General features: G+C 33.7%; 45 protein-coding genes, 1 pseudogene and 2 other annotated features. Of the genes and pseudogenes, 37 read left to right on the top strand and 9 right to left on the bottom strand.

Annotation, left to right across the window (positions count from 1 at the left end; genetic code table 11):
• Both CN514_RS08455 and CN514_RS08450 read right to left on the bottom strand, forming a co-directional pair.
• On the bottom strand, positions 1-949 hold a 949-nt coding region (locus CN514_RS08455; protein ID WP_176525834.1), incomplete at its 3' end, for a hypothetical protein.
• A 33-nt stretch (positions 950-982) separates the two neighbouring features.
• On the bottom strand, positions 983-1273 hold the full coding sequence (locus CN514_RS08450) for a YtpI family protein (RefSeq protein WP_088013444.1): 291 nt from the start codon (positions 1271-1273) through the stop codon (positions 983-985).
• Between the two features lie 93 nt (positions 1274-1366).
• Here CN514_RS08450 and CN514_RS08445 point away from each other — a divergent pair, with 93 nt between their 5' ends.
• Positions 1367-2305, top strand: a complete 939-nt coding sequence (locus CN514_RS08445; RefSeq protein ID WP_098232219.1) for a DHH family phosphoesterase — start codon at positions 1367-1369, stop codon at positions 2303-2305.
• A 47-nt stretch (positions 2306-2352) separates the two neighbouring features.
• Here CN514_RS08445 and ytrI read toward each other — a convergent pair whose 3' ends face one another.
• Both ytrI and ytrH read right to left on the bottom strand, forming a co-directional pair.
• Positions 2353-2856 carry a sporulation membrane protein YtrI gene (ytrI, locus tag CN514_RS08440; RefSeq protein WP_097979097.1) on the bottom strand — a complete coding sequence of 168 codons (504 nt, stop codon included), beginning with the start codon at positions 2854-2856 and terminating at the stop codon, positions 2353-2355.
• Positions 2856-3191: a sporulation membrane protein YtrH gene (gene ytrH / locus CN514_RS08435; RefSeq protein ID WP_286141603.1), complete on the bottom strand. Its 336-nt coding sequence runs from the start codon at positions 3189-3191 to the stop codon at positions 2856-2858. Before ytrH ends, ytrI begins: the two co-directional genes overlap by 1 nt.
• A 174-nt stretch (positions 3192-3365) precedes the next feature.
• Here ytrH and dnaE point away from each other — a divergent pair, with 174 nt between their 5' ends.
• From dnaE to CN514_RS26800, 8 genes and pseudogenes are all read left to right on the top strand, one after another.
• The gene (dnaE, locus tag CN514_RS08430; RefSeq protein WP_098232216.1) at positions 3366-6707 is read left to right on the top strand and encodes a DNA polymerase III subunit alpha; all 3342 of its coding nucleotides are present in this window, start codon (positions 3366-3368) and stop codon (positions 6705-6707) included.
• A gap of 167 nt (positions 6708-6874) precedes the next feature.
• The gene (ystJ, locus tag CN514_RS08425) at positions 6875-8077 is read left to right on the top strand and encodes an NADP-dependent malic enzyme (RefSeq protein WP_176525837.1); all 1203 of its coding nucleotides are present in this window, start codon (positions 6875-6877) and stop codon (positions 8075-8077) included.
• Between the two features lie 370 nt (positions 8078-8447).
• On the top strand, positions 8448-9248 hold the full coding sequence (gene accD, locus CN514_RS08420; RefSeq protein WP_098232217.1) for an acetyl-CoA carboxylase, carboxyltransferase subunit beta: 801 nt from the start codon (positions 8448-8450) through the stop codon (positions 9246-9248).
• A 5-nt stretch (positions 9249-9253) separates the two neighbouring features.
• The gene (gene accA / locus CN514_RS08415; protein WP_483295005.1) at positions 9254-10204 is read left to right on the top strand and encodes an acetyl-CoA carboxylase carboxyl transferase subunit alpha; all 951 of its coding nucleotides are present in this window, start codon (positions 9254-9256) and stop codon (positions 10202-10204) included.
• A gap of 244 nt (positions 10205-10448) precedes the next feature.
• Positions 10449-11408, top strand: coding sequence for a 6-phosphofructokinase (pfkA, locus tag CN514_RS08410; protein WP_098232213.1), 960 nt, complete (start codon positions 10449-10451; stop codon positions 11406-11408).
• A gap of 79 nt (positions 11409-11487) precedes the next feature.
• Positions 11488-13242, top strand: a complete 1755-nt coding sequence (gene pyk, locus CN514_RS08405) for a pyruvate kinase (protein WP_098232212.1) — start codon at positions 11488-11490, stop codon at positions 13240-13242.
• Positions 13243-13343: 101 nt separating this feature from the next.
• Positions 13344-13739 carry an FxsA family protein gene (locus CN514_RS08400; RefSeq protein ID WP_098232211.1) on the top strand — a complete coding sequence of 132 codons (396 nt, stop codon included), beginning with the start codon at positions 13344-13346 and terminating at the stop codon, positions 13737-13739.
• Between the two features lie 85 nt (positions 13740-13824).
• Positions 13825-13944 (top strand): annotated as a pseudogene (locus CN514_RS26800) (Ig-like domain-containing protein); the annotation flags it as partial.
• A gap of 88 nt (positions 13945-14032) precedes the next feature.
• Here the strand turns inward: CN514_RS26800 and ytvI are convergent.
• Entirely contained in the window at positions 14033-15145 is a 1113-nt protein-coding gene (gene ytvI, locus CN514_RS08395) for a sporulation integral membrane protein YtvI (RefSeq protein WP_098232210.1), read from the bottom strand.
• Between the two features lie 123 nt (positions 15146-15268).
• On the opposite strand from ytvI, the gene CN514_RS08390 reads away from it, so the two are divergent.
• From CN514_RS08390 to mdh, 4 genes are all read left to right on the top strand, one after another.
• Complete coding sequence (locus tag CN514_RS08390; RefSeq protein ID WP_098232209.1) at positions 15269-15727, top strand: DUF441 domain-containing protein; 459 nt, start codon at positions 15269-15271, stop codon at positions 15725-15727.
• Positions 15728-15901: 174 nt separating this feature from the next.
• Complete coding sequence (gene citZ, locus CN514_RS08385) at positions 15902-17020, top strand: citrate synthase (protein WP_098232208.1); 1119 nt, start codon at positions 15902-15904, stop codon at positions 17018-17020.
• A gap of 134 nt (positions 17021-17154) precedes the next feature.
• Positions 17155-18435, top strand: a complete 1281-nt coding sequence (icd, locus tag CN514_RS08380; RefSeq protein WP_097979088.1) for an NADP-dependent isocitrate dehydrogenase — start codon at positions 17155-17157, stop codon at positions 18433-18435.
• Positions 18436-18471: 36 nt separating this feature from the next.
• Positions 18472-19410, top strand: a complete 939-nt coding sequence (gene mdh, locus CN514_RS08375) for a malate dehydrogenase (protein WP_098232207.1) — start codon at positions 18472-18474, stop codon at positions 19408-19410.
• A 58-nt stretch (positions 19411-19468) separates the two neighbouring features.
• On the opposite strand, the gene CN514_RS08370 is transcribed toward mdh, so the two are convergent.
• A complete protein-coding gene (locus tag CN514_RS08370) occupies positions 19469-19933 on the bottom strand; it encodes a phage tail protein (RefSeq protein ID WP_098232206.1) in 465 nt (154 codons plus the stop codon).
• 350 nt (positions 19934-20283) lie between these two features.
• Between CN514_RS08370 and CN514_RS08365 the strand changes: the two genes are divergently transcribed.
• The 17 genes from CN514_RS08365 to rplT all read left to right on the top strand — a co-directional run bounded on the left by CN514_RS08365 (position 20284) and on the right by rplT (position 36586).
• Complete coding sequence (locus tag CN514_RS08365; RefSeq protein WP_098232205.1) at positions 20284-20754, top strand: MaoC/PaaZ C-terminal domain-containing protein; 471 nt, start codon at positions 20284-20286, stop codon at positions 20752-20754.
• Positions 20755-20932: 178 nt separating this feature from the next.
• Positions 20933-21649, top strand: a complete 717-nt coding sequence (locus CN514_RS08360) for a response regulator transcription factor (RefSeq protein WP_098232204.1) — start codon at positions 20933-20935, stop codon at positions 21647-21649.
• On the top strand, positions 21642-23408 hold the full coding sequence (gene pnpS, locus CN514_RS08355) for a two-component system histidine kinase PnpS (protein WP_098232203.1): 1767 nt from the start codon (positions 21642-21644) through the stop codon (positions 23406-23408). Before CN514_RS08360 ends, pnpS begins: the two co-directional genes overlap by 8 nt.
• A gap of 367 nt (positions 23409-23775) precedes the next feature.
• Positions 23776-23952, top strand: coding sequence for a DUF4177 domain-containing protein (locus CN514_RS08350; RefSeq protein ID WP_167555369.1), 177 nt, complete (start codon positions 23776-23778; stop codon positions 23950-23952).
• Between the two features lie 239 nt (positions 23953-24191).
• Positions 24192-26819: a DNA polymerase I gene (gene polA, locus CN514_RS08345; protein WP_141529333.1), complete on the top strand. Its 2628-nt coding sequence runs from the start codon at positions 24192-24194 to the stop codon at positions 26817-26819.
• A 19-nt stretch (positions 26820-26838) separates the two neighbouring features.
• The gene (gene mutM / locus CN514_RS08340) at positions 26839-27672 is read left to right on the top strand and encodes a DNA-formamidopyrimidine glycosylase (RefSeq protein ID WP_098232200.1); all 834 of its coding nucleotides are present in this window, start codon (positions 26839-26841) and stop codon (positions 27670-27672) included.
• A gap of 19 nt (positions 27673-27691) precedes the next feature.
• Positions 27692-28375 (top strand): sporulation membrane protein YtaF, encoded by a 684-nt coding sequence (gene ytaF, locus CN514_RS08335; protein WP_286141604.1) that lies wholly within the window; start codon positions 27692-27694, stop codon positions 28373-28375.
• Positions 28376-28451: 76 nt separating this feature from the next.
• On the top strand, positions 28452-29048 hold the full coding sequence (coaE, locus tag CN514_RS08330; RefSeq protein ID WP_098232198.1) for a dephospho-CoA kinase: 597 nt from the start codon (positions 28452-28454) through the stop codon (positions 29046-29048).
• A gap of 92 nt (positions 29049-29140) precedes the next feature.
• The gene (locus CN514_RS08325; protein WP_098232197.1) at positions 29141-30160 is read left to right on the top strand and encodes a glyceraldehyde-3-phosphate dehydrogenase; all 1020 of its coding nucleotides are present in this window, start codon (positions 29141-29143) and stop codon (positions 30158-30160) included.
• A gap of 486 nt (positions 30161-30646) precedes the next feature.
• The gene (gene speD / locus CN514_RS08320) at positions 30647-31033 is read left to right on the top strand and encodes an adenosylmethionine decarboxylase (RefSeq protein ID WP_088013420.1); all 387 of its coding nucleotides are present in this window, start codon (positions 30647-30649) and stop codon (positions 31031-31033) included.
• A gap of 261 nt (positions 31034-31294) precedes the next feature.
• Positions 31295-31765: a transcriptional regulator NrdR gene (gene nrdR, locus CN514_RS08315; protein WP_025568424.1), complete on the top strand. Its 471-nt coding sequence runs from the start codon at positions 31295-31297 to the stop codon at positions 31763-31765.
• A 36-nt stretch (positions 31766-31801) separates the two neighbouring features.
• Complete coding sequence (locus tag CN514_RS08310) at positions 31802-33232, top strand: replication initiation and membrane attachment family protein (RefSeq protein WP_098232196.1); 1431 nt, start codon at positions 31802-31804, stop codon at positions 33230-33232.
• A gap of 14 nt (positions 33233-33246) precedes the next feature.
• Positions 33247-34182 carry a primosomal protein DnaI gene (dnaI, locus tag CN514_RS08305; protein ID WP_098232195.1) on the top strand — a complete coding sequence of 312 codons (936 nt, stop codon included), beginning with the start codon at positions 33247-33249 and terminating at the stop codon, positions 34180-34182.
• 111 nt (positions 34183-34293) lie between these two features.
• Positions 34294-35127, top strand: coding sequence for a sporulation protein YtxC (ytxC, locus tag CN514_RS08300; RefSeq protein WP_098232194.1), 834 nt, complete (start codon positions 34294-34296; stop codon positions 35125-35127).
• Positions 35128-35259: 132 nt separating this feature from the next.
• Positions 35260-35386 (top strand) — a sequence feature (ribosomal protein L20 leader region).
• A 73-nt stretch (positions 35387-35459) separates the two neighbouring features.
• Entirely contained in the window at positions 35460-35963 is a 504-nt protein-coding gene (gene infC / locus CN514_RS08295) for a translation initiation factor IF-3 (RefSeq protein WP_069034593.1), read from the top strand.
• Positions 35964-35986: 23 nt separating this feature from the next.
• The gene (gene rpmI / locus CN514_RS08290) at positions 35987-36187 is read left to right on the top strand and encodes a 50S ribosomal protein L35 (protein ID WP_025568429.1); all 201 of its coding nucleotides are present in this window, start codon (positions 35987-35989) and stop codon (positions 36185-36187) included.
• A gap of 42 nt (positions 36188-36229) precedes the next feature.
• Entirely contained in the window at positions 36230-36586 is a 357-nt protein-coding gene (gene rplT / locus CN514_RS08285; protein ID WP_025568430.1) for a 50S ribosomal protein L20, read from the top strand.
• Between the two features lie 55 nt (positions 36587-36641).
• Here rplT and CN514_RS08280 read toward each other — a convergent pair whose 3' ends face one another.
• Both CN514_RS08280 and CN514_RS08275 read right to left on the bottom strand, forming a co-directional pair.
• Positions 36642-37463, bottom strand: a complete 822-nt coding sequence (locus CN514_RS08280) for an MBL fold metallo-hydrolase (RefSeq protein ID WP_098232193.1) — start codon at positions 37461-37463, stop codon at positions 36642-36644.
• A 128-nt stretch (positions 37464-37591) separates the two neighbouring features.
• Entirely contained in the window at positions 37592-38662 is a 1071-nt protein-coding gene (locus tag CN514_RS08275; RefSeq protein ID WP_098232192.1) for a nitric oxide synthase oxygenase, read from the bottom strand.
• A 202-nt stretch (positions 38663-38864) separates the two neighbouring features.
• Between CN514_RS08275 and CN514_RS08270 the strand changes: the two genes are divergently transcribed.
• The 3 genes from CN514_RS08270 (at position 38865) to CN514_RS08260 (ending at position 43739) form a co-directional block, all read left to right on the top strand.
• Positions 38865-39956 carry a M42 family metallopeptidase gene (locus tag CN514_RS08270; protein WP_483295004.1) on the top strand — a complete coding sequence of 364 codons (1092 nt, stop codon included), beginning with the start codon at positions 38865-38867 and terminating at the stop codon, positions 39954-39956.
• 836 nt (positions 39957-40792) lie between these two features.
• Positions 40793-41995, top strand: coding sequence for a quaternary amine ABC transporter ATP-binding protein (locus CN514_RS08265; RefSeq protein ID WP_098232190.1), 1203 nt, complete (start codon positions 40793-40795; stop codon positions 41993-41995).
• A 4-nt stretch (positions 41996-41999) separates the two neighbouring features.
• Entirely contained in the window at positions 42000-43739 is a 1740-nt protein-coding gene (locus tag CN514_RS08260) for a glycine betaine ABC transporter substrate-binding protein (RefSeq protein WP_098232189.1), read from the top strand.
• 56 nt (positions 43740-43795) lie between these two features.
• Here the strand turns inward: CN514_RS08260 and sspI are convergent, their stop codons facing one another.
• Complete coding sequence (gene sspI / locus CN514_RS08255) at positions 43796-44005, bottom strand: small acid-soluble spore protein SspI (protein ID WP_097979070.1); 210 nt, start codon at positions 44003-44005, stop codon at positions 43796-43798.
• 102 nt (positions 44006-44107) lie between these two features.
• On the opposite strand from sspI, the gene CN514_RS08250 reads away from it, so the two are divergent.
• The 4 genes from CN514_RS08250 to CN514_RS08235 all read left to right on the top strand — a co-directional run bounded on the left by CN514_RS08250 (position 44108) and on the right by CN514_RS08235 (position 50351).
• The gene (locus CN514_RS08250) at positions 44108-44857 is read left to right on the top strand and encodes a TrmH family RNA methyltransferase (protein WP_098232188.1); all 750 of its coding nucleotides are present in this window, start codon (positions 44108-44110) and stop codon (positions 44855-44857) included.
• Positions 44858-44987: 130 nt separating this feature from the next.
• Positions 44988-45234, top strand: a binding site (T-box leader).
• Positions 45235-45290: 56 nt separating this feature from the next.
• Positions 45291-46325, top strand: a complete 1035-nt coding sequence (gene pheS / locus CN514_RS08245; RefSeq protein WP_098232187.1) for a phenylalanine--tRNA ligase subunit alpha — start codon at positions 45291-45293, stop codon at positions 46323-46325.
• A gap of 19 nt (positions 46326-46344) precedes the next feature.
• Positions 46345-48759 carry a phenylalanine--tRNA ligase subunit beta gene (pheT, locus tag CN514_RS08240; protein WP_098232186.1) on the top strand — a complete coding sequence of 805 codons (2415 nt, stop codon included), beginning with the start codon at positions 46345-46347 and terminating at the stop codon, positions 48757-48759.
• Between the two features lie 290 nt (positions 48760-49049).
• Positions 49050-50351, top strand: a complete 1302-nt coding sequence (locus CN514_RS08235) for an exosporium glycoprotein BclB-related protein (protein WP_098232185.1) — start codon at positions 49050-49052, stop codon at positions 50349-50351.
• Positions 50352-50693 lie beyond the last annotated feature (342 nt).

The following is a 50693-nucleotide window of genomic DNA, read 5'->3' as shown; positions in this document are numbered from 1 at the left end:
CTTTTGCTAAGTCATATACAATTTTCTCTAATTTCTCTAAGTCATAAATAAATTCATCTTCATTTATTTTCAATTTTTTCGCCATAAATAATGCTGCTAGCCAAAACTCAAATTTATATGATAGATTCGAAAGATTATCACATAGATCAACATGTTTATAAAACAATTCAATTGCTCTGTCAGAATCACAAAAAGTTAAAAAAATCATTTGTTCACTTAGTTCAGGAATGTATTTTGTGCGATTGTATGTTACAAAATAAGCTTTTTGTTGAATAATTAATGCTTCATCTATTTTGCTTTGTTCCAATAAAGGAAGCAGTAATTTTGAGTATGATTTGTGAACCGCTTCGTCACAATCAACTGAGCTATTCATTATTTTATTTTGTAAATTTAACGCTTCTTGAAGATGATCAGTTTTTAGTAAATAAATCATTTCACCATACATTTCACACTTTTCACAATTACTTAAATGATCCCTTGGAGATTTTTTATATAGTTGATAGTTTTGTTTTGCGTAATCAATTTGATTTAAATATAAGTTCATTATAAATAGAGCTTGAAAATAAGGTCTTAAAGAATAGTTAGCAATTACTAAACGATTCTTAAAATCCTCGAAATAATGGTGAATTTCTTCTAACGAGAATCTGAGGGACTGAGGTATTATTTCTAACAACCACTTGTACAGCCATAGGATCTGCTCTTGCTCGATACGTTCTTCGTTTTGATCATATAAATCTACACACCACAAAAAGGTATCAATAAATAAGTCTATTTCACCAATAGAAAAAGCAGTTTCTGCTAATTCCATATTAACGTAATATAGATATCCCCATTCCTCTTGATTCTCTAATTCTTCTGCAAAAGTAAGTAGTTTTTGAAGTTTAATACTAGAATGTGATAATTCTACTAGTTCATCAAATTTTGATGAAAATAGTTCTTCAGTCATCATGTAAGTTTTCTCACTTTCTAGATTACTATAAGATTAAACAGTTTGTTTATTTTCAATTGCTTTATAATGCTTATTTTGTAAGTATCCACGATATAGATTTGCTGCACCAAATAGAATGAAAAGAATACCGACACAAATTGTTATTAATTCAAGCTTTGCTACCATTTGATTTATACCGTAAAGCAATAAGAATAATCCAAAAGTTAATCTTGCACGTGATCCTGCAATTTTTTTTGTTAATAGTTCGCTTGTAAAGAAAAATTTGGTAACGTAAAATAAGAAGAATAGAAAAGATATAATTACGATTGTTGCAATGCTATTCACTTAGCTTCCACCTTTCAATGACTAATACATAATTCTATTTTACAGTCATAGAAACTATATTTCAAAAGTTTTCATATAAAGGAGAGTTTAATGTTGAAAGAACAAATTTTAAAAGATATACATATGTTTGATACGATAATAATTCATCGACATGTTCGCCCAGATCCAGATGCAATTGGTTCACAGTGCGGTTTAGCAGAGATGATTAAAGCAAGTTATCCTGCAAAAAAAGTATATGTAGTAGGACATTTGCCACAATCTCTAGAGTATTTATATAAAATGGATCAAATTGAAGATGAAGAATATAAGGAAGCACTTGTCATTGTTTGTGACACTGCAAATACTGAACGAGTAGATGATGCTAGATATTCAACTGGAAAGAAACTGATTAAAATTGACCATCATCCGAATGTAGATCCATACGGTGACATTATGCATGTAGATACTACTGCAAGTTCAACAAGTGAGTTAATGTTTGAACTGGCAGAGAGTAGTAACGAACAATTAGTGGTAACTGACAAAGCTGCGAGACTAATTTATGCGGGGATTATTGGAGATACAGGAAGATTCTTATTTCCAAGTACAACAGAAAGAACTTTTCATGCAGCTAGTAATTTGATAAAAAAGGATTTTTCTATTAATGAAATATATGACAATATGTATGAAACATCAATTGAGATGGCTCATTTAAATGGATATGTTCTTCAAAATTTTAAACTTACAGAGGAAGGAGTCGGTCATATAAACATGACAAAGGCTCTAATGGATGAATACAATGTAAACTCTGAACAAGCTTCATTGGCTGTAAGTTCACTTGGACATATAAAAGGGGTAAAAGCTTGGGTTATCTTTTTAGAAGAAGATGATTTAATTCGAGTACGTCTACGTTCAAAAGGACCAGTTATAAATGGAGTAGCTGCTATGTTTAACGGAGGTGGACATCCGCTTGCATCTGGAGCGAAAGTCTTCTCATGGGAAGAAGCAGAAAAAGTAGTGGAAGAATTAAAAAAGGTTTGTAGGGAAGAAAAATAAAGCTTAAAAAATAAATTTGAGAGGCTATTCAAATACTAGCCTCTCATTTATTTTGTGCTTTTTATTTTTAATGTGATTTCTAATACGGTATCAAAGTAGATTGTATCTATTTCAAGTTTAAATCGTCGATCATCTTTAATATAAACTTTGTTTTCGATTGCACGTCTTAATAATTCCCGATTTTGAGAAACGCTTTTTATATCTTGAGTCAGTAAATTACTTAGGTCATCCTTTACATCAGTAATTAGTTGATTATTAGTAAAGGCATTTAAATTGTATTGTTTATAATTTAAAATTGTCACTTTGATATCTTGAACTGTTAAATTTCGTTTCTTTTCCTTGTTCATACGCTCCATATTTTCAATAAATATATTTTTATCTCTTAAATATTGTTTATTGAGCATTTTCAATTCAGATATTTGTTTTACTTGTTCTTCTTCAGTCACACCATAAAAATAAATAAAGACAAGCCAACTAATGATAAACCCGAAAAATATGCCTACAAAAAATTTTGCCCAAGCGTGGGAGAGTTGTTCTGGAGGAGCTTTCATTAAACATGTTCTCCTGTAAACCATTGGATAATGATTGTACCGGTATGAGTTCCTCCCATGGCGGCTATAATCATGAAAATTTGCTTAATAAATTCGATAGTTTCTCCTTCAAATAATCCTTTTTCAAAACTATAGAATGTATCAAATGTTCCGCCAATCGCCCCAACAATTGCCCAAATTCGTAACTTCATTGATAAATCATACATGCTGCTAAGTGGTGGCTGTCCAATGATGTAGTAACCGATTGAACCAATGATCGATCCACCTATTATGATTCCTAATGAAATAAAATACATTGAAATTAATGCTGGTATAAATGGCAACTTAAGCTCCAATTGTCCTCACTCCCTCAATTAATATATATGGACAAAGTGTTATGTGTATGATGAGTATTAAAAGTAAGTTTAAAATAAAAGATTTGTTTTATTTTCCACGAACAAAAATAGAATGTAAGTTCGTATTTTGTGATAGAATAGATTATATTGAAATGATGGTAAGGAGGAATGTAGATGAGTTTTGTTCATTTGCAAGTTCAAAGTTCTTATAGTTTATTGCAAAGCGCATGTAAAATAGATGAATTAATTAATGCTGCTGTTAGAGAAGGACATCCTGCGCTTGCTATTGCAGATGAAAATGTCATGTACGGGGTAATTCCTTTTTATCATGCGTGTAAAAAAGCAGGGATTAAGCCAATTATTGGGGTGAAAATCTCAATTTTAATGGATGAACATCAGTCTTTTCCGATGATTTTACTAGCGAAAGATTTGAATGGTTATCAAAACCTTTTAAAACTTACAAGTATAATAGGGACAAAATCACCAGAAGGAATTCCTAAAAAGTGGTTATCGGCATATAGTAACGGCGTGATTGCTATTACACCAGGAATTGAGGGAGAAATTGAAAACTTACTATTGAATGGAGAAATCGAAAGAGCTATTGTTCATGTAAAAGAGTATCAATCAATTTTCGATCACTTTTTTGTCAGTATTCAAGATCACGGTTTACCTGAAAATCGTTCGCTATATCCATTAATTAAACAAGTACAAAAAGAAACAAACATCAGTTTAGTTGTTACAAATGATGTTCGATATATTGAAAAAGAGGATGCACTTATTCAAGATGCTTTATTTTCAGTTAAAAATGGTACTAAGTTATCGGACGAATCAAGACCAAGATTACATTCGAACGAATATTATTATAAATCAAAAGCCGAATTATTGAAGTTGTTTTCTGATGAAGAAGAAGCATTTCAAAACACTATACATATTTCAGATATATGTAATGTAACGATTCCGTTTCATCAGCCGTTATTGCCTAAGTATCCAGTACCTGATGAATATTCAACAGTGGAATACTTAAAAATGGTTTGTGAAAATGGCATGATTGAGCGGTACGGGGAAATAAATGATGAACTTAAACAAAGATTAGAATTTGAGTTAAATACAATCAATAAGATGGGGTTTAATGATTATTTCCTCATTGTTTGGGACTTTATTAAATATGCACTTGAACAAGGGATATTTGTTGGACCAGGACGTGGTTCCGCCGCGGGATCTTTAGTGGCTTATGTATTAAAAATTACGAATGTAGACCCAATACATTATAATTTACTATTTGAACGATTTTTAAATGAAGAAAGAATTACAATGCCAGATATTGATATTGACTTTCCAGATCATCGACGAGATGAAATGATTGATTATGTAGCTTCAAAATATGGTGATGTGCATGTTGCACAAATTATTACATTTGGAACATTAGGAGCAAAAGCGGCCATTCGAGATATTGCCAGGGTAATGGGGCTTACGCCAACTGAAATAGATCGGTTTTCGAAGCTAATTCCATCATCATCGCTAGGATTAAAAGATGTCTATGAGCAATCAAAGGCATTTAAAAGTCATGTTGAACATTCTGGTATTCATAAAAGGATATTTGAGGTAGCTTGCCAAGTTGAAGGATTACCTCGTCATACAAGCATCCATGCAGCAGGTGTTATTATTTCTGAACTTCCTTTAACAAATGTTGTCCCATTACAAGCGGGGAATCATGGAGTTTTTTTAACACAATATCCTGCAGAAATCCTTGAAGAACTTGGATTAGTAAAGATGGACTTCCTTGGCCTACGTAACTTAAGTTTATTGGAAGAGGTCTGTCGATTAATTTATGAAGCAAAAGGTGAAGTAATTAATTTGGAAGAAATTCCGTTACAAGATTTAAAAACATTTGAAATTCTTAGTAAAGGAGATACCTCAGGCGTATTTCAGCTAGAATCATCAGGGATGAGAAGAGTACTACAGCAATTACAGCCTAATCAGTTTGAAGATATAGTGGCTGTAAACGCGTTATATCGTCCAGGTCCAATGGAGCAAATCCCTAGATTTATTCAATATAAACATGGATTAGAGAAGGTTACGTATCCTCATCCAGTTTTAGAAAAAATATTAAAACCAACATATGGCGTAATCATATATCAAGAGCAAATCATGCAAATTGCTTCAACTCTTTCAGGGTTTACTTTAAGTGAAGCAGACTTACTTCGAAGAGCTGTAAGTAAAAAGAAGAAGGAAGTTTTAGATGAAGAAAGAATTCATTTTGTAGAAGGTGCAATAGCTAAAGGTTATGATGAACAAGTTGCAAATGAAGTATACGATTTAATTGTCCAATTTGCTAACTATGGATTTAATCGGAGTCATGCTGTAGCGTATAGTATGATTGCATATCAACTTGCATATTTAAAGGCGAATTTTCCTCTAGAATTTTATGCAGCACTTTTATCGAGTTTTATAGGAAGTGAAGAGAAAGTATCGAATTATATTGGTGAAGCAAAATTGAAAGGGATCCCAATCTATCCACCTTCAATCAATAAAAGTCAATATGCATTTGTAGTTGAAGGAAATGGAATTCGATATAGTTTATTAGCTATAAAAAATATAGGAATGGCAACTGTAAGAGAAATTCTACAAAAGCGACCATATAAAGATTTTTTTGAAGTGTGCATTAAAATTTCACCAAAAGCATTAAACCGAAAAAGTATAGAAAATTTAATTTTTTCGGGATGCTTTGATGAGTTTGAGCTCGACCGTGCAACACTGTTAGCAAATATAGATATGATTTTTGATTACGTGGATATAGTAAGACCTGAAAATGAAGATCAATTTGATTTATTTCTTGATGAAGATTTTGTGCCTAAACCGGAGATTATTAAAGTGGAGCCAATGAAAGTTTCAATTAAGCTTGAACTTGAAAAACAGGCTTTAGGTACTTATTTATCAGGTCATCCGATTAGTCAATACGAGAAGTTGCTTAATGATAGTGATGCCGGGACTATTTCATCAATTATGATGAAGAAAGATACAGAGCATCTGCTGTTCGTCTATATTAAGGATTTAAGGATTACAAAAACAAAAAAACAACAGCATATGGCTTTTTTACAAGTTGAAGATTTAAGTTCATCAATTGATGCTGTTGTATTTCCAACTACTTTTGAAAAATACCGTCATAAATTAAAAGAAAAAGAAGTAGTTGTAGTTAAAGCAAAAGTTGATGAACGGGATGAAAGAAAACAATTAATAATAAATGAAGTCCATACAATCGAAGAAATGGAAGAAATAAACGACCAAAAGAAGTATACTTTATTTATTAAAATAACGGGACATACTAATAAAAATATTTCCTACACAATACAGCAAACAATCTCTAAGTTTAAAGGGCATGCGAAAGTTGTGCTTTACTATGAAGAAGATAAAAAAGCTGTTCAATTATCTGAACACTATTATGTGAATCCTTCTGTGAATTGTCTTTCGATGTTAAGAAATATTGTCGGGGATGCAAATGTTGTATTAAAGAAATAGACATTCTTCTCTAAACTATTTATTATTAACATACATGTGATATCATACAAAAAGAAAATTTTACCTTTTAAAGAGAAAATCACTAAGAAATATACAGTTGAAAAGTCAACTCGTCAACATTAGGGAGAGTGAATAGTTTGTCATTATTAAGTGAAGAAGCATTACATATGCATAGAGTACATCAAGGTAAATTAGAAACAGTTTCTAAGGTGCCAGTTACAAATGCTAAAGAACTAAGTTTAGCGTACTCACCAGGTGTTGCCGAGCCGTGTAAAGAAATTTACGAAGAAAAAAGCAGAGTGTATGAATACACAATGAAAGGTAATATGGTTGGTGTAGTTTCGGATGGATCTGCCGTTCTTGGACTAGGTAATATTGGACCAGAAGCTGCATTACCTGTAATGGAAGGTAAAGCTGCGTTATTTAAAAGCTTTGCTGGTGTTGATGCATTTCCAATCTGCTTAAATACGCAAGATGTAGAGCAAATCATTCAAACAGTAAAATTATTAGAACCTACATTTGGTGGAATAAATTTAGAGGATATTGCAGCTCCAAACTGCTTTATTATTGAAGAACGCTTAAAGCGTGAAACAAATATTCCAATATTCCATGATGATCAACATGGAACGGCTATCGTTACGCTTGCAGGTTTAGTAAATGCTTTAAAAATAGTGAATAAAAATATGGCTGATATTAAAGTGGTCCTTAATGGTGCAGGAGCTGCAGGTATTGCTATATTAAAATTATTGTATCGTTTTGGTGTTCGCCAAATTATTATGTGTGATACAAAAGGTGCGATTTACGAAGGTCGTCCAAATGGTATGAATAGCGTAAAAAATGAAGTTGCAAAATATACAAATAAAGATAAAATTCAAGGTAGTCTTAAAGAAGCTCTTGAAGGGGCGGACGTATTTATTGGGGTTTCTGTAAAAGGAGCAGTAACTCAAGAAATGGTTCGTTCAATGAATGAAAATCCTATTATTTTTGCAATGGCTAATCCTGATCCAGAAATTATGCCTGAAGATGCGAAAGAAGCAGGGGCTTTAGTAATCGGTACTGGTCGAAGTGATTATCCTAACCAAGTAAATAACGTTCTTGCATTCCCAGGAATTTTCCGTGGAGCATTAGATGTACGTGCTACACATATTAATGAAGAGATGAAAATTGCTGCAGTAAATGCAATTGCAAGCTTAGTAAGTGAATCTGATCTATCTCCAGATTTTATTATTCCAGCACCATTTGATCCTCGAGTGGCTCCAAAAGTAGCTGCTAGTGTAGCAAAAGCTGCAATGGAAACAGGGGTTGCGAGACTGAATGTTGACCCGAAAGAAATCGAAGAAAAAACAAAAAAACTAGCTTTAATTAAATAGTTTTATTACCAGATATCAATATTAATGGGGATAGTATTACAATACTAAAATTAAGTAATGTAGTACTATCCTTTTTTATCTGATATAATAATTAGATGTGGTAAAAAAGCGCAGAGATTGTTGGAAATTAAAGGAATTTCATAAAAATTGTATAAATTAATTTTTAAGGATTTTCTACAAAGTTCAAGTTTGTTAAATGGTTGAAATGACGAAATTTAGCTGAATTTTATCGACAAATGTTAACAAAAAGTGTATAACATTTATAGTATCCTATTAGTATTTAGTACTAAAAAAGTTAGGAGGAATTAGGTTGCAAATAAAAGACTTATTTTCCAAAAAGAAAAAATATGCATCTATACCTTCAGAAGTAATGAGACAAGATTTACCTGACGGTGTTATGACAAAATGTCCTAAATGTAAAAAAATTAGTATTACAAAAGAATTAATAAAAAACCTAAAAGTTTGTAATAGTTGTGGATATCATCATCAAATGACAGCATTCGAAAGAATTGAAAGCTTAATTGATGAAGATACTTTTGAAGAGTTTGATCAAAATATGGTTTCTGCAAATCCTTTACACTTCCCTGATTACATAGAGAAGCTTGAAGGGGATCGTAAAAAAACAGAGCTTAACGAGGCGATTGTTACAGGAAAAGGAAAAATCGACGGAATTCCTGTTGTAATTGCAGTTATGGATGCACGATTCCGAATGGGAAGTATGGGATCTGTTGTCGGAGAGAAAATAACTCGTGCAGTTGAGCGAGCTTCATCTGACGGTTCACCATTTATTATTTTTACTGCATCTGGCGGAGCTCGTATGCAGGAAGGTATTTTAAGTTTAATGCAAATGGCAAAAACTAGTGCTGCGCTTAAAAAACATAGCGAGCTAGGTTATTTAGCAATTTCAATTATGACAAATCCAACTACAGGTGGAGTTTCTGCTAGTTTTGCATCTTTAGGCGATTTTAACTTTGCTGAGCCTGGTGCTTTAATTGGTTTTGCTGGTAGACGTATTATTGAGCAAACAATCCGTGAAGAACTACCTGAAGACTTCCAAACTGCAGAATTTCTTTTAAATCATGGTCAGCTTGATGCAGTTATTTCACGATTAGAATTACGTTCAAAATTATTTACAATCCTTAACTTACATCAAGGGGGTGTCTTGCAATAGTGGTTATGTTAGAATTCGAAAAACCGATTCATGAACTAAAGACGAAAATAGACGAACTTAAGGTTTATACGAGTCAACATGATGTTGATTTTTCTGAAGAAATCAGACGTTTAGAAGAACGTTTAAAAACCTTAGAAAATGAAATATACGGTAACATGGGAGTTTGGGATCGTGTACAAGTTGCTAGACATCCAGAACGACCAACTACTTTAGATTATGTTAATAGATTATTTACAGATTTCTTTGAGTGCCATGGTGATCGATTATTTGGAGACGATGCTGCAATTGTTTCAGGTATCGCATCTTACCGTGGATTACCAGTTACTGTCGTTGGACATCAACGTGGTAAAGATACAAAAGAAAATATTAGACGTAATTTCGGTATGCCACATCCAGAAGGGTACCGAAAAGCACTTCGTTTAATGAAACAAGCAGAGAAATTTAACAGACCAATTATCGCGTTTATCGATACAAAAGGTGCATATCCTGGTAAGGCAGCTGAAGAGCGTGGACAAAGTGAAGCAATTGCCCGAAATATTTTTGAAATGGCAGGCTTAAAAGTACCTACTATTTGTATCGTAATTGGCGAAGGTGGTAGTGGTGGAGCGTTAGCATTAGGAATTGGTAATAAGTTACTGATGCTAGAAAACTCAACTTACTCTGTTATTTCACCAGAAGGTGCAGCAGCATTATTATGGAAAGATTCTTCACAAGCACGTAGAGCAGCTGAAACAATGAAAATTACAGCTCCAGACTTATTAGAACTAGGTGTAGTTGACCAAATTATTCCTGAAGTAAAAGGTGGAGCACAAAATGATGTTGAACAACAGGCTAAATATATCGACAAGTACTTATACGAAACATTAAAGTCACTGTTAATTATGGATAAAGAAGAGCTAGTTCAACAACGATATGAAAAACACGCAAAGTTAGGGAAAATTTCTTTTAACCAATAATATTTAGTTTAACTTCTAGAGTGTGTGAAACAATATGTTAGCATGCTCTTTTTGTATTTTTTTTATAAAATTAGTAAAAAATAGCAATATGCATAAAGATATCGTCATACTTTTTAAAAGTGTTTCATTCATTAAAAAAGTTTATGAAAAAGTTCACATTATTTCTATTGTTTAAATAGGCATTACATGGTACTTTATTAAAATGAATAAAGACATAAGGTAAAATCATTGAGGTGAATACATAATGAAAAGAATTGGCGTATTAACTAGTGGGGGAGACTCTCCAGGAATGAACGCTGCTGTACGTGCAGTTGTAAGGAAAGCGATTTTTCATGGTCTAGAAGTTTATGGTGTATACCAAGGATATTCTGGTCTTATTAATGGAAATATTGAGAAGCTAGAGTTAGGTTCTGTTGGTGATATTATTCATCGTGGTGGGACAAAACTACTTAGTGCACGTTGTCCTGAATTTAAAACATTAGAAGGGCAAATGAAAGGGATCGAGCAGCTTAAAAAGTTTGGAATTGAAGGATTAGTTGTTATTGGTGGAGATGGATCATATCAAGGTGCAAAGAAGCTGACTGAACATGGTTATCCTTGCGTTGGTGTTCCAGGTACAATTGATAATGATATTCCAGGTACAGACTTTACAATTGGATTCGATACAGCATTAAACACTGTTATCGATGCGATTGATAAAATTCGTGATACTGCCACATCACATGAGCGTACATATGTAATTGAAGTTATGGGTCGTAATGCAGGTGACATTGCATTATGGGCAGGTTTAGCTGATGGAGCAGAAACGATTTTAATACCTGAATGTGATTATGATATGGATGATATTATTAGTAAATTAAACCGCGGTAGTGAGCGTGGAAAAAAACATAGTATCATTGTAGTTGCAGAAGGCGTCGGTAGTGCAATTGAAATTGGTAAAGTAATACAAGAACGAACTCACTTTGACACACGTGTAACAGTTTTAGGACATGTTCAACGTGGTGGTTCACCAAGTGCTGCTGATCGAGTTTTAGCAAGTCGTCTAGGGGCAAGAGCGGTTGAACTACTTATGGAGGGCAAAGGTGGACGGTGTGTTGGAATCCAAAATAATAAGTTAGTTGATCATGACATTATCGAAGCACTATCTAAAAAGCATGAACTTGATCAAGATATGTATCAATTATCTCAAGAACTTTCAATTTAATTAGATAGATTTAATTGGGCAATCGATTTCATATATTTCGTAATAGTATAGAGTTTTATATAAATTTGGAGGGTAAAAAATGCGTAAAACAAAAATAGTTTGTACGATCGGTCCTGCTAGTGAATCGGTAGAAAAATTAGTAGAGTTAATTAATGCAGGAATGAACGTAGCACGTTTAAACTTCTCACATGGTTCTCATGAAGAGCATGCTGCAAGAATTACAAGTATCCGCGAGGCTTCAAAAAAAACTGGTAGAACTGTAGCGATTCTTTTAGATACAAAAGGTCCAGAAATTCGTACTTTAGATTTTGAAGGTGGCCAAGCAGAATTAAAAACTGGAAATGAAGTTATTATTACTACGGAACCAGTAGTAGGTACAGCAGAAAAATTTGCAGTTTCTTACGAAGGTTTAATTGATGACGTACATGTTGGTTCTAGAATTCTTATCGATGATGGATTAATAGGATTAGAAGTAATCGGTATTGAAGGAAATGAAATTCGTACTAAAGTGTTAAACAGCGGTTTAGTTAAAAATAAAAAGGGTGTAAACGTACCAAATGTACGTGTAAATCTACCTGGTATTACTGAAAAAGATATAAGCGATATCGAATTTGGTATTGAACAAAAGGTTGATTTTATTGCTGCATCTTTCGTTCGTAAAGCTTCTGATGTATTAGAAATTCGTGAGCTTTTAGGTAAACATGGCGCTGAGTATATTCAAATTATACCGAAAATCGAAAACCAAGAAGGGATCGATAATATCGATGAAATTCTTGAGGTTTCAGATGGTTTAATGGTTGCACGTGGTGATATGGGTGTAGAAATTCCACCAGAAGAGGTACCAATCGTTCAAAAACTATTAATTAAAAAATGTAATAACTTAGGTAAGCCAGTAATTACAGCTACTCAAATGTTAGATTCAATGCAACGTAATCCTCGACCAACTCGAGCAGAGGCAAGTGACGTTGCAAATGCCATTCTTGATGGAACTGATGCAATTATGTTATCAGGAGAAACAGCTGCAGGGTCATATCCAATCGAATCTGTTTCAATGATGAACTCAATTGCACTTCGAATTGAAAAAAGCTTACAATACGAAGAATTATTTAAAAAGCGTCAAAGAGAAAATAAAGGAACGATTACAGATGCTATTGGTCAATCGGTTGCAGCAACGGCTTTAAATTTAAAAGTAGCTGCAATTATTGCTCCTACGGAGAGTGGACATACTGCGAAAATGATTTCAAAATATCGTCCAAAAGCTCCTATTTTAGCTATTACATCTGATATTCGTATTTGTCGTCGTTTAACGTTAGTTTGGGGAGTTCAAACTGAATATAGAGAAAGAGCAAACTCAACTGATGAAATGTTACAACATGCTATGGAAGCGGCTCAAGACGCTAAATTCGTGTCAAATGGTGATACTGTCATCATTACTGCTGGATTACCAATTGGTGAAACAGGTATGACAAATATGATGAAAATCCATGTAGTAGGTGACGTGATCGCTCAAGGTCAAGGTATTGGTCGAAAAACTGCTGCAGGAAAAGTTGTCATCGCAAAAACTGGTGAAGAAGCTGTTTCGAAAGTTACACCAGGAAGTATTCTTGTAACAAATAGTACAGATAGAGACATGATGCCAGCGATTGAAAGAGCAGCAGCTATTATTACTGAAGAAGGTGGATTAACTAGCCATGCTGCAGTAGTAGGTGTTAGCTTAGGAATTCCAGTAATTGTTGGAGTTGAAAATGCAACAAACATCTTAGTAAACGGTCAAGCTGTTACAGTAGATGCTTCAAGAGGAATAGTTAGTACAGGACATAAAAGCATATTTTAAGATATAATAAAGAGAAGGACAAAGTTTCCTTCTCTTTATTTTTTGACATGAATAAGATTATTAAGAGATATTTTTAATTCGAAGCAAGAGGTGAAACTATCATGAAAAAACTTGTTGGTTGGCTATTGTTAATCCCATTAATTGATTTAATCTGTTTAACATTACTTGGTAGAGTAATTGGTTCCTTATCAGTATTTCTTTGGCTAATCGGTACGCTTTTGATTGGTATATATATCATGAGAACCGTTTGGGTTACAGTTAAACAACAAGCCGGAGAACAGATCCAGGCAGGCAAAATGCCAGATTTAATCATGATAGAGGGATTATCATTTTTCCTAATTGGACTCCTATTTTTTATTCCAGGACCAATTACCGACTTACTAGCAATCGTGTTGCTAATTAAACCAATTAGAATCAAATTTGTTCAACAACTTATTTATTTTGTAATGAAAAAGCTAAAAGGTAATGTTGTTTGGACAGGATTTATAAAAAAGTAGTAAATCATAATCAAAAGATAGGGATCAACATGATTCCTTATCTTTTTTAGTAAAGATTGGGACATGATCATATAGTGCAAAGTCAAACAGTAATGGAGACTTTAAGGTTAAAATCCAGAAACAAAAAAAGGGAACGAAGCTGACTGTCCCTTCAAAGGATGGGAAAGGTAAGAGTAGTGCACCTAAGACGATTACAGTCTATTAATCAATATTATAGATTTAACGATAAGAAGCCCATGGAACTATTCGTTCACATGGGCTTTTTTTTTTAAGACTTGATAATAGAAACAGTTTTAATTCGAACCTCTAATATAATACCAAAGTTCATGGAAGACTCTTGCTCGATACAAGGTTGATAAAATTACTAAGGTTACTGGACCGGCTATCAATCCTAGTAAACCAAAAAATTTAAAACCAACAAATAACGAGATTAAAGTAGGAAGTGGTTGTAATCCAATATTTGAAGATAGAACTTTTGGCTCTGCAAGTTGACGTTGGACAATTACAACACCATATAAAATTGCGAGACCAATCGTTAATTTATAATCGCTAGACAAAAACGTATATAAGATCCAAGGTACGAAAATTAAGCCAGTTCCTAAGTAAGGAAGTAAGTCGATGAAACCGATTAGAATAGCTATAGTGATTGCGAAAGGAATTCTTAATATCAATAATCCGATTAAGACTAGCACTGTCGTCATAGAAATAAGAGTGATATGTGCTTTAATAAAACCAAATAAAGCTTTTCGTAAATCAATAAAAATTGTTTTGCTGTAATGTTGAATTCGATCTGGAGTATATTTTGCGAATAAATTTTTTATTTTGTACCAATCTTTACTAATAAAGAATGTTGCTAATAAGGAAACGAATATTAAAGTAGCAGTATTTGGTAATAAAGCGATTACTAATTTAATCCCTACAATAATTCCGTTTAATGCTTCTTTTCCTAGATTAATTGCAGAATCGCCAATCGATTGTATATTTGTGCGAATCGTTTGTTGTTGACCAGCACCGAGTTGACTATACTTACTCATAATTAAGTCATATAAAGGAATTACCTTATCAGTAACAATATTTTCAACGAAATAAATTAATCGTTCAAAGCTTTCTGGAACTACTTGAATTAAATAGGTTGAACCTGAAATGATTTCCGTAATTAGTAATGTAAATAATCCTGCTAGAACAGCTAATAGTAAAATAATTGATAAAAATGCTGCTATTCCTCTTGGTATTCTTGCTTTTTCGTTTAATAAATTTACTAGTGGATTTAAAAGGTATGCGATGATTAAAGCAATGATGAATGGGTATGTAAGTTTTGAGATGAATAGTGCCACGTAAAGACCTAAAATAGTACATGCGATTACAAATAAAAACCGAATGATTTGAAAAACTAAAGTTCTATTCAAACTTTTACCTCCTTCCAAAGTGAAATGAGTCCTCTTGTCTTATTTTATCAAGAATTATTTTTTTATAATAGTAAAGTTTGATAGTATTTATTAATAAATTATACATTAAGGGGATACTAACAAATGAGTGAATCGACAGTTTTTCTCTTAGCTTTATTATTAATTGGTGCAATTGCTAAAAATAACTCTTTAATTATTTCAATTATAGTATTGTTAGTACTAAAATATACTCCTCTAGGAGTTCGAGTATTTCCTTATATGCAATCAAAAGGTATTAATTTAGGCGTAACGATTATTACAATTGCTGTATTAGTACCAATCGCGACCGGTGAAATCGGTTTTAAAAATTTGATTGATGCATTAAAAACCCCTGTTGCCTGGATCGCACTACTCTCTGGTATCGCCGTAGCTCTTTTGGCAAAAGGTGGAGTACAATTATTAGCAACTAGTCCACAAATAACAGCAGCATTAGTACTAGGTACTGTACTGTCTGTAGCGGTATTTAAAGGGGTTGCAGTAGGGCCTTTAATTGGAGCTGGAATCGCATATCTATTCATCTGGATTGTAGAATTAATTAAGTAATTGCATAATAATTATATTTTAGTAAATTGTTTTCATTCACAAAAGTCAGATTATTGTTTATAATAAATGATAGTAGGGTTCCTTTCTATGTATACTCGGTAATTCAAAAGAGTTATACCAGTATATGTATGTATTAATACTAGGGAAATTTTTGCGTAAAGGAGAGAGGGGAATATGACAGTTAAAAGTGGTTTAGAGGGTGTTGTAGCAGCTACGACTTCTATAAGTTCTATTATTGATGATACATTAACGTATGTAGGTATCGGTATTGATGAATTAGCAGAATATGCAAGTTTTGAAGAAGTAGTATATTTATTATGGCATCGCAAATTACCAAATAAGGATCAACTTAAAGAACTTGCTTCTCAATTAGCAGATAATTCTGAATTACCAGAAGAAGTTATTACTTACTTAAAATCAACTAATTTAAAAAATGTACATCCTATGACTGTACTACGTACAGTTATTTCAATGCTTGCATTGTATGACAAAAATGCTGAAGCAATGGACTCAGATTCTAATTATCTTAAAGCAATCCAACTTCAAGCTAAAATTTCAACATTTGTGGCAGCGTTTTCTCGAATTCGTCAGGGGCTTGAACCAGTCGCTCCTAATAAAGATTTATCATTCTCAGCTAACTTCTTATACATGCTAACAGGTGATAAACCTAATGCAATTGCTGAAGAAGCAATTAATAAGGCTTTAGTACTACATGCTGACCATGAATTAAATGCTTCAACATTTACTGCACGCGTTTGCGTAGCTACATTATCTGATATTTATTCAGGTATTACAGCTGCGATTGGAGCTTTAAAAGGTCCATTACACGGCGGAGCAAATGAAAGCGTTATGAAAATGTTAGCTGAAATCGGTGAGATTGAAAATGTTGAATCTTACATTCAAGAGAAAATGGATGCTAAAGCTAAAATTATGGGATTCGGACATCGCGTATATCGTGGTGGGGACCCACGTGCGAAACATTTAAAAGAAATGTCTCGTCAATTAGGCGCAATTACTGGAGAGTTAAAATGGTACACAATGTCTGAAAAAATTGAAGAACTTGTTACAACTCAAAAGAATATTCCACCAAATGTTGATTTCTACTCTGCATCTGTTTATCACAGCTTAGGAATTGAACATGATTTATTCACTCCAATCTTTGCTATTAGCCGTATGTCTGGCTGGACTGCACACATTTTAGAACAATATGAAAATAATCGCATTATTCGTCCGCGTGCAGATTACACAGGACCAGAGAAAAACTCTTACATTCCAATTGAAGAGCGTGCATAAAGAAATAATTGAATACTTAAAATAGTATTTAATATTCGAATAATAGTGGTATAGTAAAGAGAGGAAGAGGAATCTTCCTCTCAAAAGCATGTATTTTAATGAATTTAATTTATTTATACAAGGGGGAGCATGTAATGCAAGCTGAAAAAATTACATTAGTAGACGGCCAATTAAACGTGCCAAACAATCCAATTATTCCTTTTATTGAAGGCGACGGTACAGGCCCAGATATTTGGGCAGCATCTTCACGTGTTTTAGATGCAGCTGTTGAAAAAGCATACAATGGTAATCGTAAAATTGAATGGAAAGAAGTTCTTGCTGGTGAAAAAGCATTTAATGTTACTGGTGAATGGTTACCTCAAGAAACTTTAAATTTAATTGAAGAGTACATGATCGCAATTAAAGGACCTTTAACAACTCCAGTTGGTGGTGGTATTCGTTCTTTAAACGTTGCTCTACGTCAAGAATTAGATTTATTTGTGTGCTTACGTCCTGTACGTTACTTTGAAGGTGTACCTTCACCAGTTAAACGTCCAGAAGATACAGATATGGTAATTTTCCGTGAAAACACTGAAGATATCTATGCTGGTATCGAATATGAAAAAGGTTCTGAAGCAGTTCAAAAAGTTATTGAATTCTTACAAAAAGAGATGGGTGTTAATAAAATCCGTTTCCCAGAAACATCTGGTATCGGTATTAAACCAATTTCTGAAGAAGGTACAAAACGTCTTGTACGTGCAGCAATTAATTATGCAATTCAAGAAAACCGTAAATCTTTAACTTTAGTTCATAAAGGTAATATCATGAAATTTACTGAAGGTGCATTTAAGAACTGGGGTTATGAAGTTGCTGAGCAAGAATTCGGCGATAAAGTATTTACATGGGCAGAATATGATCGCATTGTAGAAACAAGCGGTAAAGATGCTGCTAACAAAGCAATGGATGAAGCTGAAAAAGCTGGCAAAATCCTAGTAAAAGACAGCATTGCTGATATCTTCTTACAACAAATTTTAACTAGACCACGTGAGTTCGATGTAGTAGCTACAATGAACTTAAATGGTGACTATATTTCTGATGCACTTGCTGCTCAAGTTGGTGGAATTGGTATCGCTCCTGGAGCAAATATCAACTACGAAACTGGACATGCTATTTTTGAAGCTACTCATGGTACAGCACCTAAATACGCTGGACTAGATAAAGTAAATCCATCTTCAGTTATTCTTTCTGGAGTATTAATGCTTGAACATATGGGTTGGAATGAAGCAGCTTCTATGATTCTTAAATCAATGGAAAAAACAATCGCTTCAAAAGTTGTTACTTATGACTTTGCTCGTCTAATGGATGGAGCTACTGAAGTGAAATGTTCTGAATTTGCAAACGAATTAATTTCAAATATGGAATCAGTTCTTGTATAATTAAATTGTGTTTGTAAACAAAAGGGAGGTATTTGTATGTCAATTCGTAGACGTAAAATTTCCGTAGTAGGTGCTGGGTTTACTGGTGCTACAACAGCTTTCTTGCTTGCACAAAAGGAATTAGGGGATGTAGTAATAGTTGATATTCCACAACTAGAGAACCCTACTAAGGGCAAAGCCTTAGATATGCTTGAAGCAAGTCCAGTTCAAGGATTTGATGCTAACATTATTGGTACTAGTGATTATGCTGACACAGCTGATTCAGATGTAGTCGTCATCACAGCAGGTATCGCTCGTAAACCGGGTATGAGCCGCGATGACCTAGTATCAACTAACTCAAACATCATGAAAGCAGTTACTCGTGAAATCGTAAAATACTCTCCTAACTGTACAATCGTTGTATTAACTAACCCTGTCGATGCAATGACTTATACAGTATACAAAGAAGCTGGTTTTCCTAAACACCGCGTTATAGGACAATCTGGAGTTCTTGACACAGCTCGTTTTAGAACGTTTGTAGCTCAAGAATTAAATTTATCCGTTAAAGATATTTCTGGATTTGTTTTAGGTGGTCACGGAGACGATATGGTACCATTAGTGCGTTATTCATATGCTGGTGGAATTCCATTAGAAAAATTAATTCCAAAAGATCGTTTAGAAGCTATTGTTGAACGTACTCGTAAGGGTGGCGGAGAAATCGTTAATCTATTAGGTAACGGAAGTGCTTATTATGCACCTGCTGCCTCACTAGTAGAAATGGTTGAAGCTATACTTAAGGATCAACGTCGCGTGTTACCTACAATCGCTTATTTAGAAGGCGAATATGGGTACAGCGGTATTTACTTAGGAGTTCCTACAATTATTGGCGGAAACGGTATTGAACAAATTATCGAATTAGATTTAACTGCTGAAGAAAAAACAGCGTTAGATCGTTCAGTTGCAGCTGTCAAAAATGTTATGAACGTTTTAGCTTAAAAAGAAGACCAACAAGGTAATTTCTAATTACCTTGTTGGTCTTTATTTTTAACCTATTTTAATATTCGCCTTTAATAACAAAATACGATCCACGAATCGTTCCAGCTAGTTTAGATTTCTGCCTAGCAAACTTAAACTTCTCTACTAACTCCGCTGGAATTTCCATTCCGTCAGAAAGTTTAAAACCAACAGCACGTTTTTTAGGATCATCAACTGTATACATAACATTGACCGAAAGTCCATCCTCATAAAAGACGTAGGTAAATTTAATATTTTCCACTTGAAAACGAGAAGTTTCTAAAGGTTTAGCTGCGAATACGATATCACGTTCTTCTTTCAAAATTCGGTTAACATAATCAAGTGTCTCCTGACTTTCACTAGCTGGTACAACCGTAAATTCATGTTTGTACTTGTTCATAAAATAACGAGCTTCATTAGCACGTAAACCAGCAAGTGCATCGACTACTGGGGAAGACTCTAATCCAACCGTAGACACATTTTTAAAATCAACTGTATAGGACATGTCCATCTCTCCTTTTCACTTAGCCAAACTTTAATTTAAATATCTTATCTATTAATTTATACCAAAAATTTTTACATACGAAATGATGTTTCACGATATAAGTATGTACAAGTTTTTTATGCAACAAACCACATGATTTTTATAAGGATTTTAAAGTCAGTATGTTTATAGAGTATTTAAATTACTTATAATGGGAGAAAGATAGAATTTTATCTTTCATAAGGGGGAAAATATGAATAGACGAATAGTAAAATTTTTTATAAGTTTTTATAAAAATTTTGCCGATTAAGAAGGAAATTTGCTGTTGTTTATCGAATTTTTAAAATATTAAGATAAACAGGGGGTTTAATATGTTAACTAAAAAAGCAAAAATCGGACGAAAACTTGAAGACATTTCAATTGGTGAAAAGTTAATTGTAACAGAACATATTGATGAAAAACATATTTACTTATACCTGGCTCTAACAGGCGATACAAACCCATTATATACTCAATACAACTATGCTTCGCAAACAAAATATAATAAACCGATTGTTCCAAGTTTTATTATAAGCGGGTTAGTCTCTGCAGCAGTTACCAAACATTTACCAGGCCCAGGAAGTCATATTATTAAAAAAGAACTTCAATTCAATCAACATATATATCACAATGAAACAATTTCAATTCATTTTGAGGTAGTCGAAATTAACTCAGATTTAAATGAAGTATATATTAATGTAAGCGTTTTAAATAAAACGCAAACTGAAATTGCTAATGGGAAAATGACTGTAATTCCACCAACGGTAAACCGATCAAATGCTTTACTTTACGAAAATTTTTAATTTAAAGAATGTCAACTGACATTCTTTTTTTGTTGTTTTACCTTAGTATGAACTTTCCATCACTGCTTTTTACGTTTTACGTCTGATCGAATTTTTAGTATGATTAAAAAGTAGATATAGATAAATAAAATAGGATACAAATGGATGAGGGTTTAACAATGACCTGGAGGAATATGAAATGAACAATAAAATTCTTGTAGTTGACGATGAAGAGCATATCTTAACTTTAATCAAATTTAACCTAGAACAGGCAGGCTTTCAAGTTGTTACAGCTACTGATGGGGAAGAAGGTTTACAAAAGGCTGTAGAGGAAAAACCAGAATTAATTGTTCTAGATCTAATGCTACCAAAAAAAGATGGTATGGAAGTATGTAAAGAATTAAGACTTCAAAGAAACACGACGCCTATTTTAATGGTTACAGCAAAAGATGATGAATTTGATAAAGTGTTAGGACTTGAACTTGGTGCCGATGATTACATGACAAAACCATTTAGCCCAAGAGAAGTCGTAGCTAGAGTTAAAGCGATTTTAAGAAGATCTAAAATTACTGAGACACCAGTACTATCAAACGATGACGCTGATACTTTACTAATTGCTGATTTAAAGATTCTACCTGAATACTATGAAGCATATTTCCAAGGTGAAAAACTGGAGTTAACACCTAAGGAATTTGAGTTATTATTATATTTAACGAAAAATAAAGGTAGAGTATTAACTCGAGATCAATTATTAAGTGCCGTTTGGAATTATGATTTTGCAGGGGACACCAGAATTGTCGATGTTCATATTAGCCATTTAAGAGAAAAAATTGAGCTAGATTCGAAAAAACCAGTTTATATAAAAACAATTCGTGGATTAGGATATAAATTAGAGGAACCAAGATTAAATGAGTAATCTAAATCGCAAATTGCTCTATGGATTCTCTGCAATAATAATCGTTATTCTTGTTATATTAGGAATCGTACTAGGGCAAATATTTAAATCCTTTTATCTGACAAACTATGATCAAAGAATTGAGAAAGAGACGAACTTAATTGCTTCGATAATGGAGTCAAATACACCATTAACAAAGAATATATCTAATCAAACGTTAAAAAAGATATCTAAGGATTTAAATATCGATATTATTTTATTTGATGATCATTATAATCTTATCGCTAAATCTAGTAATGAGAATGTGGAATTGAATATATCATCAAAGAATTTAAAAGCTTATCTAGAACGACTTGATAAAGTAGATTCTGCAGCCAAATTTATCGAAAAAGATTCTGCTGCTAAATATTACGGCAAGAAAATAACCGATAAACACGGTAATAAGCAATTTTTGATTGTTGATTATTCAACTAAGTCAATCAAAGAAGTTTACCGAAGTATTTCGATGTTATTATTTTCATTATTAGGTTTTGTTTTATTTGCCATCATAATTTTACTAATACGATATTCGCATCAATTTTCAAAACCAATTGAAGATATTACACAAGTTGCAATTGAATTATCCAAAGGGAATTATAAAGCTAGAACATTAGCAGAAAGTAATGAATCGACAACAATGTTAAGTCAAGCAATGAATGTACTTGCAAAAAATCTACAAGAAATGACTAGTCAACAAGAAATGCAGCAAGATCGATTAAACACATTGATCCATAATATTGGTAGCGGGGTTGTTTTAATTAATAGTAGAGGACATGTAAACCTAATTAATAAAACATATCGAGAAACATTCAAAATTGACTCTAGAAGTATACTGGGTGAGCTTTATTATGACGCATTTAAACATAAAGAAGTCATTGAAATTGTGGAAGAAATTTTTCTAAAAGAAATAAAAGTTAGAAAGCAAATCATTCTGCCATTATCAATTGAAAGAAAACATTTTGAAATATATGGTGCACCAATTATTGGGATCAATCACGAGTGGAAAGGAATCGTTCTTGTTTTCCATGACATAAGTGAATTAAAGAAATTAGAGCAAGTTCGAAAAGATTTTTTTGCAAATGTATCTCACGAGCTTAAAACGCCAATTACATCTATTAAAGGTTTTACTGAAACTCTACTAGATGGAGCAATGGAAAATGATGAGTTATGTAAAAACTTCTTATCGATTATTTTAACGGAAAGTGATCGTATGCAGACACTTATTCAAGATTTATTAGACCTTTCAAAAATTGAGCAACAGAATTTTAAATTAGATCTTTCAGAAGTATCAGCAAAACAAGTTATTGAAGATGTACAGCAAATGCTTAATCAAAAAGCAGAAGAGAAGAATATAGACTTCAAATTATACTTAAATAGTCCGTTAGTTGTATATGCTGATGCGTTAAGATTAAAACAAGTTATTATTAATTTAGTTGATAACGCAATTCACTATACTCCAGCTGGTGGAAAAGTATTTATTACTTCCTCCGAGACAAATGATCATATTGTTTTAAGGGTCAATGACACAGGGGTTGGAATTGGAAAAGAAGAAATATCTCGTATTTTCGAACGTTTTTACAGAGTGGATAAAGCAAGAAGTAGGAACTCTGGAGGGACAGGCCTAGGACTAGCGATTGTAAAGCATCTTGTCGAAGCCCATAAAGGCAAAATCGAAGTTGAAAGTAAACTAGGCCATGGGACGTCATTCATTGTAACATTAAATAAAAGTATTTCGATGTGACATTTACATTGATTTTACATTGTATTTATTAATAATTAATAAATAATTGGTATAGTTATGATGAAAACCCCTTCATCCAAGGAGTTATCTTAAACCGGGAGTAGTTATACTTCCGGGATTTTTTATATTTAAAATTGTTTTATTTTTTCTTTAAGGTGTCCATACTAGTGGATACCTTTTTTATTGCACTTTAAGATCGTATAAATTGGCAACGAGTAATCACCAATTTTTAAAAAAAGTATAAGTGCTACTACGGCTCTACCTAAAAGGCTTGTCAATCGACGAGTTTTCTTTATTTGATCATATTACTTTTATAATTTTTGGGGAAATTATGAGTGTTGAATCATACATCGGAGGGTGGATACAGATGTACGAATACGAATTTGTAAAAGTTAACACGAAATCATCAAATCGTCATTATTATGATGTAGTTGGGAACTATGCTAAAAGTGGCTGGCGCCTTCATCAGGTTGTAAACAATCAACAAGCAATAGAAGGTTCATGTGTTGAACTAATTTTTGAGCGAGAAATCGACTTAAATTAATTACAGAGGTAGTCTTACGATTCATTCTTAAAAGTCATAATTATTCAACTTTAATCTCAAGTGAATAAAAACTTTTAATATGCCTGAATCAAAGACGACCTCTTTTTCTTTTATGGATAGTTCGTGTTAAAATGTTAAGAGCAAGGAAATGAGGAAACGATTAATTTCTTGAAAAGATAAAATATGAAATAAAAATTATACATAAAAAGATAGTGAGATTTGTAATAGGAAGGGGATCTATTTTGAAGAAGAAATTGGTTTTAATTGATGGGAATAGTATTGCCTATAGAGCTTTCTTTGCATTGCCTCTTTTGAGTAATGATAAAGGTGTCCATACGAATGCAATTTATGGATTTACAATGATGTTAATGAAAATTCTTGAAGATGAAAAACCGACTCATATGCTTGTTGCATTTGATGCAGGGAAAACAACATTTAGACATAGTACATTTAAAGAATATAAAGGTGGGAGACAAAAGACTCCACCAGAGTTAAGTGAACAGTTTCCACTTGTTCGCCAGCTATTAGATACATACGGAATTGCACGTTATGAATTAGAGAATTATGAAGCGGATGATATTATTGGTACACTTGCAGGTCAAGCTTCAAAAGATGAATATGAAGTAAAGGTCATCTCAGGTGATCGTGATTTATTACAGCTAGTTGATGATCGTATTACAGTAAGTATGACTAAAAAGGGTATTACTGAAGTTGAAGAGTTTACTCCTGCAGCAATTCATGAAAAGTATGAGATTACACCTGATCAAATTATTGATATGAAAGGATTAATGGGTGATAAATCTGATAATATTCCCGGTGTTCCAGGTATTGGGGAAAAGACTGCAATTAAACTTTTAAAACAGTTTCAAACTGTAGAAGGTCTTTATGAAAATATAGAGGAAGTAAGTGGAGCAAAGCTTCTTCAAAATTTAAGTGAAAATAAAGATCAAGCCTTAATGAGTAAGCAATTAGCGACAATTAATAAAAACTCACCAATTGAATTAACAGTAAATGACACAACGCTTCCAGAAGCTGATACGAATAAGGTAGCGGAATTTTTTAAATCTCTTGGATTTACATCATTGTTAGCAAAATTGGACATCAAAGAATCAATTGAAGATCTAGAAGAGATTAACTATGAAGTACTAGATTTAATAGAAGAGAAACATTTAGCGAATCATTCAAGCTTAATCGTTGAAATGATCGGAGAAAATTATCATACAGAAGACATACAAGGATTTGGTCTTTCAAATGAAAAAGGTCATTTCTTTATTCCAACAGCTGTAGGGTTAGATTCGGATTTATTTAAAAAATGGCTTGAGGATGAGCGTGTTAATAAGAATGTATATGATGCAAAAGGTGCTTATGTTGCACTGAAGTGGAGAGGAATTAATTTAAATGGTGTTAATTTCGACCCGTTACTTGCTTCATATATATATGACCCTGCCCAGTCTAATAAAGAATTTGCTGATATTGTAAATGGTAAAATAGATTTTTCAATTCAAACTGCAGAAATGATTTATGGTAAGGGTGCAAAGCAATCTAAGCCATCAGATGAAGTTTTATCTGAATATATTGTTCGTAAAACAATTGCTATTAGCAAATTAAAAGAAACTTTAGAAGAATCATTGCGTAAAAATAGTCAATTTGAACTACTAACAGAATTAGAATTACCTTTAACATTTATTTTAGGTGATATGGAATTTGAAGGAGTAACAGTTAGAGAAGAGACTCTTCGTACGATGGGTTCAGAACTAGCTAATACGTTAAAAGAGCTTGAAGAGTCTATTTATGAGTTAGCTGGTGAAAAATTCAATATTAATTCACCAAAGCAATTAGGTGTTATATTATTTGAAAAGTTAAATTTACCATCTGGTAAAAAAACAAAAACTGGTTATTCGACTTCTGCTGATGTACTTGAAAAATTAGAGGCAGAACATGAAATCATTCGATTAATTCTTCACTATCGTCAAGTTGGGAAATTAAATTCTACTTATGTTGAAGGGTTATTAAAAGTGATAAATCAATCAGATTCCAAGGTTCATACACGATTTAATCAAGTATTAGCACAAACTGGTCGCTTAAGCTCAATTGATCCTAACCTGCAAAATATTCCTATTCGTTTAGAAGAAGGTAGAAAAATTAGAAAAGCTTTTGTAGCATCTAAAAAAGACTGGCTGATCTTTGCTGCCGATTATTCTCAAATTGAATTAAGGGTATTAGCTCATATAGCACAAGACGATAATTTAATGGATGCATTTAAAAATGACTTTGATGTTCATACAAAGACTGCAATGGATGTTTTCCATGTTAGTGCTGATGAGGTAACAAGTAATATGAGAAGACAAGCAAAAGCTGTTAACTTTGGAATTGTATACGGAATTAGTGATTATGGATTATCACAAGGGTTAGGTATTACAAGAAAAGAAGCGTCTATATTTATTGAAAAGTACTTTGCTAGTTTTCCAAAAGTAAAAGATTATATGTCAGATATTGTTCAAAAGGCTAAACTAGAAGGATTTGTAAGTACAATCTTAAATAGACGTCGTTATATTCCTGAAATTTCAAGCTCAAATTTTAATATTCGTGGATTTGCTGAAAGAACAGCGATGAATACCCCAATCCAAGGTAGTGCTGCAGATATTATTAAAAAGGCTATGATTTTATTAGATGAGCGTCTTAAAGCAGAAAAACTTCAGGCAAAATTAATTTTACAAGTACATGATGAATTAATATTAGAAGCTCCAAAAGAAGAATTAGCAATTTTAGAAAAAATCGTACCAGATGTAATGGAACATGCAGTTGAGCTAGTAGTACCATTAAAGGTTGATTATAATTTTGGAGATTCTTGGTTTGAAGCAAAATAAATAGATAGGATGACTTAGTATGCCTGAATTACCAGAAGTTGAAACGGTCAGACGAACTTTACTTGATTTAATAGTTGGGAAAACAATCTCAACAGTAATCGTTTCGTGGGGAAAAATAATAAAGAAACCGAATGAAGTAGATGAGTTTCAGATTTTACTAAAAGGTCAAACAGTAGAAAATATAAATCGTCGAGGTAAGTTTCTACTTTTTCAACTAAGTGATTTTACACTTGTTTCGCATTTAAGAATGGAAGGGAAATTTCGTGTGTTCCCAGCGGAAGAACCCGTAGCACCTCATACTCATGTTCGATTCCTTTTTGAAGATGGAACAGAACTTCGATATCAAGATGTTCGTAAATTTGGCACAATGCATTTATTTAATAAAGGTGAGGAGAATGAGGGACCACCACTTGCTAAATTAGGTCCAGAGCCATTTTCTGATGAATTTACTGGTGATTATTTAAGAAAAAAGCTTAAAAATACAAACCGGAAAATTAAAGTCGTTTTATTAGATCAGGAATTAGTTGTCGGGTTAGGCAATATTTATGTTGATGAGGTTTTGTTTAGGGCTAAGATTCATCCGGAAACACCTGCATCATCATTAAAGCCTAAACAAATAAAAATACTTGCCGAATCCATTACAGCAACTTTACAAGAGGCTGTGGATTTAGGTGGAAGCACAATTCGTTCTTATGTAAATTCACAAGGGCAAATAGGAACTTTTCAAGATATCATTAAAGTATATGGCAGAAAGGGTTTAGAGTGTCATAATTGCGGCCAACCAATAGAAAAAATAAAAGTTGGCGGCAGAGGTACTTCTTTTTGCCCGGTTTGTCAGCCTAAAAAAAATTAACATAAGGTTCCTTTCTTTCATACTATATCAAGAGTACGAAAGAGAGGAGCCTATTTTTATGGTAAATATGCTATCATTAATACTACTAGCATGCGCACTAAGTTTAGATAGTTGCAGTGTTGGATTTACTTATGGACTTCGAAAAGTAAAAATTCCTTTAAAATCAATCATCACAATTGCATCTTGTTCAGGGATCATATTAATGACATCCATGGGGATTGGGCATGCAATTACTGACTTTTTTTCACCAATAATAGCAAAAAGAATCGGAGGATTTGTACTTGTATGTATAGGATTATGGGTACTTTTTCAATTTTACCGATCAAATAAAGGATCAAATATAGAAGAAAAGAATGAGATAGAAGATAAAGGGATTGACTGGGAATTTGAAATTCTAGGTATTGTCGTAAAAATTTTAAAGAAGCCTACAACTGCAGACATAGATCGTTCAGGTAGTATTAATGGATTGGAAGCGATGTTACTTGGGTTTGCACTTTCACTTGATGCCTTTGGGGCTGGTATAGGTGCATCATTACTTGGATTTTCTCCACTATTGACGGCAATCGTAACATCTACTGCAAGTGCTTTATTCTTATTATTTGGTATGAAATTAGGAAATGTGTTATCGAAAACATTATGGCTTCAAAAGTTAACTTTTTTACCAGGTGTTTTTTTAATATTAATTGGATTAATGAAGATGTAATAAAAATAATGAAAGAGAGTATCCGAATGGATTTATTCCATTTGGTCCTCTTTATCTAGTGTAAGGAGAATAAAAGATGGGTAAAATTTTTGGACTAACTGGTAGCATTGCAAGTGGAAAAAGTACAGTTTCCAATTTCCTAAAGGAATTAAATGTTCCAATTGTCGATGCAGACGTAATTGCAAAAGAAGTGGTTGAAATTGGACAACCTGCATATAAAAAAATTGTTGAGGCTTTCGGAAGTGAGGTTCTTTTAAATTCTGGTGAAATTAATCGACCATTTCTCGGAAGTATTATTTTTAATAATAAAGAAAAGCGCTTACAACTTAATGAAATAGTACATCCGGAAGTAAGACGTGAAATGAAAGAACAAGCTGATCGATACATAAAACAAGGTGAACCACTTGTTATTTTAGATATACCTCTTTTATATGAGGGTAACTCAATTGAATTGGTGGAAAAAGTAATCGTAGTGACAGTATCGGAAGAAAATCAACTAAAGCGTTTAATGAATCGTAATGGTTTATCGAAAGAGGATGCACTTTTACGCATAGCATCTCAAATACCAGTTAAAGAAAAAGCAGCACGAGCTGACTATGTAATAGATAACAATGGTGACTTTGAGGATACAAAAAGACAGGTTAAAGACCTATTAAATAAAATTATTTCATAAAATAATGTAAATAGTTTAACCAAAATCCAACTTATGTGTTATACTAATTGCAGGGAGATAATAAACAGTATAACTTAATTGGGGGTTTACTTATGGTAAATGTAGCAATAAATGGATTTGGTCGAATTGGACGCATGGTTTTCCGTCAAGCAATTAAAAATGGAGATTATAATATCGTTGCAATTAATGCAAGTTATCCTTCTGAAACTTTAGCGCACTTAATTAAATATGATACAGTTCATGGCAAGTTTGATGGTGAAGTAATTGCAAATGCAGATCATTTAATCGTTGATGGTAAGCGTGTGGAATTAATTAGTGAAAGAAATCCTGAGTTACTTCCATGGAACGAGCTTAATGTTGATATAGTAATTGAAGCAACAGGAAAATTTAATGATGCTGAAAAAGCAAAAATGCACATTACTGCTGGAGCTCAAAAAGTAATTTTAACAGCACCTGGTAAAAATGAAGATATCACAGTAGTAATTGGAGTTAATGATGATAAATTAGAACTAGAAAATCATCACATTATTTCAAACGCATCTTGTACAACTAACTGTTTAGCGCCAGTTGTAAAAGTATTAGATGAGCAATTTGGAATTGTTAATGGATTAATGACAACTGTTCACTCATTTACAAATGATCAAAAAAATATTGATAATCCACATAAAGATTTACGTCGTGCACGTGCTTGTAGTCAATCAATTATTCCAACAACTACAGGTGCAGCAAAAGCATTATCTAAAGTACTTCCACATTTAAATGGCAAGTTACATGGTATGGCTTTACGTGTTCCTACTCCAAACGTATCACTTGTTGACTTAGTTGTAGACTTAAAGAGAGAAGTAACTGTTGAAGAAATTAATGAAGTGTTTGAAACAGCTTCTAAAGGTTCAATGCACGGAATTATCGAATATTGTAACGAGCCATTAGTATCAATCGATTTTAATACGAATACACACTCTGCAATTATCGATTCTCTTTCTACAATGGTAATCGACGGTACAAAAGTTAAAGTATTAGCTTGGTATGACAATGAGTGGGGCTACTCAAGACGCGTTGTTGACTTAGTGTCAATCGTAGCATCTAAAATAAAAAAGCTTGAAACTGTTTAATCATTAAAATATTGTACTTATAAAAAATTGTAAACGAATACAAAAGGCTAACTAGTTTATCTGGTTAGTCTTTTTGAAGTTGGGTAACACATTTAGAAGAAGTATGAATTTTTGACTATATTGAGATGTAATTTGTGACTTACTATCTAAAAAAGATGAACGTTGATTTCCGCTACAGGAGCCTCATTTTACAATACCATATAACGATATGTCCCCTAATAAACATGTACCTTTGTTTCCTTGCTATACATGCATTTATCATACTTTTAGACTTATTTTCTTCACAATTAATTCAGTAAATAACAAAAAAATAAAATTTATCTTGCAATTCAAATTTAAAAAAAGTATACTAACTTTCGTGAACTTCTAAAAGTATAACTAATTACTTAAAGGGTTTGGACCTCTTTGGACTAACTTTCCCCCGTGGTAATTGATCATACTTTCGCAATAGAAGTCATGACAAATTATTTTAAGGGGGAAATGAATATGGATACTATGGGTCGTCACGTCATTTCAGAATTATGGGGTTGTAATACAGAAAAATTAAATGATATGAAATTTATTGAGGAGACTTTTGTTGATGCTGCGTTACGCTCTGGTGCAGAAGTTCGTGAAGTTGCTTTTCACAAGTTCGCTCCTCATGGCGTTAGTGGTGTCGTAATCATTTCAGAATCACACTTAACTATTCACAGTTTTCCTGAGCATGGTTATGCAAGTATCGATGTTTACACTTGCGGTGATAGAATTGATCCGAATGTAGCTGCAAACTTTATCGCTGAAGCTTTAGAAGCTGATACTCGCGAAAACGTTGAGTTACCAAGAGGAATGGGTCCCATTCAAGTTGATAATGTAAAAGTTGTAAATGGTAACTAAAAAGAATTGAGAGAGGTGATTTTTCATCTCTCTTTTTTGTTATCTAAACAAACTTGCTTTTAAAAGCCTTCTTTTAGAATGAACTAGCTTTACATAGTGAAAAATATTTCCATTAACATAAAATAATGAAATATTGTTGATCAACGAAAAATAGGCTTTTTGACTTTTAAGAAATAAACTTTAGTTTATTTTGAATTTGTTATAGTATAGAGTTATAATAATACGTTTAAACAATTTAGTGTTTGGAGTTGAACTATAACGATGAGATGTCCAACGTGTAACTTTAATGGGACAAGAGTACTTGATAGTAGACCAGTAGATGAAGGTCGTTCAATTAGAAGAAGACGTGAATGTGAAGAATGTCAGCATCGTTTTACAACTTTTGAGCGAGTTGAAGATAATCCTATTTTAGTTGTAAAAAAAGAGGGAGCTCGTGAAGAATTTAGTAAAGATAAGATGTTAAGGGGACTGATCAAAGCGTGTGAAAAACGCCCTGTCTCTTTATCTCAACTAGAAGATATTATTCATAGCATTGAAAAAGAACTGAAAAATAGTGGCACTTCAGAAGTTCCGAGTGAAGTTTTAGGTGAAATGGTCATGGAGCATTTATCTAAAGTTGATGAAGTTGCATACGTACGATTTGCGTCAGTTTATCGTCAATTTAAAGATATTAATGTATTCATTGATGAATTGAAAGATTTAATTAACAAAGAGCGAGGCAAAGACGAATAATACTTCGCTCTTTTGATACAAGAAAGGAATGTTTGAATGTCTATTGATAAGCAACACTGGATGGATGTTCTACCTGCGGATCCTTATACTGTAATGGCAGCTGGGTATTTACATAATTTTCATAGGCAAGTATTGACGATGTTGTATCAACCAATAATTGGTAGTCAAGCTTTAAGTTTATATATGACGCTTTGGAGTGAATGTGAACAAACGGACCTTAATCCTAATACGTTAACACATCATTCTTTAATGCTTGGAATGAAAAGTAATTTAAAATCAATTTATGAACAAAGATTAATCCTTGAAGGAATCGGCTTACTTAAAGTTTATGAAGGATTTGAAAATAGTACAAAAAAGCTTCTATATGAGCTTCAATCTCCGCTAGATCCTCATTCTTTTTTCGAAGACCCTATCCTAAATATCTTTCTGTTTAAGACAATTGGAAAAACACAATATCAACGAACTAAAACCTTTTTTAGTAGACAGGCCTTTTCGAAAGAAGGGTTTCGTGAGATTTCACGTTCATTTGATTCGGTATTCCAAGCAATTACAGTTGAGCAATTAAATGAAATTCAGCAAAGTAACGATCTTTCTACGTCAAATGATCGTAGTCTTTTAAAAGACAATCAGCCAATTAAAATATCTGTCAAAATGGAAGAATTTGACTATGCGTTATTTTTGGATGGACTTTCTGATTCCTTTGTTCCAAAAAGAGCATTTACTACAGAGGTAAAAGAAACGATTTTAAAACTTGCATTTTTATATGGAATAAATCCAATTCAAATGAAAACGATTGTTATGCGCTCATTAAATGAAGATAATAAAATCAATATTGAGACGCTTCGCCTTGAAGCAAGAGACTGGTATCAATTCCAACATCATGAAGCTCTGCCTACGATTGTGGAAAAGGTTCAACCCATTCAGCATAGACAAATGGGCAATGAGCAGCCATCAACTCAAGAAGAAAAATTAATTCATTGCTTCGAAACAATTTCTCCTCGCAGGTACCTTAAGGAGATATCGGGTGGAGCTGAACCAAGTGAAGCTGATTTGAAAATTATAGAAGAGATTATGATTGATCAAAAGCTTCTACCTGGAGTCGCGAATGTGTTAATTGACTATGTAATGATCCGTTTAGATAAAAAGCTTTCTAGAAATTACGTCATTAAAATAGCAAGTCATTGGGCGAGAAAAGGTGTAACAACCGTTAAACAGGCTATGGATCTTGCCCGTAAAGAGTTTGAAGAAACTAAACAAAGTGCAACTGCTGCAAAAACTCGCTCAAGTAATAGACGAAATAAAACAATTCGAACTGAGATTGTACCAGACTGGCTTCAATCAAGTGAGTCAAATGATTCACAGACTGCACCGGCAACAATCAATAACCAAAATAATTCTTCGATTGATGAAGAACGAAAACGATTAGAAAAAGAACTAGAAATGTTTAAAAATAAAAAGAAACGTTAAATGGGAGGACGCTAATGGAACCTATTCAAAACGCATTTAGTGCATTAATGAAAAATAAACAATTCCAGGACACATTTCAAAAAATGCGACAAGAAGTCCGTAGTCACCCAAAAATAATTTCATTTTTAGCTGAGCATAAAAATGAAATTACGGATCAAATGATTGATAGTAGCCTAGTTAAGCTATATGAGTATATTGGACAAAGTGTAAATTGTGAAGATTGCCCGTCTTTTAATGAGTGTAAAAATATGGTGCATGGTTATCATCCTCATTTGATTATTCAAGGAAAACGAATTGATGTTCAATATGATCGTTGTCCAAATGGTGTGAAAAATGATAAACGCAAAAAACATGAATCTTTGATAAAATGCATGTACTTACCAAAGGATGTTCTTCAAGCTTCTATGTCAAACTTATCTTTAGAAGACCCTGGCCGTTTTGAAGCAATTTCTGCAGCTAGACAGTTTATTATGAATTATGAAAAAGGAAAAATGGCTCAAGGTTTATATTTACATGGCCCATTTGGGGTTGGAAAAACGTTTATTCTTGGGGCTATTGCAAATGAACTAGCAGAGGAAGAAATAACTTCAATGCTCGTTTATTTACCAGAGTTTTTACGCGAACTAAAAAGCTCTATTAGTGATGGCACATTAGAGGAAAAAATTGAAGCTGTAAAAAAAGTGGAAGTTCTTATGTTAGATGATATTGGTGCAGAGCAAATGTCTAGTTGGGCAAGAGATGAAATACTAGGTACAATTCTTCAATACCGCATGCTAGAAAAATTGCCTACATTCTTTACATCTAATGCTGATTTAAATCAATTAGAGCATCACTTAACATATTCTCAACGTGGAGAAGAGGAAAGGGTTAAAGCAGCACGTATTGTAGATCGTGTTAAGTTTTTAGCCAAACCAGTTAAAATTTCTGGTTCAAATTTAAGACATCCATAAAAAAATCAAAAAATGGCGTAAAATCACAAATTACTAAGTGATTTTGCGTCATTTTTTAATTATTTCTTTAATATATATAGGACTAGGTGGTGCTAGAAAGGGGGGAACAGGGTGATTGAAATTTTTTTCAATGAACCCATTGACGCAGCTTATGTCTACGAACGATTACAAAAACGCTTAAAAAAGCAATCGAGACCATACATTTTAAGAAGACACAAAATCAATACAATTTTAATCACATTTCCTCAAAACACTGAAGATTTAATAAAAAGTATTTTAGTTCCGACACTAGTACAATTTATTTTACTTCAAAAAGAAGATAAGTGGATTCAATCCATTTTACATACATCTTTTTTCTATGAGGAAGACGAGCAAAGTCAAATCATACCGATCGCACAATCATTATTAAGAGGAACTAGAAGAAGTATACCAAACCAGAAAAAAATTCGTAGAAGTAAGAATTTAGTTTCATATGCACTTTCTGAGTATATAAAAGATGGAGTAAATTTTAGCTTCGATTCATTTATTACATTTCGTTTGAAGGAATACTATAAGCAGTTAGCATATGTTTGTGAAATTGCAATAGATGAGTACAAATTAGAAAACGAATACCAGAATCTTATTGAGAATCTAAGACAGCAGGTAATTAAAACGGATGCGCTTATTCCTCAAGTGCATATAGTGTTTGACGGAAAATTTAGCGTATTTGATCATCTATTTTTACCACTTTCTAAAGATGTATTAAAAGAATATGGCAAACAAGTGGAAAATAGAGAGTATATTGATAACGAATTAATTTTGCCCTTAACGGCAATTGCACCTAAAAGAATTCATTTATACACCTCATCAGTCGATATTTCATTAATCATTACACTTCAAAATATCTTTCAAGAACGAGTCCTAATACATACATTACAAGAGTTTTCACAGGAAAAATTGAGATGAAAATTTATAATTTAAAAAACCATTGTCATAAATAAGTTTCTTTGATATAATAAATTTCGTTGCGAACAAAGCATACGAATATTGACAACATCATGTCGCTATGTTATAGTAACGAAAGAAAAGAATACTTATTTGTTGAAGAAGAAGCACCCGCTTCTCACCTGGATGACGCTACAAGCTGTTATCAGGTAACAGAATCATTAATTACTTTGATACTGTCAGTGTGGGTGTATTTATATACCCACACTTTTTTGTTGGGTATGATTGCTTCAACGATACAAATTAAGATCATTCTTACAATACCTTGGAGGTGTTTTACTATTAGCAAAGACATGATGGTAAACGATGGAATTCGTGCTCGTGAAGTTCGATTAATTGGTCCTAACGGAGATCAACTTGGAATCAAGACAAAACAAGAGGCTCTTGAGTTAGCTTCGAATGTTAATCTTGATCTAGTGATGGTAGCACCAACGGCAAAACCACCTGTATGTCGTATTATGGACTACGGAAAATTCCGTTTCGAGCAACAAAAGAAAGACAAAGAGAGCCGTAAAAACCAAAAAATTATTAGCATGAAAGAAGTTCGTTTAAGTCCTACAATTGATGAACATGACTTTAACACAAAGCTTCGTAATGCAATTAAGTTCTTAGAAAAAGGCGATAAAGTTAAAGCGTCTATTCGCTTCAAAGGGCGCGCTATTACGCATAAGGAAATTGGACAACGAGTACTTGATCGTTTCTCAACTGCTTGTGCAGAAGTTGCAACTGTTGAGTCACATCCAAAAATGGACGGTCGTAGTATGTTCTTAGTCTTAGCACCTAAAAACGAAAAGTAATTTATTTGAGGAGGAAACACGATATGCCTAAAATGAAAACTCACCGTGGTTCAGCAAAACGTTTTAAAAAGACTGGATCTGGTAAATTAAAACGTGGTCGTGCATACACAAGCCACTTATTCGCTAACAAATCTACAAAAGCAAAACGTAAATTACGTAAAGCTTCATTAGTAAGCAAAGGCGATTTCAAACGTATCCGCTTTATGCTTACAAACATGAAATAAGAACGATAAACGTATTAGATAGATATCTAGGAGGGAAACAATATGCCAAGAGTTAAAGGCGGTACAGTTACACGCGCTCGTCGTAAAAAGGTTATTAAATTAGCAAAAGGTTATTACGGTTCTAAACATACATTATTCAAAGTTGCAAACCAACAAGTTATGAAATCATTAATGTATGCTTACCGTGACCGTCGTCAAAAGAAACGTGATTTCCGTAAATTATGGATCACTCGTATCAACGCGGCTGCTCGTATGAACGGACTTTCTTACAGCCGTTTAATGCACGGATTAAAATTAGCAGGTATCGAAGTTAACCGTAAAATGTTAGCTGACCTAGCTGTTGCTGACGAAAAAGCATTTGCTGAATTAGCAAACGCTGCAAAAGCTAACTTAAAATAATTCGTTTAAAAAATCCTTAACATTTGTTAAGGATTTTTTTATTTAAATAGATTTCTTAAACGAAACTAAATTCTTTTTTCATGTTATTAACGTTTGATTCATGACAATATTTTGTGAAACCAGAAGGAAATGAAAACTCTTTTTCTAATGTATTTATTTCTGCCTCATTATTATTCTGTACAGCTTTTTGGAGTCTTTTTAAGTAACTTCTACCTAGTTCAATTCGAGTAGCAATCTCTTCTTTATTTGATGAAACTTGACCGTGGCCTGGAACTAACAAAGATAATTCAAACTTATTAATTAGATCATCTGCCTTATCTAGAGTATTGTAATAACTTTTTACACTATCAAATACAATTGGAAGTTCAAAATCAGATAAATAATCCCCTGTAACCCATATTCCTAAATTTTCAATATAAAGGAATAAACCATCTTTCGTATGACCAGGAGAATGATAAAATCTTAATGTTGTCTGTCCGATTTTAATTTCCTGCCCATCTTCACTAATAATTAAATCAATTTTTGGAAATTGTATTGGCTGGGCATGATTAATATAGTTATCATTGTAAAATTGACGGATTTTTGAAAGTTTACTATCTTTTTCAGGATGGTAATGTAAATTTTCGCTCCCAATAGTCTTAGCATTAGGAAATGCATAATAACCTATAATGTGATCGAAATCTCCATGTGTAAAGTATAAATAAATTGGTCGTTCATTTTTAATTGATTCAACAAATTCCTTTATCTCATTTATTTCATGAGGTAACCAAGTTGGATCCACAATAATGATACAATCGTCAGTTGATACAACGGTTGAGTTTGTTTGAAATAATGCACTTTGAAATACTGTAATATTGTCATTTTGAAATAAAATCATTGAATTACTCCTTTAATAATTTTTAGAAAATTATGTTGATACTTAATATTGTATCAAATAATAGAAAAAACCTTAATGAATTAACTACAAATGTGTCAGTTCATTAAGGTTATAACTATTTACAATGATTATCTTGGAAAGAAATTTGGCTTAAGCGTTGTATCATCGTATCGTTTATGAAATACATGAGTTGTAGCAGGCGACATAGGCGGAATTAACCACTTCCAATTACCTGTTAACTCTCGGCCACATGATTCTTCTTGTTTTTCATATTGAAGAAATTGCTGTGCAGCAGAATGATGATCAACAATACTAACACCATTTTTTTTATATGAATATAAAACGGCAATATTTAATTCAACTAGCGCACGATCTTTCCAAAGAGTACTGTTTCTTTTCGTATCTAGGCCGATAATTTTTGCTACTTTAGGCAACAGATTAAAGCGAAATTCATCAGCAAAATTTCGAGCACCGATTTCAGTTCCCATATACCATCCATTAAATGGGGCAGCACTATAAGATATACCACCAATCTCTAGCGTCATATCTGATATCATCGGAACAGCATACCATTTAGTATTTAAAGGGGAAAAATCATATTCAGGATGTTCGATCGGTACTTCGAGTACGATTTCATTTGGGATCGCAAAATAGTTTGGTTCATGATTGTCTAAGGAATAAACAATGGGCAAAATATCGAAATTAGTACCATTTCCTTTCCAACCAAGACTCTCACATTCCTTTGTAAACTCGATCGATTTTGGGTCTCCAATTATTCCATTTTCTGCTTCATAGCCAGCATATCGTATTAGCTGGTGATTATGGATTTTAAGAGTATTATTTGTTCCTAGATTTGGTTTGAAAATTGTAATTGTAGGTAGAATCTTACCTGAATTTGTAGCATATCTTATATGATGCAATATTTCGTGCGCTATTCTTTTATCATCGTTAATATGGCGAGCATCTAAAACATGAAGCTTATCCCAAAATAGTCTACCGATACAGCGGTTACTATTGCGCCACGCCATTTTCGCTCCGTGCTCTAATTCCTCATAAGTATGAGTGTAAAAACCAGTATCTCGAATTTCAGCTTCAATACTTTTTAATCGTTTTTCTATTTGATCGGATTTATCGAGTTCCTTATAGCATTGTGATATAAAGGAAAATGATTCTTTATATAAAGCGGAAGTAGTTATCATATTAATCTCCAGATGGTTAATTTAAAAAACTAGTAATAATTTATAAGCTTCATTATTATACCCCACAAATAATTTGAAGAAAATTAATATAAAATTTATATGTTTTAATACGAGGGCTGAAGAACTATCTAAAAATTTTGTCAAAAGGAATCCCAAATTGTATAATGTTATATGTACATAATCTAAATTAAAAAAAGGATGGATGAGTTTGTCTACTTTAGATGCAAAGTTACAAATGTTAAAAGAATTAACGGATGCAAACGGCGTAGCTGGATTTGAACATGAACCACGTGAAGTAATGAGAAAATATATTACACCACTTGCTGATGAGGTTGTAACTGATAATTTAGGAAGCTTAATAGCAGTTAAAACCGGAGACCCAAATGGTCCAAGTATTAAAGTTGCTGGACATCTTGATGAAGTTGGATTTATGGTTACACAAATTGATGACAAAGGATTTTTACGTTTTCAAACAATTGGTGGCTGGTGGTCCCAAGTAATGCTGGCTCAGCGTGTTACCATTTCAACAAAAGAAGGTAATATTACTGGTATTATTGGTTCGAAACCGCCTCATATTATGAGTGCAGAAGCAAGAAGAAAAGTAGTAGATATTAAGGATATGTTTATTGATATCGGTGCTTCAAGTAAAGAAGAGGCATTAGAATTTGGGGTTCGTCCTGGAGACCAAGTTGTTCCGTATTTTGAATTCCAAACGATGAAAAATGAAAAATTATTATTAGCAAAAGCATGGGATAACCGTATCGGTTGTGCGATTGCAATTGACGTTTTAGATCAATTACAAGGCCAAGCACATCCAAATATTGTATTTGGAGTTGGAACAGTACAAGAAGAAGTAGGACTTCGTGGTGCAAAAACATCTACATATAAAATTGAACCAGATATCGGTTTTGCATTAGATGTCGGTGTTGCAGGTGACATGCCAGGTGTATCTGAAAGAGAAGCACAAGGTAAATTAGGCAAAGGTCCACAAATCGTTTTATATGATGCGTCAATGGTGTCTCATAAAGATTTACGTGAATTTGTAGTAAATGTAGCAGATGAAATTGGTATTCCATATCAATATGAATCTATGCCTGGCGGAGGAACTGACGCTGGTTCAATGCATATTACTATGAAAGGTGTTCCAGCATTAGCTATCACAATTCCAACGAGATATATTCATTCTCATTCTGGTATCCTTCATCGTGATGACTATGAAAATACAGTTAAATTAATTGTAGAAGTAATCAAACGATTAGATCGCGATACAGTAGAGCGTTTAACATATAACTAAAAAAATCAATCCCTCATTTATTGAGGGATTTTTTTGTAGTTTTAAATTGAAATTGTGTGCTAACACATATGAGTAACTAAATACCAAGACTTTGTGGTTATAGTACCTCATGAAGTGCTTATGAGTAATTAAATAATAAGATTTAGTCGTTATAGTACCTCATGAACCCTTTATGAGGTACTAAATAATAAGATTTAGCGGTTATAGTACCTCATGAAGCGCTTATGAGTAACTAAATACCAAGATTTAGCGATTATAGTACCTCATGAAGCGCTTATGAGTAATTAAATACCAAGTTTTAGCCGATATATAACCTCAAGAAGCGCTTATGAGTAACTAAATACCAAGATTTAGCAGTTATAGTACCTCATGAACCTCTTATGAGTAACTAAATCTCACCATCTTGCTTTTTTTACATCCCCACTAATCTTACCTGAGTAAGTCATTTTCATATCTCCGAAATAACCTCATTTATTAAGGTTTTTTCGCTTCTTCTACTTACTTAACCAACCTAATTTTCCCACTTTTTCCGACTTTATCGTTATCGAACTGCAACAAATTGTATTATTCCTATAACTAGTTTGAAATAGTTTTGTCATATCTTATTGTTAACATGAATGTACGCTTTTCAAATAAGGATACTCGGAAATAGAGTTTGGAAAATGGTTTCTTAGTGAATTTTTTTAAGCTAATAAATAAAATTTAGACTCCAATTTTGTAAATGGAGTTTTTAAGGAGCCAAGACTTAATTAGTACTTGGCTGATTTTTTTTATAGGGAGAATCCTTATTTAAAATATGGGGAAGCAAAATAAATATTAAGTTTTGAGGTGAGTTAATGAAAGCAAAAGTTAAAGTGAAAAGCGTAACAAAGGTTTTCGGTAAGTCTCCAAAGAACGCCATAAAGTTACTAGAAAAGGGATATTCAAAAAAGCAAATATTAGAGCAGACAAACTCAACAATCGGGGTAAATAATGCAAGCTTTGAAATATTCCCGGGTGAAATTTTTGTTGTAATGGGACTGTCAGGTAGTGGTAAATCTACCTTGATTCGGATGCTCAATCGATTAATTGAACCAACTACTGGACAAATCTTGATCGACGATGAAGACATTGTAAAAATGAATCCTCAGCAGTTAAGAGATGTTCGTCGTAAAAAAATTAGTATGGTTTTTCAAAATTTTGCTCTGTTTCCGCACAAGACAATTCTTGAAAATACGGAATATGGTTTAGAAGTACAAAATATTTCACAGGAAGAAAGAACTGAAAAAGCTTTGAAGTCATTAGAAATAGTTGGCTTAAAAGGATATGAGCATCAATTCCCATCACAATTAAGTGGTGGTATGCAACAACGTGTTGGCCTTGCAAGGGCATTAACAAGTGATACGGATATTTTATTAATGGATGAAGCATTTAGCGCGCTCGATCCATTAATTCGTAAAGATATGCAGGACGAATTATTAGAACTGCAAGAGACGATGAAAAAAACGATTATATTTATAACACATGACCTGGATGAGGCCCTTCGAATTGGAGACAGAATTGCTCTTATGAAAGATGGTAACATAATGCAAATTGGTTCTCCTGAGGAAATCATGGTAAATCCAGCAAATGAATATGTTGAACGATTTGTAGAAGATGTAGATCTATCAAAAGTATTAACGGCTGCCCATGTGCAGAAGCGTGCTGAAAGAATTACGCCTGACCGTGGACCACGTGTAGCTTTACAAGTAATGAGAGACCAAGGATATTCAAGTATATTTGTGGTTGATCGTAGACAAAAGCTACTTGGAGCAATTACTGCTGATGATGCTTCAAATGCTCTTATTAAAAATAAATCGGTTGAGGAAGCTATGCAGAAGGAAATTGTGTCTGTTTATGAAGATACATTATTAACTGATGTAATTGGAGCACTTGCAACTTCTGAACTACCATTAGCGGTTATAGATAAAAATGATCGATTAAAAGGTGTCATTATCCGTGGAGCAGTAATCGGTGCGTTAGCGGGTAAAACAGACGAATTAAATATAAAGGGAGGTTAAATATATGGGTATTCCAAAAATTCCGTTAGCAGATTGGATTGATAAAATTGTCGATTTGATCATTAAAACTTTCCATCCTCTATTTGGCGCAATAACCAACATCACAGAAACCCTTTTAAATAACCTTGTTAAAGTTTTAGGACTTGGGCCATCCATTATTCTAATCATATTAATTTCATTACTAGCTTTTTATACAAGTAGGTGGACAGTTGGACTGTTTACGTTACTTGGCTTGTTATTAATCGATAATCTTGGACTTTGGGATGCTACAGTTGATTCGTTAGCATTGATTTTATCATCAATTGTTATTACGGTTGTAATTGGTATTCCTTTAGGGATTTGGACGTCGCAAAACGATCGAGTGAAAAAAGTGATTACACCAATACTCGACTTTATGCAAACAATGCCAGCATTTGTTTATTTAATTCCAGCCATTCTCTTTTTCGGAATTGGTGTAGTTCCTGGTATTTTAGCTTCTGTCATTTTTGCAATTCCTCCAACAATACGATTAACGAATTTAGGTATAAGAGAGGTTCCAAATGATTTAATAGAGGCATCTAATGCTTTTGGATCAACAACGTGGCAAAGACTCTTTAAAGTACAGCTACCTTTAGCAGCACCTACAATTTTAGCTGGTATAAATCAAAGTATTATGCTTGCATTATCAATGGTAGTTATTTCATCACTAGTAGGTGCACCAGGATTAGGGGCAGAGGTTTATCGTGCCGTAACCCAGATTAAGGTAGGGGAAGGGTTCGAGGCAGGGATATCGATTGTTATCGTTGCAATTATTCTTGATCGAATTTCTCAAAACCTTCGTCAACCTGCTTATGGGAAAAAATTTGCAAAAAAATATGTTTATGGATTTACTGTATTAATCTTTTGTATTTCGGCCATTTCAGTTGCCTTTGCAGGTGGCAAGGATCAAAAAACAGTTTCAAATAAAATAGGTGCCGGGGTTAATTTTGAGATTACCGGAATTGATCCAGGAGCTGGGTTAATGAAAGCAACTGAAAAAGCGATGAAGGATTACGATTTAAAGGATTGGACTTTAAAAGAAGGTTCTTCAGCTGCGATGACTGCTGAATTGAAAAAAGCGTATGAAAATAAAGAACCTATAATCATTACAGGATGGACACCCCACTGGATGTTTTCAAAATATAAATTAAAGTATTTAGAAGATCCAAAAGGGTCATTTGGTAAGGATGAAGAAATTCATACAGTGGTTAGAAAAGGATTAAAAGAAGACGCTCCTGGTGCGTATAAGATTTTTGATAACTTTTCATGGAAACCTTCTGATATGGAAGAAGTGATGAGTGATATTCAAGACGGTGCGAAACCTGAAAATGCAGCGGCGAAATGGATTAAAAAACATCAAGAACAAGTAAATAATTGGACGAAAGATGCTTCAAAAGGAAATGGTGAAAAAATTAGTCTCGTTTATGTTTCATGGGAATCTGAAGTTGCCAGTACAAATGTGATTGGAAAAGTACTTGAAAACCAAGGCTATGAAGTTACATTAAAACAGGTTGAGGCAGGACCGATGTTTGCTGGTATCTCAGATGGAAGTGCAGATGCAATGGTCGCAGCTTGGCTTCCGACAACTCATCAAGACTACATGAATGAGTATAAAAAACAATTGGTTGATCTTGGACCGAATTTAAAAGGGACAAAATTAGGCTTAGTCGTACCAAAATATATGAAGATTAATTCGATCGATGATTTAAAAGGTAAAACGAAATAGCCAAAATAAAAGGACTAACGAAAAGTTAGTCCTTTTCTATTTTTCAACAGATTAGATTAATGACTTACTCCATTTTCTAATACTGTAAGTAGTTCATGCTTTTGATTTTCAGAAGCGTGATTCCAAAAAACTTCGAGAAGTACACCTAAACCTGGTAATACTTTTTCCTCGCCACTTTGAATAGCATCTACAATTGTCGCTTCTAATTGATCACTCTTATTACCTGAAATATTGTGAAGAACTGCTCCGCGAATATTAAAATTCATTTGGATTCTCCTTTCATATTAAGCTTTATGTAGTATTTGTAAACGGAAACGATTTTATGTATGATAAACGATATGAGATACGATGAAAGGTAAAGGAAACTTATGAAACAAATTGATTCCATACAAAATAATTCTGTAAAGGCTTGGAAAAAGCTACATACAAAAAAAGGAAGAGATAAAGCTAAACAATATATCATAGAAGGTTTTCATTTAGTTGAGGAGGCAATTAAGCATGATGCACCGATTCTTCATTTATTAATTAGTGAAGATATTGACTTACCTTCTAATTTTTCAACAGTGTCATTTGAAATTACGTATATTTCTAAAGAGGTTAGCAAGGAATTAAGCGAAACAGAAACATCTCAAGGTATTTTTGCAATTATTGAATTTTCTTTTGTAAGAATTGATCTTGAGAAAGTGTCAAAATTATTATTAATTGATGAAGTTCAAGATCCAGGGAATGTTGGAACAATGATTCGAACAGCGGATGCTGCTGGTTTTGATGGGGTTATTTTAGGTACAGGTACAAGTGACCTATATAATGCTAAAACAATTCGATCCACCCAAGGATCATTATTCCATTTACCAATATTACGTGGTGATTTAGTTGAAGCAATTTCTAATTTAAAAGATAAAGGAATAACTGTTTACGGAACATCTCTTCAAAATGCAAAACCGTTTAATGAAGTAAACGTTACAAATCGTTTTGCCATTATTGTAGGAAATGAAGGTAAAGGTGTGAATTCAACATTACTTTCATTAACTGATGAAAATTTATATATACCGATTTATGGTAAAGCTGAATCATTAAATGTTGGTATTGCAGCAGGGATTCTAATGTATAGTCTGTAAAAAATAATAGAAGCTTCATTCAAGGTTTCTAAATCAGTAAAAATGATTCAAATCATTTAGTAAATAATTATGTTGAGCAGTTGCATTAATTGAAAAAAATCAATATAATTAATTAAGAAAATTTAATACATAAAAAGCTTTGACAGAGAATAGTAAATTTGAATCTCTATTTAGGGAAAAGGTGCCGTAGACTGTAAGCACTTTTATAGTAGACCAAATTGAATTCACCTCTTGAGCTAGCGCCGGGACCATTATTGAATGTAAAGGCGACTCGGTCTATCTAAGTAGATCGTTATATGAATGAAGTGAGCAGTTAGTTTTTTGTAACATAATAACTGTTAATTAGGGTGGTACCGCGATCAATCCTCGTCCCTTTTTTGGGAGCGAGGTTTTTTTATGTTTAAATTTATGAAGTTGAATAGGAGGATTATTCATGCAAGAGCGTTTAGTTTCTTTACAATCAGAAGCGATTAAGCAAATAGAAGAAGCAACAGATTTAAAAGCATTAAATGAAATAAGAATTGCCTATCTAGGGAAAAAAGGTCCGATTACTGAGGCAATGAAAGCAATGAAGGATTTAACTCCTGAAGAGCGCCCCAAAATGGGAGCTGTTGCTAATGAAGTACGTGCGGCAATCCAAGAAAAACTTGAAGCAAAGCAAGTTGTATTAGAACAAAATGCAATTAATGAAAAGTTAGAAAGTGAATCAATTGACGTAACACTTCCAGGAAGACCAGTTCAAGCAGGTGGAGCTCACCCATTAAGAGCGGTAATTCAAGAAATTGAAGATTTATTTATTGGAATGGGATATGAAATTGCAGAAGGTCCAGAAGTAGAAAAAGACTATTATAATTTCGAAGCATTAAATTTACCAAAAGGTCATCCAGCTCGTGATATGCAGGATTCATTCTATATTTCTGAAGAAACATTAATGAGAACGCATACTTCACCTGTTCAAGCTAGAACAATGGAAGCAAACGTGGAAAAGGGACCAATTAAAATAATTTGTCCTGGTAAAGTTTATCGCCGAGATGACGATGATGCTACACATTCTCATCAATTTATGCAAATCGAAGGTCTTGTAATTGGTGAAAACATTTCGATGAGTGACTTAAAAGGTACTTTACAACTTTTTGCGAAAAAAATGTTTGGTGAAGATCGTGAAATTCGTTTACGCCCAAGCTTCTTCCCATTCACTGAGCCTTCAGTAGAAATGGATATTTCTTGTATGAAATGTGGAGGAAAAGGCTGTAACATGTGTAAACACACTGGATGGATTGAAATTTTAGGTGCGGGAATGGTTCATCCTAACGTACTTGAGATGGCTGGGTATAATCCAAAAGAAGTTCAAGGATTTGCTTTCGGTATGGGTCCAGAACGTATTGCATTATTAAAATATGGTATTGATGATATTCGTCATTTCTATACGAACGATATAAGATTCTTAAAGCAATTCCAACAAATGTAAGGTAGGAGGGGACTAAAACATGTTTGTATCAACAAAATGGTTACAAGAATACGTTGATTTAAGTGGTGTTACACCAGACGAGCTTGCAAAATTAATAACAAAAGCAGGTATTGAAGTTGAAGGTGTTAATCATCTTTCAGAAGGAATTAAAAATGTTGTTGTTGGTTATGTAATGGAACGTGAACAACATCCAGAGGCAGATAAATTATCAAAATGTACTGTTGATGTTGGAGAAGAACAACCAGTACAAATTATTTGTGGCGCACCGAATGTTGCTAAAGGTCAAAAAGTGATCGTGGCAAAGGTAGGCGCTGTTTTACCGGGGAATTTCAAAATTAAAAAAGCAAAATTACGTGGAGAAGTTTCTGAAGGAATGATTTGCTCTCTTCAAGAACTAGGAATTGAAGGCAAAGTAGTTGCAAAAGAATTCTCAAATGGCATTTTTGTTTTACCAAGTGATGCTGAAGTAGGAGCAGATGCATTAGACGTACTATATCGTGATGATGCAGTATTAGAACTTGGATTAACACCAAACCGTGCTGATTGCTTAAATATGATTGGTGTTGCCTATGAGGTAGCTGCAATTTTAGATCGTGACGTGAAACTTCCAGCGATTAGCGCTGAATCAGTTACAACTGCTGATTATGTTTCAGTTTCTATTGAATCAAAAGAAGATGCACCATATTATAGTGCCAAATTAGTGAAAGGTGTAAAAATTGGTCCTTCACCATTATGGATGCAAGCTCGTTTAATGAGTGCTGGTATTCGTCCGATTAATAATGTGGTTGATATTACGAACTATATTTTAATTGAATATGGTCAACCATTACACGCTTTTGATTTTAATAAATTAAATAGTAATCAAATTATCGTTCGTCTTGCGAAAGAAAACGAAAAGATTGTTACACTTGATGGTGAAGAACGCACATTACAGCCACATAATTTAGTAATCGCAACAGAGAAAGAAGCAGTAGCAGTTGCAGGTGTAATGGGCGGTCAAAGTACTGAGGTTGATGTTGAAACTGTAGACGTTTTAATTGAATCAGCTGTTTTCAGAGGTCAAAGTGTTCGCCAAACTTCAAAAGACCTAGGCTTACGTAGCGATTCAAGTGCTCGTTTTGAAAAAGGTATTGATGCTTCTCGTACATTCCCTGCTTCTGAACGTGCTGCTCAGTTAATGGCTGAACTAGCTGGTGGAACAATTGTAGAAGGGACTGTAATTGCTGACAATTTAGTTGAAGATGCTAAAAATGTTTCAGTTTCTGTAAGTAAGATTAATGGTGTACTTGGTACATCAATTGATGCTGAGACAGTAAAAGATATTTTCCGTCGCTTAAGATTAGAAGCTACCGGGAATGGTGAAGTATTTACTGTTACTGTTCCAAGTCGTCGTGGTGATCTTTCAATAGAAGAAGATTTAGTTGAAGAAGTAGGAAGACTATATGGCTATGATCATATTCCTGCTACGTTACCAACAGGTGTTGCTAGTCGTGGACAATTAACACCTTACCAAGCAAAACGTAGAAAAATTCGTCAATATTTACAGCATGCAGGTCTTTACGAAGCTGTTACTTATTCTCTTACAAGCAATAATAAAGTAAAACGCTTTGCACTAGAAACAGTAGATGCAGAACCAGTACGTTTAGCATTACCTATGAGTGAAGAACGCAGTGAGCTACGTTTCAGTTTAGTACCACATTTATTAGATGCTATTGCTTATAATGTTGCACGTAAAGAAGAAAATGTTCAACTATTCGAAACAGGCTCTGTATTCTTAACAAAGGAAAAGAACGAGCTTCCTCATGAAGAAGAATATTTAGCAGGAGCGTTAACTGGTTTATGGTTGCAACATGCTTGGCAAGGCGAGAAAAAAGCTGTGGATTTCTATGTTGTAAAAGGTATTTTAGACGGTTTATTTAATGAATTAGGTTTATCAAATAAAATAACTTATCTTGCTGCTAAGAAAGAAGAATTACACCCAGGACGTACAGCAAGTATTTTATTAAACGGAGAAGAAATTGGTTTTATTGGTCAAGTTCATCCTGTTACTCAAAAAGAGTGGGATCTTAAAGAAACATATGTATTCCAATTATCTCTTGAAAAGCTATTAAATACTGAATTTGATGATATCTTATACAATGCAATTCCTCGTTTCCCATCAATGAACCGAGATATGGCATTAGTAGTTGATTCGAAAGTATTTGCTGGTGATATTCTATCTACAATTCGTTCAACAGGTGGAAGACTTCTAAAGGATGCTACAATCTTTGATTTATACGAAGGTGATAAGATGGAAGCTGGTAAAAAATCAGTTGCCTTCTCATTAACTTATTTCGATCCAGAACGCACTTTAACGGATGAAGAAGTAACTAAAGCTCATTCAAAAGTATTAAAAGCTGTAGAAGAAACACATAATGCTCAATTAAGAGGTTAAAATAGACTACTCTACTTTATTGTGGATATCGTTTTTAAATTTAGGTTTAACTTACAAATAGACAAAAACAATGTTTAGTACTAAAACAAAACAGAATCAATTAATAATAAACATTAAAAATCGGAAATCTAAGATTTCTGGTTTTTTTTGATAGGTGAATATTCTATTAGATAATTTTAATAGAGTATTCACCTATTTTTTGCCTCATTTTTATGGTGAGAATGAACCAATTTGTCCTTTTTTTATACAATAAATTGTACAATTAAAATTTTTTTGAGAGGTGTATTTTTTTGCCACTACCACCATTACCACCACGATTTCCACAACCATCAGAACAACCAGAAGAACCAAAAGTGTCACTAGATTCAAATCCTTCAGATTCGCCTATCACAAATTCCCCTTACTCACCTAGTTATTCATTTGATTCAAATGATTCAAATGGATTAATTGGCCCAATAGGACCTATTGGGCCAACAGGCCCTACAGGAGCAACAGGTCCTCGAGGAGAAAGAGGTAAGCGAGGTAAAGAAGGGGAAGATGGAGACCGAGGTCCAAGAGGTCATATGGGACCTATGGGACCTATGGGACCTATGGGGCCAATGGGACCAGCAGGAACACCGGGTACTCCAGGAGCAACAGGAGCAACAGGTCCAGCGGGAGTAACAGGTCCTTCAGGAGGCCCAGCAGGTCCAACAGGTCAAGCAGGAGCAACAGGAGCAACAGGTCCAGCAGGAGCAACAGGCCCAGCGGGAACAGCTGGCGCAACAGGAGCAACAGGTCCACAAGGAATCCCAGGTCCATTAGGTCCAACAGGCTCAGCAGGTCCAGCAGGAATACCAGGAGCAACAGGTCCAGCAGGTCCTCAAGGAACACCAGGTCCACAAGGAGCAACAGGCCCAGCTGGAATCCCAGGCCCAGCAGGAGCAACAGGTCCAGCAGGGGCAACAGGCCCAGCAGGAGCAACAGGAGTAGACGGAGCGACGGGTCCAGCAGGGGCAACAGGTCCAGCGGGAACACCAGGCGCACCAGGAGCAACAGGTCCAGCAGGGGCAACAGGTATAGCAGGTACAGGTGCAATCATTCCATTTGCATCAGGTGCACCAGTTGTGATGTCTACAGTTTTAGGCGGATTAGCAGGAACAGCTGGACTTGTAGGATTTGGAAGTTCAGTTTCGAATGTTGCATTACTTCCTGGACCAACGATTGATTTAACTGGAACTGGATTGCCAACTGAAGTTCTTGATTTTGCATTCTCAATGCCTAGAGCTGGTACAATTACGGCTATTTCAGCATTCTATAGTAACGTAGTAGCTTTGGCTCTTTTAGGAACAAATATTGTGGTTACTGCACAATTATATAGTGCACCAGCAAATAGTAATACCTTTACTCCAGTTGCAGGTGCAAGCGTCACTTTACCAGCTCTAGTAGGTCCGCTTACATTAGGACAAATCACGAGCGGTATTTCTACACCTTTAGCAATACCAGTTGCTGCACAAACTCGTTTATTGATGGTATATACTGCAACTGCAAACGGTATTAGCCTTGTTAATACTGTTACTGGATATGCTAGCGCAGGAGTAGCTATAAATTAATAGATAATAAAGATAAATAGCAATAAAAATTTGACTCTACTTAAACTAGGTCACATTCGACTATCATTGATAGGGATTGAATCTAGTAAGTAGAGTTTTTTTGCGGATTTTTAATAGAAATAGTATTAAAATCCAAACAAACTTGTCCAACAAAAATATGATAAAGTGTACGTCAAAATATTTTTGGAGGTGTATCTATTTGCCAATACCACCAGGCCCACCAGGCCCACAATTACCACCAGTTTTACCACTACCACCAGCTCCAACAGGTCCTACGGGAGCACCACTGCCACCAGGTCCTTCAGGTCCAACAGGAATTACTGGTCCAACAGGAGCAACAGG

This window comes from Bacillus sp. AFS001701 (assembly GCF_002559405.1).
Taxonomy (GTDB): Bacteria; Bacillota; Bacilli; order Bacillales; family Bacillaceae_G; genus Gottfriedia.
The sequence above is the reverse complement of the archived record's forward strand: the minus strand, read 5'-3'. Positions and strand labels throughout refer to the sequence as shown.

Excerpts from the sequence above, each read along its gene's own strand:
- ytrI (WP_097979097.1), bottom strand. The coding sequence starts at position 2,856 with ATGAAAGCTCCTCCAGAACAACTCTCCCACGCTTGGGCAAAATTTTTT.
- dnaE (WP_098232216.1), top strand. The coding sequence starts at position 3,366 with ATGAGTTTTGTTCATTTGCAAGTTCAAAGTTCTTATAGTTTATTGCAA.
- ystJ (WP_176525837.1), top strand. The coding sequence starts at position 6,875 with ATGCATAGAGTACATCAAGGTAAATTAGAAACAGTTTCTAAGGTGCCA.
- accD (WP_098232217.1), top strand. The coding sequence starts at position 8,448 with ATGAGACAAGATTTACCTGACGGTGTTATGACAAAATGTCCTAAATGT.
- accA (WP_483295005.1), top strand. The coding sequence starts at position 9,254 with ATGTTAGAATTCGAAAAACCGATTCATGAACTAAAGACGAAAATAGAC.
- pfkA (WP_098232213.1), top strand. The coding sequence starts at position 10,449 with ATGAAAAGAATTGGCGTATTAACTAGTGGGGGAGACTCTCCAGGAATG.
- pyk (WP_098232212.1), top strand. The coding sequence starts at position 11,488 with ATGCGTAAAACAAAAATAGTTTGTACGATCGGTCCTGCTAGTGAATCG.
- CN514_RS08400 (WP_098232211.1), top strand. The coding sequence starts at position 13,344 with ATGAAAAAACTTGTTGGTTGGCTATTGTTAATCCCATTAATTGATTTA.
- CN514_RS08390 (WP_098232209.1), top strand. The coding sequence starts at position 15,269 with ATGAGTGAATCGACAGTTTTTCTCTTAGCTTTATTATTAATTGGTGCA.
- citZ (WP_098232208.1), top strand. The coding sequence starts at position 15,902 with ATGACAGTTAAAAGTGGTTTAGAGGGTGTTGTAGCAGCTACGACTTCT.
- icd (WP_097979088.1), top strand. The coding sequence starts at position 17,155 with ATGCAAGCTGAAAAAATTACATTAGTAGACGGCCAATTAAACGTGCCA.
- mdh (WP_098232207.1), top strand. The coding sequence starts at position 18,472 with ATGTCAATTCGTAGACGTAAAATTTCCGTAGTAGGTGCTGGGTTTACT.
- CN514_RS08370 (WP_098232206.1), bottom strand. The coding sequence starts at position 19,933 with ATGTCCTATACAGTTGATTTTAAAAATGTGTCTACGGTTGGATTAGAG.
- CN514_RS08365 (WP_098232205.1), top strand. The coding sequence starts at position 20,284 with ATGTTAACTAAAAAAGCAAAAATCGGACGAAAACTTGAAGACATTTCA.
- CN514_RS08360 (WP_098232204.1), top strand. The coding sequence starts at position 20,933 with ATGAACAATAAAATTCTTGTAGTTGACGATGAAGAGCATATCTTAACT.
- pnpS (WP_098232203.1), top strand. The coding sequence starts at position 21,642 with ATGAGTAATCTAAATCGCAAATTGCTCTATGGATTCTCTGCAATAATA.
- CN514_RS08350 (WP_167555369.1), top strand. The coding sequence starts at position 23,776 with ATGTACGAATACGAATTTGTAAAAGTTAACACGAAATCATCAAATCGT.
- mutM (WP_098232200.1), top strand. The coding sequence starts at position 26,839 with ATGCCTGAATTACCAGAAGTTGAAACGGTCAGACGAACTTTACTTGAT.
- coaE (WP_098232198.1), top strand. The coding sequence starts at position 28,452 with ATGGGTAAAATTTTTGGACTAACTGGTAGCATTGCAAGTGGAAAAAGT.
- CN514_RS08325 (WP_098232197.1), top strand. The coding sequence starts at position 29,141 with ATGGTAAATGTAGCAATAAATGGATTTGGTCGAATTGGACGCATGGTT.
- speD (WP_088013420.1), top strand. The coding sequence starts at position 30,647 with ATGGATACTATGGGTCGTCACGTCATTTCAGAATTATGGGGTTGTAAT.
- nrdR (WP_025568424.1), top strand. The coding sequence starts at position 31,295 with ATGAGATGTCCAACGTGTAACTTTAATGGGACAAGAGTACTTGATAGT.
- CN514_RS08310 (WP_098232196.1), top strand. The coding sequence starts at position 31,802 with ATGTCTATTGATAAGCAACACTGGATGGATGTTCTACCTGCGGATCCT.
- dnaI (WP_098232195.1), top strand. The coding sequence starts at position 33,247 with ATGGAACCTATTCAAAACGCATTTAGTGCATTAATGAAAAATAAACAA.
- infC (WP_069034593.1), top strand. The coding sequence starts at position 35,460 with ATGATGGTAAACGATGGAATTCGTGCTCGTGAAGTTCGATTAATTGGT.
- rpmI (WP_025568429.1), top strand. The coding sequence starts at position 35,987 with ATGCCTAAAATGAAAACTCACCGTGGTTCAGCAAAACGTTTTAAAAAG.
- rplT (WP_025568430.1), top strand. The coding sequence starts at position 36,230 with ATGCCAAGAGTTAAAGGCGGTACAGTTACACGCGCTCGTCGTAAAAAG.
- CN514_RS08280 (WP_098232193.1), bottom strand. The coding sequence starts at position 37,463 with ATGATTTTATTTCAAAATGACAATATTACAGTATTTCAAAGTGCATTA.
- CN514_RS08275 (WP_098232192.1), bottom strand. The coding sequence starts at position 38,662 with ATGATAACTACTTCCGCTTTATATAAAGAATCATTTTCCTTTATATCA.
- CN514_RS08270 (WP_483295004.1), top strand. The coding sequence starts at position 38,865 with ATGAGTTTGTCTACTTTAGATGCAAAGTTACAAATGTTAAAAGAATTA.
- CN514_RS08265 (WP_098232190.1), top strand. The coding sequence starts at position 40,793 with ATGAAAGCAAAAGTTAAAGTGAAAAGCGTAACAAAGGTTTTCGGTAAG.
- CN514_RS08260 (WP_098232189.1), top strand. The coding sequence starts at position 42,000 with ATGGGTATTCCAAAAATTCCGTTAGCAGATTGGATTGATAAAATTGTC.
- sspI (WP_097979070.1), bottom strand. The coding sequence starts at position 44,005 with ATGAATTTTAATATTCGCGGAGCAGTTCTTCACAATATTTCAGGTAAT.
- CN514_RS08250 (WP_098232188.1), top strand. The coding sequence starts at position 44,108 with ATGAAACAAATTGATTCCATACAAAATAATTCTGTAAAGGCTTGGAAA.
- pheS (WP_098232187.1), top strand. The coding sequence starts at position 45,291 with ATGCAAGAGCGTTTAGTTTCTTTACAATCAGAAGCGATTAAGCAAATA.
- pheT (WP_098232186.1), top strand. The coding sequence starts at position 46,345 with ATGTTTGTATCAACAAAATGGTTACAAGAATACGTTGATTTAAGTGGT.